The following is a 56,137-nucleotide window of genomic DNA, read 5'->3' as shown; positions in this document are numbered from 1 at the left end:
TCGACGTCCGCGCCGAACCGGTCCTCGACGTACTTGCGCGACTGCTCCAGGTACTCCATCTGGAGCTGGACCGCCGTCATCTTCCGGCCGTCGCGCAGCGTGAGCAGATGCTTGCAGGTCGGGTCGTGCGAGACCGCCCTGAGCGCGGCGACGGGCATGTCGACCGAGAGGTCGACGGTGAGGAAGCCGTCCTCGATCATGGCGAGGACGATTGAGGTGGTGCCGAGCTTGAGGTAGGTGGACAGCTCGGCCATGTTGGCGTCGCCGATGATGACGTGCAGCCGCCGGTACTTCTCGGGGTCGGCGTGCGGCTCGTCGCGGGTGTTGATGATCGGCCGCTTGAGGGTGGTCTCCAGCCCCACCTCCACCTCGAAGAAGTCGGCGCGCTGGCTGATCTGGAAGCCGTCGCCGCGCCCGTCCACGCCGATGCCGACGCGGCCTGCGCCGCAGACGACCTGGCGGGAGACGAAGAACGGGGTGAGGTGCCGGACGATGTCGGCGAAGGGCGTCTCGCGGCGCATGAGGTAGTTCTCATGGCAGCCGTAGGAGGCGCCCTTGTTGTCGGTGTTGTTCTTGTAGAGCTGGATGGGGTGGGTGCCGGGGACGAGCGCGGCGCGCCGCGCGGCGTCGGCCATCACGCGCTCGCCCGCCTTGTCCCAGATGACGGCGTCGAGCGGGTTGGTGCACTCGGGCGCCGAGTACTCGGGGTGGGCGTGGTCGACGTACAGCCGGGCGCCGTTGGTGAGGATGACGTTGGCGAGGCCGAGGTCCTCGTCGGTGAGCTGCGTCGGGTCGGCGACCTCGCGGGCGAGGTCGAAGCCGCGGGCGTCCCGGAGGGGGTTCTCCTCCTCGAAGTCCCAGCGGGCCCTGCGGGCCCGTGCCGCCGACGCCGCCAGGTAGGCGTTGACGACCTGGGAGGAGGTCACCATCGCGTTGGCCCCTGGCTGCCCGGGTACGGAGATGCCGTACTCGGTCTCGATGCCCATCACCCGCCGAACACTCATATCGTCGAGCCTATCGGGGCCGGGAGAGTGGAGCCATGGGGCCCGCTGTTCGCGGCCCGCGTGGCGCGGCACGCCCGCGCGGCGGCCCCTGCGTGCAGGGGGCCGCCGCGCGGGTGCGTCATCGTCGGGGGCTACAGGTACTGGCCGGTGTTGGCGACGGTGTCGATGGAGCGTCCGGCCTCGGAGCCCTTGGTCCCGGAGACCAGCGTGCGGATGTAGACGATCCGCTCGCCCTTCTTGCCGGAGATGCGGGCCCAGTCGTCGGGGTTGGTGGTGTTGGGCAGGTCCTCGTTCTCACTGAACTCGTCGACGCAGGCGGCCAGCAGGTGGCTGACCCGCAGGCCCTTCTGGCCGGTGTCGAGGAACTGCTTGATGGCCATCTTCTTGGCCCGGTCGACGATGTTCTGGATCATCGCGCCGGAGTTGAAGTCCTTGAAGAACAGGACTTCCTTGTCGCCGTTGGCGTAGGTGACCTCCAGGAAGCGGTTCTCCTCGCTCTCGGTGTACATCCGCTCGACGGTGCGCTGGATCATCGCCTCGACGGTGGCCTCGGTGGAGCCGCCGTGCTCCTTGAGGTCGTCGGGGTGAAGCGGGAGTCCGTGCAGGATGTACTTGGAGAAGATGTCCTTGGCGGCCTCGGCGTCCGGCCGCTCGATCTTGATCTTGACGTCCAGCCGGCCGGGCCGCAGGATCGCGGGGTCGATCATGTCCTCGCGGTTGGACGCGCCGATCACGATGACGTTCTCCAGGCCCTCGACGCCGTCGATCTCGCTGAGCAGCTGAGGGACGATGGTGTTCTCGACGTCGGAGGAGACCCCCGAGCCGCGGGTGCGGAAGATGGAGTCCATCTCGTCGAAGAACACGATGACCGGGGTCCCGGCGGACGCCTTCTCGCGGGCCCGCTGGAAGACCAGGCGGATGTGCCGCTCGGTCTCGCCGACGTACTTGTTCAGCAGCTCGGGGCCCTTGATGTTGAGGAAGAAGCTCTTCCCCTCCTGGCCGGTCTTCTCCGCGACCTGCTTGGCGAGCGAGTTCGCGACGGCCTTGGCGATGAGCGTCTTGCCGCAGCCGGGCGGACCGTAGAGCAGCACGCCCTTGGGCGGCCGGAGCTGGTGCTCGCGGAACAGGTCGGCGTGCAGGTAGGGCAGCTCCACCGCGTCGCGGATCATCTCGATCTGCGATCCGAGGCCGCCGATCTCGTTGTAGGAGATGTCGGGGACCTCTTCGAGGACGAGCTCCTCGACCTCCGCCTTGTGGATCTTCTCGTAGGCGTAGCCGGACCTCGGCTCGAGCATGAGGGAGTCGCCCGCACGCAGCGGGACTCCGCGCAGCGGCTCGGCGAGCTTGACCACGCGCTCCTCGTCGGCGTGCGCGATGACCAGGGCGCGCTCGCCGTCGTCGAAGAGCTCCTTGAGCATGACGACCTCGCCCTGCTCCTCGAACCTCAGCGCCTCGACGACGTTGAGGGCCTCGTTGAGCATGACCTCCTGGCCGCGCTGCAGTTCCTCGACGTCGACGGCCGGGCTGACGTTGACGCGCAGCTTGCGCCCGCCGGTGAAGATGTCGACCGTTCCGTCGTCGCGGGCGTCCAGGAAGACGCCGAACCCGGAGGGTGGTTGTGCGAGCCTGTCGACCTCCTCCTTGAGCGCCACGATCTGTTCGCGAGCCTCTTTGAGGGTCGCGACGAGACGCTCGTTCTGACCGGTTACGGCGGCCAGGTTGGCCTGTGCCTCATGGAGGCGTTCTTCCAGCACACGTACTTGGCGCGGGGACTCCGCGAGCTTGCGGCGCAACACGGAGATCTCCTCCTCCAGGAAGGAGATCTGCGTCTGGAGGTCTCTGACCTCCTTTTCGTGCTGCGCCCTGCGCGCCCCTGCATCGTCACGAGCGGCCACGCCCCGCCACCTCCTCACGAAGAGAGCCGACGACCTACTGAGACCCTACCTATCTGGAGGGCTTCCGTAACCTGCCCATTCGGTGTTCGTGTCGTGCGGGGGTCTTCCGGGAGGGTTGGCAGGGGTCCCGTGGAGGTGGCGCGGGTCGAGCCCTTACGACGTCCGGACCTGCGGGTTCGGCACGCCGGGCGTGTCGTGGCACGGCGTTTGCCGAGTCCGGTGGCGGGGCGCCGGAGGAATGTGATCTAGGCCTCGGCCGGGACCCCGGGCGCGGCGTCCGGGGCGGGGGCGACCTCGGAAGCGGCTCCGGAAGCGGCCCCGGACGGGGGCGCGGCGTCGCCGGGGGCGGGGTGGGCGCCCTTCGCGGGGCGGCGGCGCCGGGCGGGCGGGGTCACGCCGTCGGCGAGGCGGCGCGCGGTGACGAGGAAGCCGGTGTGGCCGACCATGCGGTGGTCGGGGCGGACGGCGAGCCCGTCGACGTGCCAGGAGCGCAGCATGGTCTCGAAGGCGTAGGGCTCGGCGAACCGGCCGTGGGAGCGCAGGTCCTCGACGATCCGCGACATCTGGGTGGTGGTGGCGATGTAGGCGCAGACCATGCCGCCCGGCACGAGGGCCTTGGCGACGGCATCGAGGGTCTCCCAGGGCGCGAGCATGTCGAGGACGACGCGGTCGACGTCGGTCTCGGCGAGGGCGTCCTCCAGGGAGCCGACGGTGAGGCGCCAGGCGGGGTGGGGCCCGCCGAAGAACTTCTCGACGTTGGCGCGGGCGATGTCGGCGAAGTCGGGCCGGCGCTCGTAGGAGGAGACGAGGCCGTGCTCGCCGACGGCGCGCAGCAGGAAGCAGGTGAGGGCCCCGGACCCGGCGCCGGCCTCGACGACGCGGGCCCCCGGGAAGATGTCGGCCATCGCGATGATCTGGGCGGCGTCCTTGGGGTAGACGACGGCGGCGCCGCGCGGCATGCGGAGGGTGAAGTCGGCGAGCAGCGGGCGGAAGGCCAGGTACTCGATGCCGCCGCTGGACCGGAAGACGCTCCCCTCGGGGCTGCCGATCATCTCGTCGTGCGGGATCGAGCCCTTGTGCGAGTGGTAGACCTTGCCGGGCTGGAGGGTGATGGTGTTGATCCGGCCCTTGGGGTCGGTGAGCTGAACCTGGTCGCCGGGGCGGAACGGGCCGTGCGGGATGCGGCCGGGCGAGGGGGCGGGGCCGTCGGGTCGGGGTTCGCTCATGGAGGTCAAGGCTAGCGGCGCGCGCGGGCAGGTCGGGCCGCCGCGGCGGCCCGCGGGGGCGGTCAGATGCCGGCGAAGGCGCGGTCGACGTCGGCGACCGCGAGGACGCCGTAGACGCCTCCGTCGGGCTCCACGAGCAGGTACTCCGAGGCGGGCGCGCGGCGCAGCGCCTCGACGAGCTCCTCGCCGGACAGGTCGGCGGCCAGCTGCAGCCCGTCGTCGATGCCCCGCGACAGCTCGCCCACGCTGACCCAGGGGCGGCGGTGCTCGGGGGTCGCGGTGACGGCCTTCTCGCTGACCAGGCCGAGGGGCCTGCCGTCGTGGTCGGCGATGACGATGGCGCCGGCGTGGTCCTCGCGGGCGCGGCGGACGGCCTCGGCGAGCGGGACGTCGGCGGTGACGAGGGTGGCGCGGCGGGCGAGGCGGCGCGCCGACAGCAGCGGGATGCGGTCGCGGACGCGCTCGGCGCGGATCGACTGGGTGGCGCCGACCCAGATGAACGAGGCGACGAGGGCCGACCAGAGCAGGGCGAGCCAGCCGATGCCGCCGCCCTCGCCGGTGTTGTAGGTGGCCAGGTAGGCGCCGGCGACGAGGCAGGCGATGGCGACGCCGCGGCCCACCCAGCCGGCGAAGACGCCGCCGCTGCGGCTGCGTCCGGTGACCTTCCAGACGACGGCGCGCACGAGGCGGCCGCCGTCCAGCGGGAGGCCGGGCAGCAGGTTGAACAGCCCGACCAGGAGGTTGGCGAAGGTGAGGGCCTCGACGAGCAGCAGCGCGACGTCGGGCAGGGGGACGACGGCGTGGACGAGCAGGCCGAGCCCGGCGAGGACGAGGTTGACCAGCGGCCCGGCGAAGGCGATGAGGAACTCGCGGCCGGGGGTGGGGGCCTCGCGCTCGATGGAGGTCTCCCCGCCGAGGATGTGGAGGGTGACCGAGCGGACGGGCAGGCCGAAGGCGCGCGCGGTGACGGCGTGGCTCAGCTCGTGGACGAACACCGAGCCGTAGAGCAGGACGGCGTAGGTGAAGGCGACGAGGTAGCTGAGCGGGCGGCTGACGACGCCGTCGACCTGGCCCTCGAACATGACGGTGACGAGGACCGCGACCAGGAACCAGCTGGGCGAGACGTAGACGGGCACGCCGAACAGGCGGCCCATGAGCAGGCCGGGGCGTGCGGGGCGGTCGTCGGGACCGCGGCCGCCGGCCGGGGTCCTGTCCTCGGTCGGGGGCGCGCTGTGTGTCACGCCACCGATGCTACGGCCCCGGCGGCGGTGCCGGTCCCCCGCCGGGCGCGCGGCGGCGGTGCGGGATTTCCGTCGGGGGTGTCACCTACGCTGCTGTGCCATGACGACGACCGAGGCGGGCAGCACCGAGGCGGGTGGCATCGAGCCGGGAGGGATCGGAGCCGGGGGCGGGGCGTCGGTGCCGCCCGCGCGCACGGGCGAGTCGGGCGGAGGCGCGGGGGACGCGCCGGTCGTGGTCGGGTCGCTGTCGCCGTCGCGGGCGGGCGACTTCATGACGTGCCCGCTGCTGTACCGGTTCCGGGTGATCGACCGGATCCCGGAGCGGCCGAGCGCCGCGGCCGTGCGGGGCACGCTGGTGCACGCCGTGCTGGAGCGGCTGTTCGACCTGCCGACCGGGGCGCGCACGCCGGAGGCGGCGCTGGAGATGCTGGCGCCGGAGTGGGACCGGCTGCTGGAGGCCGAGCCGGAGCTGGCGGAGCTGTTCGGCGGCGACGGCGGCGAGGCCGAGCACGCCGAGTGGCTGGGGCAGGCGCGCCGGATGGTGGAGCGGTACTTCTCCCTCGAGGACCCGCGCCGGCTGGAGCCGGCCGAGCGCGAGCTGTTCGTGGAGACGGTCCTCGACTCGGGGCTGAAGCTGCGCGGGTACATCGACCGCGTCGACGTGGCGCCCAGCGGCGACGTGCGGATCGTGGACTACAAGACCGGGACGGCGCCGCGGGCCGACTTCGAGGCGCGGGCCCTGTTCCAGATGAAGTTCTACGCGCTGGTGCTGTGGCGGCTGCGGGGCCGGGTACCGCGGCTGCTGCAGCTGATGTACCTGGGCAATGGCGAGATCCTGCGCTACGAGCCGGACGAGGCCGACCTGCGCGCCACGCAGCGCAAGGTGGAGGCGCTGTGGCAGGCGATCCGCCGGGCGATGGACACCGGTGAGTGGCGGGCGCGCACGGGGCGGCTGTGCGACTGGTGCGACCACAAGGAGCGCTGCCCGGAGTTCGGCGGCACTCCCCCGCCGCTGCCCGCGGCGCCGGTCGACCGCCCCTCCCCCGCCGACCTGGAGGAGGCACGGCGGGCGGACGCGCGCGCCGGTGCGGGGGCGCGGGAGCACGACGATCTCTAGTGCCGCCCCCGGCGCGGCCGGGTCATCCTTGGGGAGGACCGCGGATCCGCGTGCAGGAGGGCTCGGGACCTGCTGCGGCCTCCTAGGGTGAGTGTCGTGTCACCCCGCATCCGTGGTCTCCACGCCGTCCGCGCCTGGCTGCACGCGCGCCCGATGGCGGCCGACGCGTTGCTCGCGCTGGGCCTCCTGGCGGTGGGGCTGCCTCAGCTCTTCCTCGAGGAGCTGCCCGCCGGCCACGGCTACGATCAGTTCCGGTCGCCGGACATCTGGGACGGCCTGGTGGTCACCATCGTGACGATGGCGCTGACGTGGCGCCGCCGCCATCCGATGCCGGTGCTGCTGTTCATCATCGGCGGCGAGCTAGTGATGGCGGTGGCCCACTATCCGCCGTCGGTGCCGGACGTGGTGGCGTTCCTCGTGGCCGTCTACAGCGTGGCGGCGCACCGGGGGCTGGCGCAGAGCGCGCTCGGCGGCGCGACGGCGTTCGTCTACTTCCTCGCCTACCTGCTGGTCCTGCCGATCTCGATGGCGCCGGAGGTACTGATCACCGACTGCGCGCTGGTGATCGGCGTGTGGGTGCTGGGCCGCAACCTGCGGCTGCGCCGGGCGTACTTCGCCGAGCTGGAGGACCGGGCCGCCCGGCTGGAGCGGGCGCGCGGAACCGACGCGCGGGCCGCGCGCGTCGAGGAGCGGTCCCGGATCGCGCGGGAGCTGCACGACGTCGTGGCGCACCACGTGAGCGTGATGACCGTGCAGGCCGGCGCCGCGCGGCGGATCATCGACCGGGACCCCGGCAGCGCGCGCGAGGCGATGTCGACGATCGAGGAGGTCGGGCGGACCGCGCTGAGCGAGATGCGGCGGATCGTCGGCGTCCTGCGCACGGACCGCGACTCCGAGCGGGCGGGCCGGGAACTGGCGCCGCAGCCGGGCCTCGGCGACCTCGGCGAGCTGCTGGAGCACGTGCGGGAGACGGGCCTGTCCGTGCAGCTGTGGATGGAGGGCGAGGCGCGTCCGCCGTCCCCGGGCGTGGACGTGGCCGCCTTCCGGCTGATCCAGGAGGCGCTGACGAACACGCTCAAGCACGCGGGGCCGCAGGCGCGGGCCTGGGTGCGGCTGTACTACGGCGACAGCGACCTGACGGTGGAGATCGAGGACGACGGGCGCGGGACCGCGACGTTCATGGCCGACCACGGGGACAACCCCGGGCACGGTCTGGTCGGGATGTACGAGCGGGTCGCGCTGTACGGTGGCGAGTTGAAGATCGGGCCGAGGGTCGGCGGCGGATTCGGCGTGCGGGCCCGGTTCCCGCTGGAGCCGTGAGCCGTGCGAGGCCGTAGGTTGGGGCAGGAGCGCCGCGGACGCGGCGGTCCGGTGAGGCGAGGAGCGCGACGATGAACGGTCCGGGACGGCGGCCTGCGGTGGTGGCCCGATGACCACGGTGCGGGTCCTGCTGGTCGACGACCAGCCGCTGCTGCGGACGGGGTTCCGGCTCATCCTGGAGGCGGAGGCCGACATCGCCGTCGTCGGGGAGGCCGGGGACGGCGCGGTGGCGGTGGAGCTGACCCGGTCGCTGCTGCCGGACGTGGTGCTGATGGACATCCGGATGCCGGGGGTGGACGGCATCGAGGCGACCCGCCGGATCATCCGGGAGGGCGCGGCCTCGCACGACCCCCGGGTGCTGATCCTGACGACGTTCGACCTGGACGAGTACGTCATCGAGGCGGTCCGGGCGGGCGCCAGCGGGTTCCTGCTCAAGGACTCCCCGCCCGAGGACCTGGTGCAGGCGATCCGCATCGTGGCGGCGGGCGACGCGATCGTGGCGCCGTCGGTGACGCGGCGCCTGCTGGACAAGTTCGCCAGCCGGCTGCCGGCCGTCCGGGACGCGGCGCCGCCGCCCGGGCTGGACACCCTCACCGAGCGCGAGCGCGAGGTGCTCTCGCACGTGGCCCGCGGCCAGTCCAACGCCGAGATCGCGGCGGAGCTCGTGGTGAGCGAGACGACGGTGAAGACGCACGTGGGGAACGTCCTGGCCAAGCTGGGCCTGCGCGACCGCGTCCAGGCCGTGGTGTACGCGTACGAGACGGGGCTGAGCAGGCCCGGCCAGAGCTGACGCGCGGGCCGGGGGGCCGGTTTCGGGGTCGGCCCCTGAGGCGCCCCTGACTTTCGTCGGCGGAGGCCTACTCCGGTAGGACGACGGTGGAGGGGCTTCTCCTGCCGTGGGTGGACGGACAAGTCCGTTCCTGGGGTCCAGGAAACCGGTTTGTTCGGCTTCTAGGGTTTTGTGAGTCGGATCGCCGGGGGCACGGCGCGGTCCGGACGCATTCCTGCTCACTCACCCACGGGAGTACACGTGACGAACACCGCCCCATCGACCGCCGGCGCGGAGCACGCGCCCGGGGCGGGCGACTTCGCCGCTCGAACCCAGCAGATCGCGAAGGTGTACGGGCGCGGCGACGCCCAGGTCGTCGCGCTCGACGGGGTCACCGTCGGCATCCCCCGCGGCCGGTTCACCGCGATCATGGGCCCCTCCGGATCCGGCAAGTCCACCCTGATGCACTGCATGGCGGGGCTGGACTCGGTGGACTCCGGGCAGGTCTACATCGGCGACACCGAGCTGACCCGGCTCAAGGACAAGCAGCTCACCCGGCTGCGCCGCGACAAGATCGGCTTCATCTTCCAGGCGTTCAACCTGGTGCCGACCCTGACCGCGCTGGAGAACATCACGCTGCCGATGGACATCGCGGGCCGCAAGCCCGACCAGGAGTGGCTGGACGCGGTGGTCGACACGGTGGGGCTGCGGCCGCGGCTCAAGCACCGTCCCACCGAGCTGTCGGGCGGCCAGCAGCAGCGGGTGGCGTGCGCCCGCGCCCTGGCGTCCCGCCCGGAGATCATCTTCGCGGACGAGCCGACGGGGAACCTGGACTCGCGCGCGGGCGCCGAGGTCCTCGGCTTCCTGCGCGACTCCGTGCGGCGGATGGGGCAGACCATCGTGATGGTCACCCACGACCCGTCCGCGGCCGCCTACGCCGACCAGGTGCTGTTCCTGTCCGACGGGCAGATCGTCGACACGATGACCGAGCCGACCGCCGAGCGGGTGCTGGAGCGCATGAAGGGCTTCGACGCCGGCGGCCACAACACCCGTCCCGCGGGCGCGGCCGGTTCCGGGGTGTCGGCGCGATGATGGGCAAGGTCACGCTCCGCAACCTCGCGGCGCACAAGATCAGGCTGGTGCTGACGGCCGTCGCGGTGATCCTCGGCGTCGCGTTCGTGGCCGGCACGCTGATCTTCACCGACAGCATGAACAAGCAGTTCGACGACCTGTTCAGCCGGATCGGCACGAACGTGGCCGTCGACGTGCGCGCCAAGAAGGTCGTCGAGGGCGACGACGACGGGGCGGCGGCGCAGCCGGTCCCGGCGACCGTGCTGAAGACCCTGCAGGGCATCGACGGCGTCAAGGACCCCCAGGGCAACGTCAACGGGTACGCGGCCGTCGTCGGCAAGGACGGCAAGATCGTCGGGACCGCGCAGGAGGGTCCGCCCCAGATCGGGACGAACTGGTCGACGGGCGGGACCTACGACCTGGCGTCGGGCCGCGCCCCGCAGGGACCCGACGAGGTCGTCATCGACGCCAGGACCGCGGAGAAGGGCAGGCTCGCGGTCGGCGACACCACCCGGGTCCTCACCGCCGGGCCGCCCGCGCGCATGCGGATCGTCGGGCTGGTCGACGCCGGGAACCTGATGGGCGCGACGCTCACCGGATTCGACACCCCGACCGCGCAGCGGCTGATGCTGAAGCCCGGTTACTTCAGCGACATCGAGATGGGCTCCACCGGTCCGTCCCAGAACGAGCTGCGCGACCGGGTCGCCAAGGCGCTGCCGCAGAACCTGGAGGCCGTCACCGGCGAGAAGCTCCGCGAGGAGTCCAAGAGCGACATCGCCGCGATGATGGACTTCTTCCGCACTTTCCTGCTCGTGTTCGCGCTGATCTCGATCTTCGTCGGGTCGTTCATCATCTTCAACACGTTCTCGATGCTGGTCGCGCAGCGGACCCGCGAGCTGGCGCTGCTGCGCGCCATCGGCGCGGCCCGCGGCCAGGTGACGCGGGCGGTGATCGGCGAGGCCGTCGCGGTCGGGGTGGTCGGCTCCACCCTCGGCCTCGCGGCCGGCGCGGGCCTGGCCTCCCTGCTGCAGACGCAGATGGGCGACGCCGGGCAGGGCGGGCTGACCTTCACCGCGACCCCGGTGATCTCGTCGTACGTGGTGGGCATCGTGGTGACGGTCGTGTCGGCCTACTTCCCGGCCCGCCGCGCCGCGAAGATCCCGCCGGTGGCGGCGATGCGCGACGACGTCGCGCTGCCCCAGCGGTCGCTGCGGATCCGGATCGCGCTCGGCTCCCTGCTCACCCTCGTGGGCGCGGGGCTCATCGCCGTCGGCCTCGCCGGCGGCGGCGGCAACCCGGTGGTCCCGGTCGGCGTGGGCGCGTTCGCGGTCTTCATCGGCGTCGCCATGCTCGCCCCGGTGATCAGCGTGCCGGTGATGAAGGTGCTCGGCGCGCCGTTCGCGCGGCTGATGGGCCCGCCCGGGCGCCTCGCGCGGCAGAACGCGCTGCGCAACCCGCGCCGCACCGCCGCGACGGCCGCGGCGCTGATGATCGGCCTCGCGCTGATCACCACGGTGAACGTGCTGGGCGCGACGATGCGGGCCTCGGTCGACGAGCAGGTCGACGCGCAGTTCGGCGCCGACTACCTCGTCGAGGTGCAGGGCGCGGGCGGCATCACCGCCGAGGCCGCCCAGCGGATCCGGACGACGCCCGGGGTGGCCTCCGCGTCCCCCACCTACGAGGGCAACGCCAAGATCGAGAACAAGAAGGCGTGGTACATGTCCGGCGACGCGGCGGTGATCGCCAAGGCCGCCAGGCTGAAGGTCACCTCCGGCGGCACCGGCATCGGCGACGCCGGGATCATGGTGGACGAGGACACCGCGAAGGCCCGCGGCTGGAAGGTCGGGGCGGCGGTCCCGGTGCAGTTCGCCGACGGGCGCACCGAACAGCTCAGGCTGGCGGGCGTGTACGCCAAGAGCGATCTGATCGGCCCCCGCCTCATCTCCCCGCAGGCGCACCTGCGGCACACCCTCAAGCCGACCGTGACCACGGTCGTGGTGGACGCCTCGGCGCCGTCGGCGGCGACGAAGGGCGCGCTGGAGTCGTCGCTGAAGGACTACCCGAACCTGAAGGTGTCCGACCAGGCGTCACTGAAGGCCGACGCCCGCAAGCAGGTCGACGGGTTCGTGACGTTCCTGACGATTCTGCTGGTGATGTCCGTCATCATCGCGGCGGTCGGGGTGGTCAACACCCTGGCCCTGTCGGTCATCGAGCGGACCCGGGAGATCGGGCTGCTGCGCGCGATCGGGATCTCCCGGCGGCAGCTGCGCCGCATGGTCCGGCTGGAGTCGATCATGATCGCGGTCTTCGGCGCGGTGCTCGGCATGGGCATCGGGGTGGCGTTCGGCGCGGCCCTGCAGAACGCCCTCGCGGACAAGGGCCTCGGAGTCCTCGCCGTGCCGTACGGGACCCTGGGGATCTACCTGGTGGTCGCCGCGGTCATCGGCGTGCTGGCGGCCCTCTGGCCCGCGTGGCGCGCGGGCCGCATGGACGTCCTGAAGGCCATCTCCACCGAGTAGCCGACGGCCGGCAACGCGGAAAGGCCCGGTCCCCCTGGCGGGGGCCGGGCCTTTCCGCGTGCACGGTGCGCACCCCATGCACGGGGCACGCCTGTCGGCGCTACTCCACGGAGTCAGTGCCGTCGGCAGGGACCGGGTCGGCGGCCGGCGCGGCCGGCGCCACCGCGGCCTTGGCGACCGCGTCGGTCGCGCTGACCGTGGTGTTCTCCGGGAAGTGGCAGGCCGCCTGGTGGCCCGGGCTGAGCTCCACCAGCGGCGGCTCGACCTGCTTGCAGATGTCCTGCGCCTTCCAGCAGCGGGTGTGGAAGCGGCAGGCGGGCGGCGGGTCGAGCGGGCTCGGCACGTCGCCCTGCAGCCGGATCCGCTTGCGGTCCCCGCGCTCACTCGGGTCGGGGATCGGCACCGCCGACAGCAGCGCGTTGGTGTAGGGGTGCATGGGCCGCTCGTACAGGTCCGCCCGGTCCGCCACCTCGACGATCTTGCCGAGGTACATGACGGCGACGCGGTCGGAGATGTGCCGGACGACCGACAGGTCGTGCGCGATCACCACGTAGGTGAGGTCGAGCTCGTTCTGCAGGTCCTCCAGCAGGTTGACGACCTGCGCCTGCACCGACACGTCCAGCGCCGACACCGGCTCGTCCGCGACGATCAGCTTCGGCTTGAGGGCCAGGGTGCGGGCGATGCCGATGCGCTGCCGCTGACCGCCGGAGAACTCGTGCGGGTAGCGGTTGTAGTGCTCGGGGTTCAGCCCGACCAGCTCCAGGATCTCCTGGACGGCCTTCTTGACGCCCTGCTTGGCCTCGATGTTCTGCAGCCGGAAGGGCGCCCCGACGATCGCGCCGACCGTCTTGCGCGGGTTCAGCGACGAGTACGGGTCCTGGAAGATCATCTGGATGTCGCGGCGGAGCGGCCGGAGCCGCCCCTGCGACATCGTGGTGATGTCCTGGCCCTCAAAGGTGATCTTGCCGAAGCTCGGGTCCAGCAGCCGCATGATCATCCGGCCGGTGGTGGACTTGCCGCAGCCCGACTCGCCCACCAGCCCGAGCGTCTCGCCCTTGCGGACCGAGAACGACACGCCGTCGACGGCCTTGACCGCCGCGACCTGCCGGCGCAGCAGCCCCGCGGTGACGGGGAAGTGCTTGCCGAGGTTGTCCACCTCCAGCAGCGGCTCGCCGTCCCGCACGGGGCGGGTCTCCGCGGCCGGACGGGTCTCGTCGGCCGGGGTCTTCGTAGTGTTCACAGTCTCGTTCCCACCCGTGCTCGTCACAGCTTCGCCCGGATCTCGTCGTTCCAGATCTGCCGCTTCTTCTCCAGCGGGAGATGGCACGCCACCTTGTGGCCGGGTTCGGCCTCGATCAGGTCGGGCCGCTCGGTCGTGCTCTTGTCCCCGTTGAGGTCACTGTAGGGGCAGCGCGGATGGAACGCGCAGCCCGACGGCACGTTGATCAGGCTCGGCGGCGACCCCACGATCGGCATCAGCCGCTCCGTGCGCTCCCGGTCCAGCCTCGGCATCGAGCCGAGCAGCCCCCAGGTGTAGGGGTGCAGCGGCTGGTGGAAGGCGTCGTCGACGGAGGCGTACTCCACCGCGCGGCCCGCGTACATCACCAGGATGTCGTCGGACAGCTCGGCGACCACCCCGAGGTCGTGGGTGATCATGATGACCGCGGAGTTGAACTCCTGCTGCAGGTCCCGGATCAGGTCAAGGATCTGCGCCTGGACGGTCACGTCCAGCGCCGTCGTCGGCTCGTCGGCGATCAGCAGCTCGGGGTCGCAGGAGAGGGCCATCGCGATCATCGCGCGCTGCCGCATGCCGCCGGAGAACTGGTGCGGGTAGTCGTCCACCCGCTTGTCCGGCTTGGGGATGCCGACCTTGCCGAGCATGTCGATGGCGTGCTTGCGGGCCACCGACTTGGACACGTCGTTGTGCACCCGGTAGGCCTCGATGATCTGGTGGCCGACCGTGTAGAAGGGGTGCATCGACGACAGCGGGTCCTGGAAGATCATCGCCATGTCGCGGCCGCGGAGCCGGCGCACCTCGGCCTGCGAGGCGCCGACGAGCTCCTTGCCGTTCAGCCAGATCTCCCCGGACACGTCGGCGTTGCGCCGGTTGTGCAGGCCGAGGATGCCGAGGCTGGTCACGCTCTTGCCGGAGCCCGACTCGCCCACGATCCCGAGCGTGCGGCCGCGCTCCAGCTGGAACGACAGGCCGTCGACGGACTTGACCAGGCCGTCGTCCGTCGGGAAGTGGATCTTGAGGTCGCGGACCTCGAGGAACGCGCTCGGGGCCTCGCCGGTGCCCGCGGTCTCCGCGGCGGGCGCGGTGCCGGTCATCAGCCAAGCCTCACTCTCGGGTCGACGATCGCGTACATCATGTCGACGATCAGGTTGATCACGATGATGGAGGTCGCCGTGAGCAGGGTCACGCCGAGCACCATGGGCAGGTCGCCGCCCCGGATCGAGCTGATCGCCAGCTGGCCCAGCCCCGGGATGCCGAAGGTGTTCTCCGTCAGGACCGCGCCGCCGAGCAGCAGGCCGAGGTCGAGGCCGAAGATGGTGAGGATCGGCGTCAGCGAGGCGCGCAGCGCGTGCTTGGTGACGACCGTTCCCTCCGACAGGCCCTTGGCGCGGGCGGTGCGGATGTAGTCCTCGTTCATCGTCTCCAGCATGCCCGCTCTGGTGAGCCGCGCGTACATCGCGGCGTAGAGGAACGCGAGCGTCACCCAGGGCAGGACCAGCGCCTGGAACCAGCTCACCGGATTGGAGGTGAACGGGGTGTAGCTGCCGCCGCCCGGGAAGATCTTGAGTGTGTAGGAGAACAGCGCGAGCGAGACCAGGCCGGTGAAGTAGATGGGCAGCGACACGCCGCTCAGCGCGATGATCATCGCTGTCCGGTCCCAGAGCGAGCCTCTGCGCAACGCCGACAGCACCCCGGTGGCGATGCCGCCCACGAGCCAGACGAGCGCGGCGCCGAGTGCCAGCGACAGGGTCGCCGGGGCCCGGTCGACCAGCGTCTCCAGCACCGGCTGGCTGCTGCGGAACGAGTAGCCGAGGCACGGCGCGGGGCAGTGGTCGGTCACGGGGCCGGCCTTGTAGTCCTTGCCGACGACGATGGCCTTGACGTAGTTGCCGTACTGCACCACGACCGGCTTGTCGAGGCCGAGCCGCTCCTTGGTGTCCTGGATGGCCTCGGCGGTCGGCGCCTTGCCCACGTAGGACGCCGCGATCTGGTCGGTCGTCTGCCCGGCGATCTTGGGCAACCAGAAGAAGATGCCGAAGGTCACCATGCTGACCAGCAGCAACATGACGACGGCACCGATGAGGCGCCGGATGATGTATGCGAACACAATGCTCGGCCCGACCCGCCGGCCGGCGGGACCTGTGGGTCCCGGCACGGCCGGCGGGCGTCGCCTTCACCTGCCTTCAGCTGGACGCACGGACGAAGCGGAGTGTCACTCCACGCCCATGTTGAGGTAGTCGTACATTCCGCCGTAGTAGTACGTGATGCCGGCGTTCGTCACGCGCTTCGGCCGGTACATCAGGGCCTTGGCGTAGATCAGCGGCACCTCGGCGGCGGTCGCCATGACCGCCTTGTCGACCTCACCATAGGCCTTCAGACGCGAAGCCTTGTCACCGTTGGAGATCGCGTCGTCGAGGCCCTTGTTGACCTTCGGGTCGTTGAGCTCGGCGAGGTTGTTGCCGCCCGACGGCTTGATCGCCGCACCGTGCACGATCTGCGAGAGGAAGCCGTAGCCGGTGGGCCAGTCGGCCGCCCACGCCATGATCATCATGCCGATGCCGTGGTCGTGAACGTACTTCGGCACGCCGACGTACTTGTTGAAGTAGTCGCCGGCCGGGAACTGGACGATGCTGACCTTGATGCCGACCTTGGCGAGGCTCTGCTGGATCGCCTCGGCCATCGCGACTTCCTTCGGCCGGTCCGACCGCGCCGAGATCTTGGTGCTGAAGCCGTTCGGCTGGCCGCACGCCTGCAGCTCCGACTTGGCCTTGGCGAGCGTGGCCTGGTCGAGACCGCCGCCCTCGGCCTGCTTCTGCGGGTACAGGTCGAACTTGGTGTAGCCGTCCACCGACGGGGGCAGCACGGTGGTGGCGATGTCGCCGCCGGCCAGCGGGCCTCCGTAGGCGGTCTGCGCGGCGACCTTGTCGGTCGCGTACTGCACGGCCGTCCGGCAGTGGATGTTGTCGAGCGGCTTGACGTTCACGTTCAGCGACATGAACCGCAGGAAGCCCTGGACGGGGTTGTCGACGTACGGCTTCTGCTCGGGGGTCAGCACCTTCGGCTGGGTCCCGGCCTGGACGCCGACGCCGGTGATGTCCATGTCCAGCGCGCCGGCCAGCATCCGCTGGTCGATGTCGTCCGCGTTCTGCTTGATCTGGACTTCGATCTTGTCCGGCAGCGCCTTGCGGAGCGGGTCGGTGCTCTGGTTCCAGTTCGGGTTGCGCGACAGCGACATGGACTTGCCGCGCGTGTAGTTGTCGATCTTGTACGGCCCGCTGGAGACGATCGCGGACTCGTACTTCGTGCCGGTGTCCTTGGCCTTCGGCACAGGGATCGACTGCGACATCGAGACCAGGTAGTCGAACTCCTGGAACGGCTCGTTCAGGTGGAAGACGATCGTCTGGTCGTCGGGGGTCTCGATGGACTTCAGACCCTCGTCGCTCTTGTCCTCGTACGGGCCCTTGTAGGCGGGCTTGTTGTCGACGAGGTACTGCTTGAAGTACTTCGGCCCGAGCTGCAGCTCCTTGGTGTAGTTGCTGCGCTCGATCGCGTACTTGACGTCCTTGGACGTGACCGTGGTGCCGTCGTCGTACTTGACGCCGGTCCGCAGCTTGTACGTCCAGGTCTTGCCGCCGTCGCTGGACTGGCCCATGTCGGTGGCCAGGTCAGGGACGATCTCGAGGCTCGCCTTGCCCGCCGCGGCCTTGGCCGTGGTCAGGCCGCGGCCGTAGAGACGGGCGAAGTTCTGCGAGAAGGCGTAGTAGGTGTTGCCCGGGTCCGGCGAGTCCCAGTCGTCGGAGTCGGCCAGCTTGAGCGTGCCGCCCTTCTTGTCCGACTTGTTGACGACCTCGTTCACGCCGGCGTTGTACCCGGGCCCGCTCCCCGAGCCTCCGGATTCACCGCCGCCGCAGGCGGCGAGCCCTGCGGCCGCGACCACACCGGCCGCGAAGACCGCAAATGGTCTCATCTTGTTCATGTGCAGGCGCACCCCTTCAATTAGACGGGTCGGTTGAACCCGAGTCACTTGGCCCGAGGGTCGAGAGCGTCCCGCAGCCCGTCACCGAAGAGGTTGAAGGCGAGGACGGTGATGAAGATGGCCATACCAGGGATGATCATGTACGCGGGGTCCGAGGAGTAGATCGGAACCGCGAGCGTCAGCATGGCGCCCCACGAGGGCGTCGGCGGGATCACTCCGACGCCGAGGAACGACAGCGCCGCCTCGAACAGGATGTTGGTCGGGATCAGCAGGGTCGAGTAGACCAGGATCGGGGCGACCAGGTTCGGCAGGATCTCCTTGAAGAGCACGTAGGAGTTGCGGGCTCCCAGGCTGCGCGCGGCGTCGACGAACTCGCGCTCGCGCAGCGACAGCGTCTGGCCGCGGATGATGCGGCCGATGTAGGGCCAGTTGAAGAAGCCGATGACCACGACCAGCACCGAGATCCGCAGCCCGTTGCCGTTCATCCCGAACGCGCCGTCGGAGACGACGCCGACCAGGGCGATCGCGAACAGCAGCAGCGGGAACGCCAGGAAGGCGTCCATGGCCCGGCTGATCAGGTAGTCGACCCAGCCGCCGAAGTAGCCGGCCACGATGCCCATGACCGTCCCGATGACCACCGACAGCAGGGTGGCCAGGAACGAGACCAGGAGCGAGATCCGGGCTCCGTGCACGATGCGGGCCAGCAGGTCGCGGCCGGTGCCGGGCTCCACACCCAGCAGGTGGTCGCCGCTGATGCCCGTGTGCCAGATCCCCGACTTCGGCCGGTTGTAGGTCGGGTCGATCAGGTTCTGGTGGTACGTCAGAGGGTCCTGCACGAAGTACGGCCCGAAGATCGCGATCAGGATCAGCACGAGCACGATGACCGCGCCGGTCAGAGCGACCTTGTCCCGCTTCAGCCGCATCCAGGCGATCTGCCCGAGCGAGCGTCCTTGGATCTTCTTCCTGTCGACGCCGGCGAGGACAGCCTCTGGCTGCGCCTCGCTGTCGGACCCGGTCACCTCTATGGGTGCGGCCACGCTCGATACCTCCTACCGTCCGGCCACTGGTTCGGCCCTGCCGCCGGCGAGTGACCGGCGGTCGCGGAGATCATCCGCTGCCCCCCGTGCCCGTTACGCCGCGTTTGCTGAAGGGAAACGTAGTCCTTCGGGCACGACTGTCCATCCGTGAGGCGTGCTTCGGAAGTACCCGTATCTGACTTGTGATCTCGTCGTCATCTGGGCAACATGCGTCCACGCACCACGTTGGACAAATCGCCCGAATAGTACGTTCAGCCCAGACGTGCCCGGCAACTCCACACGGGTCGGGAACGGCAAGCTTTACCGTACTGAGTCCGATCTGAGACTGATCGTCCGCAGGTCAGGGCGGGGACGCGCAGAAACGGCGGGCCGGGACGCCCCGTCAGGGACGTCCCGGCCCGCCGTCACGACGCGTGCGGGCCCCGCGGCGTCAGGAGATGCCGCGGTCGCGGAGGATCTTCTCGATCTCCGCCATCTCCGGGTCACCGCCGCCCGGCGCGGGGCCCTCGACGCCCCGCCCGGGCTTGCCGCCGCGACCCGCCGAGCGGCGGCCGTCGCCGGACTTGGCGGCGGCGCGGCCGTCGTCGGCGCCCCCGCGGCGGCTCAGCATCGCCCCGGACGCCAGGTAAAGAAGCACGGCCAGCCCCGCCACCGCGACGCCCGCCCACTTCACCGGGCTGAACGCCAGGTCGACGAAGAACTCGGTCACGCCCGTCAACGCCGCCGCGAGCGGCACCAGCGACAGGGCCGCGCCGCGCAGCCCGGTGCCCGCGCCCCGGCGGCGGTAGGCGCCCCAGCTGATCACCAGCCCGACCAGGGTCACCCCGAGACTGATCGCGAATATGGCTGCGTCGCTCATGCCGGCCCCTCATTCCGTGCGGCGGTGCTCTTCCCATCGTCACACGCGAACCGCCGGACCTGCTCCTTCTGGCGGACGGTTTGCGCCCGCCGCCGTCTCCTCCTGCGGCGGGACCCGTCCCCTAGGGACCGCCCCCGGGGTACCGGCTCCCGCGTATCAGGTCACGGCCGGACAACGGCCCGGCCGCGGGACGGCCGAGGCGCCGGGTCAGGCGACCAGCGAACGCAGCCGCGCCAGGTCGACCTCGCGCAGCGAGGCGACCACCGTCCGCCCCGGCGCGGGCGGGATGGGCAGGAGGCCGGGGACGGCGACGGTGACGCAGCCCGCCGCCTCCGCCGCCGCGACGCCGTTCGGGGAGTCCTCCAGGACCACGCAGCGCGCGGGGTCGGCGCCGAGCCGGGCGGCGGCGGTCAGATACGGCTCGGGGTGGGGCTTGGTCCGGGCGACCTCGTCCCCGGCGACACTGAGCGCGAAGTGCTCGCGGCCGACGGCGTCCAGCACCGGCTCGATCAGCCGCCGGTGGCTGGAGGACACCAGGGCCGCCGTCACCCCGGCGGCGCGGATCTCGGCGAGCAGGTCCTTGGCGCCGGGCATCATCGGGACGCAGGCGCCGAGCCGCTCGGCCATGCCGTCCAGCATCCGCCGGCCGACCTCCTCGCGCGGGGCGTCCGCCCCGGTCAGCTCCAGCATGTAGTCGACGGCGAGGTAGAGGGAGCCGCCGACCAGCCGCTCCTGGTGGGCGGGGGTCCACTCGCCGCCGAGCCACGCCATGACCTCCGACTCCACCTCCAGCCAGACGCTCTCGGAGTCGATGAGCAGGCCGTCCATGTCGAAAAGCACGGCGTGCGGGCCGCCACCAGTCACAACTCTCCCCACGGGTCGTCCGGGCCGGAGAAACCACCCTATCTATGCGATCAAGGGGCACTCCGGCCAGTCCCCCGCCGGGGGCCGGCGCCTCTTGGACGGGGTGTGCAAAGAGACGGTGACGGATGGGACACCGGACCGATAACGTGCCAGCAGTTGACTACCAACGGGTAAGGAACGGCATGAGCGCGTACCGCACCATCCTCGTCGGCACCGACGGCTCCGACTCCTCGTTCCGCGCGGTCGACAGGGCCGCGCAGCTGGCCGCCGCCACGGGCGCCACCCTCCTGCTCGCCTCCGCCTACAGCCCCATGCCGGAGCGCGAGCGCGCCAGCGCCGCCGACCGGCTCGGCGACCTGGCCTACAAGGTGCAGGGGTCCACGCCCGCCGACGACGCTCTGCGGGCCGCGCGGGAGCGGGCCGTCGCCGCCGGCGCCACCGCCATCGAGCAGGAGGCCGTCGAGGGCGACGCCGTGGACGTGCTGTCGAAGCTGGCCAAGGAGCGCCCCGTGGACCTCATGGTGATCGGCAACCGGGGGCTCAACAGCCTCGCGGGCCGCATCCTCGGCTCCGTGCCGGCGAACCTGTCGCACCGCGCCCCCTGCGACGTGCTCATCGTGCACACCACTCCGCGCGGCAAGTGACGCCCGTCCCCGCCGCCGGTGACCCGATCGTGACCCGGGTTCCGCCGCGGGCGTACAGGGCGGGGTCTGGCTTCCGGAGGGGTGGGGTACGTCACCGTCAGGACGTAGGCTGACAGCCACCGATCATGAGCGGGGCCCCCGACCCCCGGGAATGACGGCCCCCGTCGGTGACGCTGTACCTGGGCGTCGAAAGGAGGCAGCGCGTGGTCGAGCTCGAAAGCGTGCCGGAACTCGTCGATCCGGTGCTCGTGGCCGCCTTTGAGGGGTGGAACGACGCCGGGGAGGCCGCCAGCGGGGTGATCGCGCATCTGGAGTCGACCTGGGAGGCGGTGCCCATCGCCGAGCTCGATCCGGACGACTACTACGACTTCCAGGTCACCCGCCCCATCGTCGAGATGGCCGACGGCGAGACCCGCGGCATCACCTGGCCGACGACCCGCGTGTCGTGGGCGCGGCTCCCCAACGGCAAGGACGTCGTGCTGCTGCACGGCATCGAGCCCAACATGCGGTGGCGGTCGTTCTGCCGCGAGCTGGTCGGGCTGATGCTGGAGCTGGAGATCCGCAACGTCGTGCTGCTCGGCGCGCTGCTCGCCGACGCCCCCCACACCCGGCCGGTGCCGGTCACCGGCGCCGCGTCCGAGGCCGGCCTGGTCAACACCCTGAACCTGGAGCCGGCCCGCTACGAGGGACCGACCGGCATCCTCGGCGTGCTCCAGGACGCCTGCGCCAAGGCCGACCTCGACACCGTGTCGCTGTGGGCGGCCGTCCCCCACTACGTCGCCCAGCCGCCCTCCCCCAAGGCGACCCTCGCGCTGCTGCGCCGCGTGGAGGACCTCCTCGACGTCACCGTCCCGCTCGGCGAGCTTCCCGAGGAGGCCCGCGCCTGGGAGCACGGCGTCAACGAGCTCGCCGAGGAGGACTCGGAGGTCGCCGAGTACGTCCGCACGCTGGAGGAGCAGAAGGACGCCACGGAGCTGCCCGAGGCGAGCGGCGACGCCATCGCCCGCGAGTTCGAGCGCTACCTGCGCCGCCGCGACCCGGGCTGATCGCGCGGGGCGGGGCGCGCCCCGGCCTCTCGCATCCCCGGCCTCTCGCATCCCCGGCCTCTCGCATCCCCGGCGGCGCCGCGCGCACGCCGTGGAGTGCGCTGATCACGACGTCCACCGTCCCGCGGACCGCCGGCGTCTGTTGCCGGTGAGCGCGCCGCGGCCCCTACCCCGGCTCTGAGCGCGTCGGCAAGCCCGCCGTGGCGGGCCTACCGGCGCGGGACGAGGTCGGACGCCGCCGGTCAGAGCGCGATGCCGAGGAGGGCGTCGACGACGGCGGCGGCCTGGGCCGGCGCCGCCTCGTCGTCGCCGTCGGCGGAGGCCCAGGCGTCCACGGCCGCCAGCGCGGCGGGAGTGTCCAGGTCGTCGGCCAGGCCCTCGCGGACCGCGGCGGCCAGCGGGGCGGCGGGCGGGCCGGACGGGCGGGCCGCCGCGGCGCGCCAGCGGCCGAGGCGGGCGGCCGCCTCGTCGAGGGCGTCCGCGGTCCACTCCCAGTCGGAGCGGTAGTGGTGGGCCAGCAGCGCCGTCCGGATCGCCATCGGGTCGGCTCCGGACTCCCGCAGCTTCGACACGAACACGAGGTTGCCGCGCGACTTGGACATCTTCTCGCCGTCCAGGCCGACCATGCCGGAGTGCACGTAGGCGCGGGCGTGCGGCCGCTCCCCCGTGGCGACCTGCGCGTGCGAGGCGCTCATCTCGTGGTGGGGGAACGCCAGGTCCGAGCCGCCGCCCTCGACGTCGAAGGCCATGCCGAGGTACTCGATGGAGATCGCCGAGCACTCCACGTGCCAGCCGGGGCGCCCCTCCCCGAACGGCGAGTCCCACCCGGGCTCGCCGGGCCGCCGCGCCATCCACAGCAGCGCGTCGAGGGGGTCGCGCTTGCCTGGCCGGTCCGGGTCTCCCCCGCGCTCGGCGAACAGCGGCGCCATCTCCTCCCGCGTGAGCCTGCTGACCCCGCCGAACGCCGGGTCGGAGGCGATCGGGAAGTAGACGTCGCCGTCCACCTCGTAGGCGGCGTCCCGGCCGCGCAGCTTCTCGATCATCTCGATGATCAGCGGGATCGCCTCGACCGCGCCGACGTAGCGGTCGGGCGGCAGGACGCGCAGCGCGGTCATGTCGTCGCGGAAGAGCTGGATCTCCCGGTCGGCGAGCTCGCGCCAGTCCTCCCCGGTCTGCTGGGCACGTTCCAGGAGCGGGTCGTCGACGTCGGTGGTGTTCTGGACGTAGTGGACCCGGTGGCCGAGGTCCCGCCACACCCGGTTGACGAGGTCGAAGGCCAGGTAGGTGTTGGCGTGGCCGAGGTGCGTCGCGTCGTAGGGGGTGATCCCGCACACGTACATCCGGGCGATGTCGCCTGGGGACGTGGGGCGCGTCGTCCCGGTGCCGGTGTCGTGCAGGCTGAGGGCCCGGGTCGCGGCGGGCAGTCCCGCGTCGGAGAGGCTGGGGACTTCGGAGGCGGGCCACGATCGCATACAGAAAGCTTATCCATGCGTACTTCGCGGCATGAATCCGAGATCACGGCTTCCGCCGGGCGCGCCCTCAGCGGTGCCGGACGCGCGGGTCCAGCACCGAGTAGCCGATGTCGACCAGCAGGTTCGCGACGACGACGAACGACGTCACCAGAAGCGTCACCCCGATGACGACCGGGGTGTCGCCGAGCGCGATGGACTGGTAGACCAGCTGCCCCACGCCCTGCAGCCCGAACACCTTCTCGGTGACGATCGTGGAGCCGACCAGCGCGCCGAGGTCGATGCCGAGCTGGGTGACGACGGGGGCCAGCGCCGTCCGCAGCCCGTGCCGGCCGACGACGCGGCGTTCGGGCAGGCCCTTGGCCCGCGCCGTCCGCACGTAGTCCTCGCCGAGCACGTCCAGCATCGCCCCGCGGGTGAGGCGCGTGTAGGTGGCGATCATGAGGAACGCCAGCGCGATCCACGGCAGGACCATCCGGCGCAGGAAGTGCTCCTGCAGCGGGGGTCCCGCCTCGAACAGGTGGGCGGCGCCGCCGCCGAGCCCGGCGGAGAACACGTGCAGCAGCGCGAGCGCCATCACGAACGGCGGGGTGGACAGGCCGACCAGCACGAACACGGTCGCGGCCCGGTCACCGAGGCCGCGCGGCCGCATCGCGCAGAACACGCCGAGCAGCACGCCGCCGGCGAACCACAGGACGGCCGCGCCCGCCACCAGGCACAGCGTCGTGGGGAGGCGCTGGCCGATCAGGCTGGTGACCGGTACGCCGTTGATGTAGGAGTCGCCGAGGTCGCCGCGCACCAGCCGTCCGGCGAACCGCCAGTACTGGACGAGGACGGGGCGGTCCAGCCCGAGGTTGCGGCGGATCTGGCCGAGGGTGTCGGCGGTGGCGCGAGGCCCGCCGATGACGCGCTCCACCGGGACCGGCGAGACGTGCAGGAACACGAAGACCAGCGTGGCCGCCATCCACAGCACCACGACCGTGTACAGCAGGCGGCGGAGGACGAACCGCGCCACGCGCCTCACCGCCCCCCGGGCGCGCGGTCGCCGCGCGGGTCGAAGGCGTCGCGGATGCCCTCGCCGAGCAGGTTGAACGCCAGCGTCGTCGCCAGCAGCAGGACGCCCGGGACGGCCAGCAGCCACCAGGCCGCCCGGAACACGTCGCCGCCCTCGCCGAGCATCGACCCCCAGCTCGGCATCGGCGGGCGCACCCCGACGCCGAGGAACGACAGCGTCGCCTCGAACACGATCGAGGCCGGGACCAGCAGCGAGGTCAGCACGGTGACGTGCGCGGACAGGTTCGGCAGGACCTCGCCGAACATGATCCGGACGTCGGAGGCGCCGAGGGCGCGGGCCGCCTCGATGAACTCCCGCCGCCTGATCGTGATCACCTGTCCGCGGATGACGCGGGCGACCGCGGCGAACGAGAAGAAGGCGATGATCAGGATCGTCATGCTCAGGCTGGCGGCGACCGAGGTGATCTGGAACGTGGTCGCCAGCACGATGGCCACGAGCAGGTACGGCAGGGCGAGCATCATGTCCATGAGCCGGGCGAGCAGGGCGTCCAGGGCGCCGCCCGCGAACCCCGCGAGGGTTCCGACGGCGGTCCCGGCGGCGGAGGCGAGAAGGGCCGCGAGGATCCCGACGGCCAGGGAGATCCGTGCCCCGTAGGCGGCGCGCACGAGGACGTCGCGGCCGAGCTGGTCGGCGCCGAGCGGGAACCGCGCTCCCGGCCCGCGCGGCTGCCCTCCGGCGTCCAGGCCGGTGCGCGGGAAGGTCGCGTCGTAGGGGTGGCCGGTCAGGTGCGCCCACAGCGGCGCCAGCGCCGCGAACGCCAGGATCAGCGCGAGGACGGCGAGCGCCGCGACCGCGAGCCGGTCGCGGCGGAACCGGGTCCAGGCGAGCTGGCAGGGGGTGCGGCCCTCCACGGGCAGGGCCTCGTCCGGCGCCGCCCTCGGCCTGCGGGTCTCGACCTCGGCGTAGCTGCTCATCGCGCCGCCGCGCGTGCCACCGCTGCCATCCGCACTCCCCGTCTGCCGATGACCCTTCGCGGGCGGCTTCGCCCCGACGAAGATCGCATTAGGTAGTCAAACTAGCACCGAGCGTCATGTTCCGCAGCCGGAGCCGGCAAGTGGGCAGGGCGGGTCCCTGTCAGCGCACGCGGCTCCAGGCGTGCGGGTCGCCGGGGACGGCGGAGAAGTCGTACCGGACGCCGGTCCGGCCGAGGGCGACGAGGCTGACGGAGGTCGTGCCCCACACGCGGCCGTCGCCCAGGTCGAGCAGGGGGAGCAGGGCGCGGTGGTCGGCGCGGGGCAGGCCGCCGCCGTCCACCAGTGGCAGCCATGCGCCCCAGGCCCGTTCCACGGTGTCCTCGAGGCGCGGCTCGGGGCGCGGCGCGGCGGCCAGAAGCGGCCGGAAGTGCGCGAGCCGCGCCGCCATGTAGGCGTCCTCGGTCTCGCCCTCCGGCTGGCCCTCCCCCTCCAGCCCGCTGTTGACGATCATGTGCAGGCCGGGTCCGAGCCCGCGCTCGGTCAGGGCCGCGCCGTCCCAGCTCCACAGCCGCACCCGGTCGGGTTCGGCGCCGACGAGGTGGAACGGGTCGAACGCGGCGAGGTCCGGCCCGCCGAGCTTGCCGTCGGCGGCGACCCGCAGCGGCAGCTCCCCGCGGGAGGCGCGGCCCGCCTCGGGAGCCATGGCGCCGCGGCCGTTCAGCACGACGGCGGCCCGCGGCGCGCCGGGGTCCACCGCCAGCCAGGTGCCGCCCGCGCGCAGGTCGCGGCCGCCGACGAGGCCGGGGCGGTCCGGCCAGTGCCGGGCGGGCGGCTCCCACGCGCGCGCGGTGAACTCGTCGCGCACGCCCACGAGGAGCACCGGAACCGGGGAGGACGGGTCGACACTGATGATCGCCGTACACATGCCCCAATTGGAGCATTCCACCGGTGCGCCGATCCCGGCGGGGGCGGGCTACAGCGGCGGCCAGGGGATGGCGGGCCAGTCCTCGGGCGGGTAGGGGTGGATGCGGTGCTTGAGCATCAGCTCGACGCGGCGCCGGGTGGCGTCGACCTCCTCGGCGGTGAGCAGCTCGGCGAGCCGCGCGCCGAGGGCGCCGCCGCGCAGCCCCGCGTCGACCCGGCCGAGCGCCTCGACGGCCTCCGGGGTCAGGGGCTTGCCGCGCCACTGCCACAGCACGGTGCGCAGCTTGTACTCGACGGAGAAGCAGACGCCGTGGTCGCAGCCGTACACGTGGCCGTCGCCGGGAGGCAGCAGGTGACCGATCTTGCGGTCGGCGTTGTTGACGACGGCGTCGAAGACGGCCATCCGGCGGACGGCCTCGTCGTCGGAGCGCGACAGGCCGACGAGGTCGACGCCGGGGTCGGGCTCCACCCACAGCTGCACCATGCCGGGCCCGTAGGGGCCGTCGCGGTGGACGGTGGGCGGGACGGTGTTCCAGCCCATCGCCTTGGAGACCTCGTAGGCGGCGACCTCCCGCTCGGCGAGGGTCCCGTCGGGGAAGTCCCACAGGGGCCGCTCCCCCGCGACCGGCTTGTAGACGCAGTTGGCCGACACCCCGTCGTGCTCGATCGCGCAGTAGAGGGTGGCGTTGGACGCCTGGACGAGCCGGCCCTCCACGGCGAGGCGGCCGGCGGACAGCAGCCGTTCGGCGGCGGCCGCGTCGCGCGGGGACACCGCGCGCCCGGCCTCGCCCGGCCCGCCTGCGTCGCCGGCGGGCGCCCGGCCCCGGGAGGACTGCGTCATGCGTTCATTCTCCCGGCCACGTCGTCCATGATCCAGCACAGCGGGGTGTCATCTCAGCCGAGGTATCCGTTCTGGCGGGGGCAGACGTGCCCCTCGCTGTCGAGCGGCAGGCCGCACAGCGGGCACGGCGGGCGTCCCGCCGCGACCACCTTCAGGGCGCGCTCGGCGAACGCGCGGGCCTGCGCCGCGCTGATCCGCACCCGCAGCACCGCGACGGCGGGGTCGTCCTCGCCGACCTCGGGCTCCTCGTCGGACTCGGTGACCTCCTGCGCCTCGATGACCACCTGCTCGCCGTCGGGGTCCCAGGCCAGCGCCATCGTGCCGACCTTGAACTCCTCCTCGACGGGCTGGTCGAGGGGACCGTCGTCCTTGAGCTCGGAGGGGGCGACCGGGGGCACGTCGGCGTCCCCGCCGCTGCGCCGCAGGACCTCGTCCAGCAGCTCCTCCAGCCGCTCGGCCAGCAGCGTCACCTGGAACTTCTCCAGGCCGACGCTGGTGACGCGGCGGCCGGAGCGCGCCTGCAGGTAGAACGCGCGGTCGCCGGGGCGCCCGACGGCGCCGGCGACGAAGCGCTCCGGCGGATCGTAGGAGATGACGGGCATGACAACGACCCTACGCGCCGCCGCCCACGACCGCGTCACTCGACCCGAGTCCGTCTTTCCCGGAACGTTCCTCCGGCGGTTCCGGGATCAGCCCGGCGACGTCGCCTCCGGTGTCGTTGAGCCGGACGACGAACGGGCGCGTCTCGGTGTAGCGGATCACGGTGAGCGACGCCGGGTCGGCCTGGATGCGCTGGAACTGGTCCAGGTGCAGGCCGAGGGCGTCGGCGACGATCGACTTGATGATGTCGCCGTGGCTGCACACGGCGTAGAGCGCGTCCGGCCCCCGGGCGGCGGCGATCCGCTCGTTCCAGTCGCGGACGGCGGTGACGGCGCGGTGCTGGGCGTCCGCCAGCGCCTCCCCCGCCTCGCCGGGGAACCGCGCGGCGCTCGGATGGGCCTGCACGACGCGCCAGAGCGGCTCCTCGGCCAGCTCCTTGAGGGGACGGCCCGTCCAGTCGCCGTAGCGGACCTCGCCGAACCGGTCGTCGGTCTCGACCTTCTCGACCTTCTCGGCGTGCCCCGCGGCCACGGCCTCGGCGGTCTCGACGCAGCGTTCCAGCGGGCTGGACACGACGGCGGCGAGCGGCAGGGGCGCCAGGCGGGCGGCGAGCGCCGCCGCCTGCGCGCGGCCGCGCTCGTCCAGGCGCACTCCGGGCGTCCATCCGGCCAGCACGGGGCCGGTCATAGCGGTCAGGCCATGCCGAACCAGCAGAAGCGTCGTCACACCGGCCACTCTAGGAGATCATCCGGACGTCCCGACGCCCCGGATGCGCGACAATGCGTGGTGTGATCGTCGACAAGGCCATCTACGCCGGCGGGAAGCGCCGCGACATCGAGGGCGACATCAGCGACGCCTTCGACCTCGCCCGCGAGGACGGCGAGTGCTTCCTGTGGATCGGCCTCTTCGAGCCCGACGAGGACGAGTTCGAGCTGGTCAAGGACGAGCTGAACCTGCACCCGCTGGCGGCCGAGGACGCGGTCTCCGCGCACCAGCGGCCCAAGATGGAGCGCTACGACGACACGCTGTTCGTGGTGCTGAAGACGCTCGCCTACGTCGACAAGACCTCCGACATCGAGGTCGGCGAGATCATGGTCTTCCTCGGCCGCGACTTCGTGGTGACCGTCCGGCACGGCGCCGGGAACCCGCTCGGGCCGGTCCGCAAGCGGCTGGAGGACAACCCGGAGCTGCTCGGCCACGGCGCCACCGCCGTCCTGTACGCCGTGTGCGACGAGGTCGTCGACCGGTACGGCGTCGTCGCCCACGAGGTCGAGGTCGACATCATCGGGCTGGAGCGGGCCGTGTTCGACCCGAACGCCCGGGACGTCACCGCCGACATCTACTCGCTCAAGCGGGAGGTGCTGGAGTTCCGCGGCGCCGAGGACCCGCTCGTCCCCGTGCTGCAGGAGATCGTGAAGGGCCGGGTCGCCGAGTGCGGCTCCACCCGCGAGTACTTCCGCGACGTCCTGGACCACCTGCTGCGCGTCGACGGGCAGGTCGACGCGCACAACGAGCTGCTCAACAGCGTGCTGACCGCGCACCTGGCGCTGCTCGGCAAGCGGCAGAACGAGGACATGCGCAAGATCTCCGCGTGGGCCGCGATCATCGCCGTGCCCACCGCGATCGCCGGGATCTACGGCATGAACTTCGACCACATGCCCGAGCTCCACTGGACCATCGGGTACCCGCTGGTCATCGCGGTGATGGCCGTCGTGTGCGTGCTGCTGTTCCGCCGCCTGCGCAAGAGCGGCTGGCTCTAGGCGCCGGAGTCGTGAGGGGACGCGGGCGCGGCGAGGAGCACCGCCCACAGGTGCGACTCGGCGTCCTGCGACTCCAGGCGGCGGCGGATCCGCTCCACGCCGGAGCGCGTGGGCAGCGCCAGCCAGACCAGCAGCGGGTAGCCGACGACGAACCCCGCGACGAAGACCAGCTCGCTGTGGGCGACCATCGCCAGCGGGAGTCCCAGCAGGATCACGCCCTCGGCGAGGGCGAACCGCAGCAGGACGGCCTGCCGGAACATCATCAGCGCGGTCCGCGCCGCCGCGGCCGGGTCGGCGCCCGGCGCCATCGGGCGCGGAGCGCGGGGCCCGGCGAGCAGGGCCGGCAGCGCGGCGGCCGCGAGCGGCAGGTAGATCCACGACGGCCCGTCCCCGGGGCCGTCCTCGACGATCAGCGGCACGATCGCCAGGATCAGGACGGGGGCGGCCAGCAGCGCCAGCATCATCAGGCGCATCCGGCCGAGCTCGGTGCCGCCTCGCAGCGAGGCGAGGTAGCCGGGGTCGTCACCGGGGCCGGCGCCGAACACCGGCGCCACGTCCGGCCCGCCGTCGCCTTCCGGCGTCTTCGGCGAGTACATCGAGAACGGGGGTGGCGCCATGGCTGCGAACTCTAACCCGGCGGTGCCCCGCCGCAATAGATCCTCACCAGGATCTTCGCGCCGCGGACCCGCCCGGCCGGGGCGGCCGCTCGCTTTCCGCGCCGCTCGCCCGGACCGCTAGATTGGCCGCCTATGAAGGAGCGTCACCTCGGGCGGAGCGGGCTGCTGGTGTCCCGGCTGGGACTCGGCACCATGACCTGGGGCCAGGACACCGCCCCGGACGAGGCGGCCGCGCAGCTCATCGCCTTCGTAGAGGCCGGGGGCACCCTGGTCGACACCGCCGACGTCTACAGCGACGGCGACAGCGAGCGCATCCTCGGCCACCTGCTGCGCGAGCTGGTCGACCGCGACGACCTCGTCGTCGCGACCAAGGCCGCGATCCGGCCGAACGGGCGCTACGACGCCTCGCGCCGGCACCTGCTGCACGCCCTCGACGCCTCCCTCGACCGCATGGACCTCGACCACGTCGACCTGTGGCAGCTGCACGTCTACGACCCGGGCACGCCGCTGGAGGAGACGCTCTCGGCGCTGGACGAGGCGGTCTCCTCGGGCCGGGCCCGCTACGTCGGCGTCTCCAACTACGCGGGCTGGCAGGTCGCCAAGGCCGCCGCCTGGCAGCGGGCCTGGCCGGGCCGCGCGCCGGTCGTGTCGGCGCAGCTGGAGTACTCGCTGCTGCGCCGCGACATCGAGCGGGAGGTCGTGCCCGCCGCGCTGGACGCCGGGGCGGGGCTGCTGCCGTGGTCGCCGCTCGGCCGCGGCGTCCTCACCGGCAAGTACCGCACCGGCATCCCCGCCGGGTCGCGCGCCGCCGCGCCGCACTTCGCCGACTTCGTCCAGCCCTACCTGGACGAGGAGTGCGCCCGCATCGTGGAGTCGGTGGTGACCGCCGCCGAGGGCCTCGGGTGCTCCCCGCTCGCCGTGGCGCTGGCGTGGGTCCGCGACCGCGAGGGCGTCGCCGCGCCGATCGTCGGCGCGCGGACCGCGGCGCAGCTCGGCGCGATCCTGGAGAGCGAGGAGGTCACCCTGCCGCACGAGATCCGCAGCGCGCTGGACGACGTCTCCGATCTCTCCGACGCCGCCTCCCACCCGTGATCCGTCCCGCACCCGTGATTCGTGCGTGAACCCCGGGGCCGTCCGTGGCACGCTCTGGACGGTCCACCGCCAACCGAGATCAGCCGTGACGGGAAGCCCGTGACCGACACCCCTGAACAGTCCGCCGCCCCCTCGGCCGCCGAGCGCAAGGCGCGCGCCGAGGCCGCCATGCGCGCGGCCGAGGCCGCCGCCGGAGCGCTCGACGGGCGGGACTCCCCCGCGCCCGCACCCGCGCCGCCGCCGGAGCCCGCCGCCGGCCCGGAGGAGGACCTGCGCGCCCTCGGCGGGCTGTTCGCCGAGACCGGCGTGCCCGCCGCGCTCGCCTCCCGCGCCGCGGCGCGGCTGGGGCCGGGCGCCGCCGGACGGCTGCGCGAGGACCCGTGGCGCCTGCTGAGCGTCCCCGGCGTCCGGCCCGGCCAGGCCGACCATTTCGCCCGCGCCCTGCTCGGCGAGGACGCCCGCCCGGACGATCACCGCCGCGGCGGGGCCCTCGTCCTGCACCTGCTGACGGAGGCGGCCCGCCAGGGCCACACGGTCACGCCCGCCGCCGACGTGCTGACCGCGCTGGAGCGCCTGCGCTTCCCCGACCCGCGGCGCGCCGTCGACGCGGCGCTGGACGAGGCGGAGGTCCTGTCGCTGACCGAGGAGCCGGAGTTCGACGAGGAGGCGTTCGAGGAGGGCGCCGAGCCGCCGGAGCCGGAGGAGACGCTCGGCCCGGCGCGGTGGGCGCTCGCGGAGGAGGCGGCGGCCGAGGGGTTCCAGCGCCTGACGCTGACCGCCGCGCCGCTGCTTGACGACGCGGCCCTGAAGGGCCTGCGCGACGGGCTCCCCGAGGACCGCTCCCTGGCCCTCACCGCCGCGCTGCGCACCGGCGTCAGCATCCTGTCCGGCGCGGCGGACGGCCTCGCCCGCACGATCGCCGGGATCGCCTCCGCCGCGGTCTCGCAGGGCCTGCGGACGGCCGTGGCGGCACCCACCGACCGCGCCGCCGCCGATCTCGCGGCCGCCTTCCCCGCCGCCGCGGCGGAGGGCGTCGCGGTCACCAGCCTGCACCGGCTGCTGGAGCCGCGCGAGGACCCCTCGGCCGCGCCCGGGGCCGTCGTCTACGGGCGCGGCGAGCAGCGGCCCTTCGATCTCGACCTGCTCGTCGTGGCGGACGGCGCGGCGCTCGACGTCGAGCTGTGCGCGGTGCTGGCCGAGGCGTGCCCCGACGGCGCCCACCTCGTGCTGTGCCGCGAGCCCGGCGCCCCGCCGCCCGCCGGGCCCGGCCGTCCGCTGGACGATCTGGAGGCGTCGGAGACCGTGCCCGTCGTGGCGCTGGACGCGGAGCCGCCGTCCGACCCGCTCGGCGTCCTGACCGAGGCGGTGCGCGGCGGCGAGCTGACCGCCGTGGACGCCCCGGGCCGCGAGGTGGTCATCGTGCCCGCCGAGGACGCCGGCGAGGCGGTGCACCGGACCGTCCAGCTCGTCACCGACTCGATCCCCCGCGCCCTCGGCATCCCCGTCGAGGACGTCCAGGTCGTCGCCCCGGCGGCGGGCGGGGACGCGGGCGCGGGCGCCCTGAACGCCGCGCTCAAGGCCCGGCTGAACCCCGGCCCCGGCGCGTTCGGCGGTTTGGACCCCGGCGACCGCGTGGTCGTCGCGGCGCCGCTCCCGCAGGCGCCGCTCGGCGAGACGGGCGTGGTGACCGGCGGCGGCCCGCACGGGCTGGAGGTCGACTTCCCGGGAGGCGCCGCGGTCGTCGCCCCGGCAGAGGCGTCCCGGCTGCGGCACGGCTGGGCGGTGCCCGTGGCGCTCGCGCGCGGGACGCGGCGGCCCGGCGTGGTGGCGGTCCTGGGCGCGGACGGCCTGTCACGGCCGCTGGTGGCCACCGCGTTCGGCCTCGCGCGCCGCCACCTGTCCGTCGTGCAGGCGGCCGGACCCGCCCTGGCCAGGGCCGTCCGCGAGGAGGACGCGCCCGCGCGGCGCACCAGGCTCGCGAGGCTGGTGGCCCAGTGAGGTACTGATGGGTAAAGAAACCCCCGTGTCGCGGTTTACGGACGACCCCGTATGGGACACGATGTCAACAAGGGACAGGGTCAACAAGGTCAGGCACGGCATCGGGTGGAGGAGCGACATGCCCCAGCGGCTCAGGCGGCTCGGAACGGCGTCGGCGGCGGTCTCGGCGGGGGCGCTCGTCCTCGTCCTCGCCGCCCCGGCGGCCGAGGCGGCGGCGGAGACGTGCAAGAAGGGCGTCGACCCCGAGAGCACGGTCGAGAACTGGAAGTGCAACCTCGGCAACCTGCGCGAGGCGCTCACCCCGAAGACGCCCGCGCCGACGCCGGCGCCGACCAAGAGCCTGAAGCCCGTCCCTGAGAAGACCACGAAGAAGACCAGGACGCCGGCCAAGGCGCCCGCCAAGGCCCCCCGCAAGGCGCCCTCTGCGCCGAGCGGCGGGAGGGGCGCGGTGCCCGGCCCGGCACCGATGACAGGGCCGGGCGGACTCAAGCCGTACTCCGGGCAGGCGCCCGCCACCGCGGCGGGACTGCCCGGCGTGCTGCCCACCCCTGAGATCGCGGCCGACCCGAACGCCGTCGGCGGGACGGCCGCCATGCCGCAGACCCGCCTCATCTCCCCCGTCGCCGCCACCGGCCAGGACAACGGCCAGATGATGCTGATCGCCGCGGCGGCCGGGGCCGCCGGGGCCGTGGGCGCGCTCAACGTCAGCGTCGCGGGCCGCGCCCTCCGCCGCCGGCGCGGGGCCCGCTGAGAACGGCTCCCTCGGCCGCGCCGGAGTCCGGCGCGGCCGCCGGGGTCACATGGAGGGCGCGCCGATGGAGTGCAGCCCGCCGTCGACGTGGACGATCTCGCCCGTCGTCGCGGGGAACCAGTCCGACAGGAGGGCCGCGCAGGCGCGGGCCGTCGGCTCGCTGTCCTTGATGTCCCAGCCGAGCGGGGCCGCCTTCGGCCACAGCTCCGTCATGCCCTCGAAACCGGGGATGCTCTTGGCCGCCATCGTCGCGAGCGGGCCCGCGGCGACGAGGTTCACCCGGATGCCCTGCGGGCCCAGGTACTTGGCCAGGTAGCGGGCGCACGACTCCAGGCCGGCCTTGGCCACGCCCATCCAGTCGTAGACCGGCCACGCCTTGGTGGCGTCGAAGTCGAGGCCGACGACCGAGCCGCCGTCCTTCATCAGCGGCAGGCACGCCATCGTCAGCGACTTCAGCGAGTACGCGGAGGCGTGCACGGCTGTGGCGACGTCCTCCCAGGGCGTCTCCAGGAAGTTCCCGCCGAGCGCGGTCTGGGGCGCGAAGCCGATCGCGTGGACCACGCCGTCGAGGCGGTCGAAGCCGCTGTCGCGCAGGTTCCCGGCGAGGGCGCCCAGCTGGTCGGCGTCGGTCACGTCGAGTTCCAGCACCGGCGGCGGGTTGTCAGGGCCGGACGGCAGCCGCTTGGCGGTCCGCTGCGTGAGGGTGGGCCGCGGGTAGGCGGTCAGCACCACCTCGGCGCCCTGCTCCTGCGCGATCCGCGCGACGTGGAAGCCGATGGAGGCGTCGGTGAGGACGCCGGTGACCAGGATGCGCTTGCCTTCGAGGATTCCCATGACTGTCAGTGCCCCATTCCCAGGCCGCCGTCGACCGGGATCACGGCCCCGGTGATGTAGGCGGCGTCCTCACTGGCGACGAACCGGACGGCCTTGGCGATCTCCTCCGGCTTCGCGATGCGGCCGAGCGGCACCGCGGCGGTGATGGCCTTCTGCTGGTCCTCCGTCAGCACCGCCGTCATGTCGGTGTCGACGAACCCGGGCGCCACCACGTTGACCGTGATGCCCCGGGACCCGAGCTCGCGGGCGAGCGAGCGCGCGAACCCGACCATGCCGGCCTTGGACGCGGCGTAGTTGGACTGCCCCGGCGAGCCCAGCAGCCCCACGACCGAGGAGACCAGCACGATCCGGCCCGCGCGCTTGCGCATCATGCCCTTGACCGCGCGCTTGGCCACCCGGAACGACCCGGTCAGGTTGGTGTCGAGGACCGAGGTGAACGACTCCTCGCTCATGATCGCCAGAAGCGTGTCCTTGGTGATCCCCGCGTTGGCGACGACCACCTCGATGGGCCCCTGCTCCGCCTCCACCTTGCTGAAGGCCGCGTCGACGTCCTCGGCGCTCGTCACGTCGCACCGGACGCCGAACAGCCCCTCGGGCGGCTCTCCGGACCGGTAGGTGACCGCGACCGCGTCGCCCGCCGCGGCCAGCTCGCGGGCGATGGCGAGGCCGATGCCCCGGTTACCGCCGGTCACGAGGACAGAGCGACTCATCAGGACCCTCTCGTTGTACTGCTCGTTGGCTGCTGCACGACATTAGCGGCCCGTGCGGCCGCTGCGGATGTGCCGAACCGACAAGATCCGCTCACCTCCCTTTGTTCGCGCGGCGCGCGGGCCCCCGGCGGGACGGGCGCGGACGGTAGGTTGCGGAGGGTGCATGACATCGATCCCGCCTTCACCGCGCTGCCGCTTCGCGCGCTGGCCGACGCGGCGCTGTCCCGCGCCAGGGAGCTGGGCGCGCAGCACGCCGACTTCCGCCTGGAGCGCATCCGCAGCCAGACCCTCCGGCTCCACGACGCCGCCCTGGAGACCGCCCTGGACGCCGACGACGTCGGGCTGTCGGTCCGGGTCGTCAAGGACGGCACCTGGGGCTTCGCCGCCGGCATCGACCTGACGCCCGACGGCGCCGCCCGCGTCGCCGCGCAGGCCGTGGAGGTCGCCGCCGTCGCCAGGGCCGTCAACCGCGAGCCCATCGAGCTGGCGCCCGAGCCCGTCCACGGGGAGCGCACCTGGGTCTCGGCCTACGAGACCGACCCCTTCGAGGTGCCGACCGCCGACAAGGTCGCGCTGCTGGCGGGCTGGAGCCGCCTGCTGCTCGGCGACGACCGCGTCGACCACGTCGACGCGACCCTGCTGCAGGTCAAGGAGAACAAGTTCTTCGCCGACCTCGCCGGCACGGTCACCACCCAGCAGCGCGTCCGGCTGCATCCCGTCGTCAACGCCGTGGGCATCGCCGGCGGCCTGTTCGACACGATGCGCACGCTGGCGCCGCCCGCCGGATACGGATGGGAGTGGCTGTCGGGCGAGCACTGGGACTGGGACGGCGAGCTCGCCCGCATCCCCGAACTGCTCGCCGAGAAGCTCGCCGCGCCGTCGGTGGAGCCGGGGGTGTACGACGTCGTCGTCGACCCGTCCAACCTGTGGCTGACGATCCACGAGTCGATCGGGCACGCCACCGAGCTGGACCGGGCGCTCGGCTACGAGGCCGCCTACGCGGGCACCTCGTTCGCCACCCCCGACAAGCTCGGGACGCTGCGGTACGGCTCCGAAATCATGAACGTCACCGGGGACCGGACCACCGAGCACGGGCTGGCCACCATCGGCTACGACGACGAGGGCGTGCAGGCCCAGTCGTTCGACATCGTCTCCGGGGGCCTGTTCACCGGCTACCAGACCGACCGCCGCATCGCCCGCCTCACCGGCGCCGAGCGCTCCAACGGCTGCGCCTTCGCCGACGCCGCGTCCAGCATGCCGATCCAGCGGATGGCGAACGTCTCGCTCAAGCCCGCCGAGGGCGGCCCGTCCACCGAGGAGCTGATCTCCGGGGTCGAGCGCGGCATCTACATCCTCGGCGACAAGAGCTGGTCGATCGACATGCAGCGCTACAACTTCCAGTTCACCGGGCAGCGGTTCTTCCGCATCGAGAACGGCCGCCTCGCCGGGCAGCTCCGCGACGTCGCCTACCAGGCGACCACCACCGACTTCTGGAACTCGATGGAGGCCGTCGGCGGGCCGCAGACCTACGTGCTCGGCGGCGCGTTCAACTGCGGCAAGGGCCAGCCGGGGCAGGTCGCGCCGGTCAGCCACGGCTGCCCGTCGGCGCTGTTCCGGGGCGTCAACATCCTCAACGCGCTGAAGGAGGCCGGCCAGTGAGCACGATCAGGCCGCAGGAGGCCGTCGAGCGGGCCCTGTCGCTGTCGCGCGCCGACGACTGCGTCGTCATCGCCGACGAGGCGAGCACCGCGAACCTGCGGTGGGCGGGCAACACCCTGACCACCAACGGCGTGACCCGCTCCAGCCGCCTCACCGTCATCGCGCTGCGGAACACGGCGGACGGCGTGGCGGCGGGCGTGGTGTCGCGGTCGGCCGTCGGCGCCGACGGCATCGAGGACCTGGTGCGCGCCGCCGAGGCCGACGCCGCCGGCAACGAGGCCGCCGAGGACGCCCGGCCGCTGGTCTCCGAGGGGCCGCCCTCCGGCGCGGCCGGATGGGACGACGAGCCCGCCGAGACCGGGATCGGGGTGTTCGAGGGCTTCGCTCCCGCGCTGGGCGAGGCGTTCGCCGCCGCGCAGGACGGCGACCGGCGCCTGTACGGGTTCGCCAACCACGTCCTCACCTCGACGTTCCTCGGCTCCTCGGCGGGGCTGCGGCTGCGCCACGACCAGCCCACGGGGCTGCTGGAGCTGAACGCCAAGGGCGCGGGCGGCTCGGCGTGGGCGGGCGTGGGCACCCGCGACTTCACCGACGTCGACGTCGCCGGCCTCACCGGCGGGCTCGCCCGGCGGCTGGAGTGGGGCGAGCGGCGCGTGGACCTGCCGGCCGGCCGGTACGAGACGATCCTGCCGCCGTCCGCCGTCGCCGACCTGATGATCTACCTGTACTGGTCGGCGGGCGCCCAGGACGCGCAGGACGGCCGGACGGTGTTCAGCGCCCCCGGCGGCGGCACCCGCGTCGGGGAGCGGCTCAGCGACCTGCCGGTCACCCTGTCCAGCGACCCGGCCGCGCCAGGCATGCAGTGCGCCCCGTTCGTCATCGCGCACGCCTCCAGCCGCGAGTCCTCGGTGTTCGACAACGGGCTCGCGCTCGGCCCCACCGACTGGATCCGCGAGGGCGCCCTCGCGTCCCTCGCCCAGACCCGGCACTCCGCCGAGCGCACCGGCCTGCCGCTCACCCCCGCCGTCGACAACCTGTCGATGAGGGGTCCGGACGGCGGCGCGTCCCTGGAGGAAATGATCGCCCGCACCGAGCGCGGGCTGCTGCTGACGTGCCTGTGGTACATCCGGGAGGTCGACACGCAGAGCCTGCTGCTGACCGGCCTCACCCGCGACGGCGTCTACCTCGTCGAGGACGGCGAGGTCGTCGGGGCCGTGAACAACTTCCGGTTCAACGAGAGCCCGGTCGACCTGCTGTCGCGGATCTCCGAGGTCGGCGAGACGGGGCCGACGCTGCCGCGCGAGTGGTCGGACTACTTCACCCGCACCGCCATGCCGGCGATCCGGGTCCCCGACTTCCACATGTCGACGGTGAGCCAGGCCACCTGAGCCGCCGCGGCCGGGGACGGCGCGAGGGTGTCGCCGGGGCCGGGCCGGTCCCGGCGCCGGCGCCCCCGCCCTCCCCGGCGCGGCGGGCCGGACGCCGGGGCGGCCCCGGCGCCGGGCCCGGCGCGCGTCAGGCGTCCTCCAGGCGGAAGCCGACCTTCATGGTGACCTGGAAGTGGCCCACCTCGCCGTCCTCGATATGGCCGCGGACCTCGGTCACCTCGAACCAGTCGAGGTGCCGCAGGGTCTGCGAGGCGCGCCGGACGCCGTTGCGTATGGCGGCCTCGACGGACTCCGGCGAGGTCCCCACGATCTCGGTCACGCGGTACGTGCGATCGGTCATCGACTCCTCCAGATGTTTTGCCCGGTGCCGCCGGTGCGGGTCGGCCTCCATGGGCTTACCGTGGAATGGTGAAGGTCAATCACCGCCACCACCGCGAGCCGGCGGTCTACACGGTCACCGACGCTCCCCGCCCCATGTCGGAGGACATCGGCCACCGCCAGCGCCGGTACCTGATGTCCATGGGCGTCCGCACGATCTGCTTCGTGGGGGCGGTGGTGGCCGCCGTGGCGGGCGCGCCGTGGTGGCTCGCGCTGCTCATGGTGGTCGGCGCCGCGGTGCTCCCCTACGTCGCCGTGATCTTCGCGAACGGGGGTCGCGAACCGACCGCCCGGGCGGCCTTCGACGACCATCACCGCCGGGAACAGAAGCCGGTTTCCGGACAGCGACCAGAAATCCGGTCGTGACATTCTCTTGACTAACCGCGGGGGGTTTCGGTGTACGATTTGTACCGGCGCTCTGGTCCCCCGTCGGAGCGCCCGTGCCGGTGTTCCGGGCCCCCGTCGGAACACCGATGATGCGGCGCCGGGTGGATTGCCCCCGTATCCACCCGGCGCCGCTTTTATTTGCCCGGGGATCCCGTTGACGCCTCCCATGCTCACGGATGACCTCCCCCGCACCTTCGCTTGACCGACCTGTCCGGGCCGGGCACATCCTCGCGAGAACGCAAGCCCTCCGCGCTGTCCTGGTCCGGCCATGCCCCCAAAACGGGTCATTTCACATCCTTTCGCGCCCGGAATCGCGGGGCCCGGGCGCTGCCGCGCGGGCCCCTTCGCCAGGGCGGCCGGGCGCGGGCCGATCCTTCCCGCCGCCCGCCGCGTACTGCTGAGCGGCGCCCCCTTGACGAAGGCGGCTGTCGAGACGAACATCACAGCTGCCTCGCCTGAGACATATCGACCATGTGTCTCAGTGGCGGGCCGTCCGCCCCCGGGCGCGGCACGGCCCGCAGCCCCGCCCGGGAAACGGAGATCGGCCATGAGCGCTTTCGACGACGTGCCCGAGTGGGCGCCCAGGAACCTGCCGGAGCCGGGCGGCCCCGCGTCCCCCACCCCTTTCCTCGGCGCCTCGCAGCCGGCCGGGCTCCCGCCCCGCAGCACGCCGGGCGACCGGGAGGACGAGCCCTTCGACGCCTTCAGCAGACCCGACCGGTCCCCCCGTCGCCCGGGCCCGGCGCACGCCGCCGAACAGCCGCGGGGGCCGTGGGCGCTGGGCGGGGGCCGGCCGCCGCGGCGGATCGGCGGCGTCCTGCTCGGGCCGCTGGCGGGCGCCGTCGGCCTGGTGCTGCTCACCGGGTTCGGCGCGTACGCGATCGCCTCGACGGGCGACGGCTGCTCCGGCGGCGCGGTGACGCTCGACGTGGCCGCGGCGCCGGACGTCGCACCGGCGGTCGTGCGGGCGGCACGGCGTTTCAACGACGCGCGCCGCGAGGCGGGCGGGCGGTGCGCCCGCGCGCGTGTGCGCGCCGCCGACCCCGCCGCGGTCGCGACGCTGCTGTCCGGCAAGGGCGTGGCCGGCGTCGCCCGCAGGCCGGACGTCTGGATCCCCGACTCCTCGCTCTGGACCGCGCTCGTCGGCGGCTCCGGGCACGCCCCGGCGGGCGGCGCCTCGGGACGGTCCGCCGGGATCGCCTCGACTCCGATCGTCCTGGCCGTGCCGCGCGGCCTGGCGACGCAGCTGCGCAACCTCGGCGCCCCGGAGCGGCCGTCGTGGAAGGACCTGCTCGCCGCGGCCGGGACGGCCCCGGACGCCGGACGGGATCCGGCCGACGACGCCGGGGTGATCCCGCCGCGGCTGCTCCGGCTCCAGGTCCCCGATCCGGCCCGCAGCGCGACCGGCATGGGCTCGCTGATCCTGGCGGGTGCGCTGCTGGGCGGCGCCCCCGGCGGCGAGGCGTCGTTCACCGGGGTGGTCCGCACGATCCGGGAGGGCGTCGCCGTCTCCGTCGACGCCGAGTTCGCCGCGTTCGCGGCGTCCGCCTCGTCCGGCCGGGGCGAGGCGGACCGCTACCCGGTCGCGATGGCGCCCGAGCAGGCGGTGTTCGCCTACAACGCGCGGCGCCCGGCCGAGGCGGCGGTCGCCGTGTACCCGGCCGAGGGGACGGTCTACCTCGACCACCCGTTCACCGTCCTGGCGCAGGACCGGGCCAAGGCGAGCGCGGCGCGCTTACTCGAGAAGGAGCTCGCGGGCAGGGCCGCCCGGGAGGACCTCCAGCGGCTGGGCTTCCGGACGCCCGGCGGAACCGCGCCCGCGTCGTTCTCCCCGCGGACCGGGCTGGATCCGCAGCCCCCGGTGGCGCTCCCCGACACGCCCGCCGCGGAGGTGCGGCGCACCATGCAGTCGTGGGCCCAGCTGTCGCTGAGCATCCGGATGCTGAGCATCATCGACGTGTCGGGGTCGATGGACGAGGAGGTCGGGCCCGGCGTGACGCGGCTGCAGTCCACGGTGCGCACGGCCCAGAGCGGGCTGGCGCTGCTGCCGGACGACAGCGAGCTCGGCCAGTGGATCTTCTCCACGGAGCTCCAGGGCGGCCGGGACTGGCGGGAGCTGGTCAGCGTGGGACCGCTCGACGAGCGGCTGGGCTCGGCGACCCGGCGGCAGCTCGTGCTGAGCGCGTTCGCGCGGATCCGGGTGAAGGAGCACGGCGACACCGGGCTGTACGACACGGTCATGGCGGCGTTCGACCACATGAAGCGGACCTACAAGCCGGAGTACGTGAACTCGGTCCTGCTGTGGACGGACGGGAGGAACGAGGACCCGCGCGGCCCGTCCCTGGAGGAGACGCTCGCCCACATGCGGCGCGAGTACGACCCGGAGCGGCCCGTCCAGGTCAACATGCTCGGCTACGGATCGGACGTGGACGTCAACGAGCTGCGGCGGATCGCGCAGGTGACGCACGGCGACGCCTACGTGGCCCGGACGCCCGGGCAGATCCAGGCGATCTTCCTCAGGGCGGTCTCGCGCCGGGTCTGCGAACCCGACTGCTGACCTGCCCGCGCACCCCTCTCGCATTTGATTCTAGAACTACCTTCGAGTTAACTTAGCGTTCTGTTAACAACGCTGGCGAGAGGGGCACGGCGTGCGCCGCACCGTTTTCAACGAGGACCACGAGGCCTTCCGGGACACGATCCGGGCGTTCATCGAGGCCGAGGTGGCCCCGGTCTACGAGGAGTGGGAGAACGCCGGCCACCCGCCGCGCGACTTCTACACCAAGCTCGGCGAGCTCGGCGTGTTCGGCATCCAGGTGCCCGAGGAGTACGGCGGCGCGGGCGAGACGAGCTTCAAGTACCAGGCCGTGATCTCCGAGGAGTGCGCCCGCGCCGGCGTGAGCTTCGGCGGCTACGGCGTGCACGTCAACCTCGTCCTGCCCTACCTGCTGAAGTACGGGTCGCCGGAGCAGAAGAAGCGCTGGCTGCCGCCGTTCGTGTCCGGCGAGATGATGACGGCCATCGCGATGACCGAGCCCGGCACCGGCTCCGACCTCGCCGGCATGCAGACCACGGCGCGGCGGGACGGCGACCACTACGTCCTGAACGGCGCCAAGACGTTCATCACCGGCGGCGTCCTCGCCGACCGGGTGCTCGTGGTCGCGCGGACGTCCCCGGCCACGCCGGAGAACCGCCGGGCGGGCCTGTCGATCCTCGCCGTGGACACCCGGAGCGAGGGCTACGCGGTCGGCCGCAAGCTGGAGAAGATCGGGCTGCGCAGCTCCGACACCGCCGAGCTGTCGTTCACCGACGTCCGGGTGCCCGTGGAGGACCTGCTCGGCGAGGAGGGCCGCGGGTTCGAGTACCTGACGCACAACCTCGCCGAGGAGCGCCTCGGCATCGCGACCAGCTCCTACGCGTCGGCGGCCGCCGCCGTCGAGTTCGCCCGCCGGTACGTCCAGGAGCGCACCGTCTTCGGCAAGACCGTGTCGTCGTTCCAGAACACCAAGTTCGTGCTGGCCGAGTGCGCCACCGAGGTCGAGGCCGCCCGCTCGCTCGTCGACCGCTGCATCGAGGCACTGGACGCCGGCGAGCTCACCCCCGCCGACGCCGCCGTCTGCAAGCTGTTCTGCACCGAGGTGCAGGCCCGCGTCGTCGACAAGTGCCTCCAGCTGCACGGCGGCTACGGCTACATCCTGGAGTACCCGATCGCGCGCCTGTACGCCGACGCCCGGGTCGCCCGGATCTACGGCGGCACCAGCGAGGTGCTCAAGACCATCATCGCCAAGGACATCCAGGTCTGACGGAAGGGCTGCGCACATGACCGACACCCGGGTGGCCATCGTCACCGGCGCCGCGCGCGGCATCGGCGCCGCCACCGCCGTCCGCCTCGCCAGGGAGGGGTTCGCCGTCGCGGTCTGCGACCTGGACGAGGCCGCCTGCGCCGGCACCGTCGAGACGATCGCCGGGGAGGGCGGCACCGCGCTCGCCGTCGGCGTGGACGTCGCCGACACCGCGCGGGCGAACGCCGCCGTGGCGCGCGTCGCCGCGGAGCTCGGCCCGCCCGTCGTCCTGGTGAACAACGCCGGCATCACGCGCGACAACCTGCTGTTCAAGATGTCCGACGACGACTGGGACTCGGTCATGTCGGTGCACCTGCGGGGCTCGTTCGTGATGACCCGCGCCGCGCAGGAGCACATGACCAAGGCCGGCTGGGGTCGGATCGTGAACCTGTCGTCGGTGTCGGCCCTCGGCAACCGCGGCCAGGTCAACTACTCGGCGGCCAAGGCGGGCCTCCAGGGGTTCACCAAGACGCTGGCGATCGAGCTGGGCAGGTTCGGGGTCACGGCCAACGCGATCGCGCCCGGGTTCATCGCCACCGAGATGACCGCCGCGACCGCCGCCCGCGTCGGCGTCGACTTCGAGGACTTCAAGGCCGCGGCCGCCAAGGAGATCCCGGTCCGGCGCGTCGGCGTGCCCGAGGACATCGCCGGGACCGTCGCGTTCCTGGTGAGCGACGACGCGTCCTTCGTGTCCGGGCAGGTCATCTATGTGGCCGGTGGTCCCCGCGCGTGACGGGGCGCCCCGGGCGCGCGACCGGGAGAGGACGGAGGAGTCGCTGCGCGCGGCGGCGGTCGCGCTGCTGCGTCGCGGCGGCGTCCTCGCCGGGCTGAACCTGCGCCAGGTCGCCGACGAGGCCGGGGTCAACCGCGGGCTGGTCTACCAGTACTTCGGCTCCCGGCGGGCGCTGCTGCGCTCGGCGCTGTTCCACCGCTCGCGCCCGAACGCCGAGGACGCGGTGGACGCGGCAGGGCTGCCGCTGCGGGAGCGGCTGTCGCGGCTGTTCTGGACGAGCCTGCGCAACCCCGAGCCGGTCCGTCTGGCGACGCTGCTCGTCCTGGACGGCGACGACCGCCCCCGGGTCCTGCTCAACCGGGGCGCCGGCCGGGAGGACCTCGCGGCGGAGGCGGCGCGCGGCGAGCTGCCGGTCGAGGACGTGGCGGCCGTGCAGGCGGCCATCGCGTCCACGGTCTACGGGTACACGCTGCTGCGCGAGCACCTCGCGCGGGAGATCGGTTTGCCCGCCGAGGAGCTCGACGAGCGCATGGCCCGCTGCGTGGAGGCCATGTTCGCGCGCCGCACCGGCTAGCGGGGGCGGGCCGCGGCGAGCCCTTCCGCGAGGGCGGCCGGGGCCTCGATCAGGGACGGGCCGTACCAGGTGAGGAACCGGCCGCTGACGAGCGCGGCGTCGATGCCGGGGAAGGACTCGGGCCCGTCGTCCTCGGTGAAGCGGTACGGCTCGTCCGGCAGGACCACCAGGTCCGCGCCGGCCGCGTTCAGCTCGCCGAGCGGGATCTTCGGGTAGCGCTCGGGATGCCCGGCGTAGACGTTGGACACGCCGAGCCGGGCCAGGACGTCGCCGGCGAAGGTGTCGCGCCCGACGACCATCCACGGCCGCCGCCAGATCGGGACCACCGCCGTCCGGGGCTCGCCGGGTTCGACCTCCGCCCAGACGCGGGACGCCTCCGCCAGCCAGCCGGGCGCCGGTGCCCGGCACGCCTCGGCGAGCATGCGCCCCAGCGACGCCAGCGCCTCCTCGACCGTGCGGATCCGCGTCATCCACACCGGCACGCCGGCCGCGCGCAGCGCCGCGACGTCGGCGGGCCGGTTCTCCTCGGTGTTGCCGACGACGACGTCGGGCCGCAGCCCGATGATCTTCTCCAGGTCGGGGTTCTTGGTGCCCCGCACCCGCGGCACGTCCAGGCCCTCGGGGCGGGTGCACCAGTCGGTGGCGCCGGCGAGCAGCTCCGGCGCGGTCGCCGCGACCGCCTCGGTCAGGGACGGGACGATCGACACGACGCGGCGCACCCGGTCCGGGAGACGGGCCGGGGCGCCGGTGTCGTCGTGGACGGCCATCGGCGGCGGGGCGTCAGACGTTGCGGCGGTACTGGCCGCCGACCTCGAAGAAAGCGTCGGTGATCTGCTGGAGGCTGCACACGCGCGCCGCGTCCATCAGCACCGCGAACACGTTCTCGCCGGACCGGGCCGCGTCCTTGAGCGCGGCGAGGGCGGCCCGCGCCTCGTCCCGGTGCGCCCCCTGGTAGGCGTGGACGCGGTCGAGCTGGGAGCGCTTCTCGTCCTCGGTCGCGCGGGCGAGCTCGATCGTCTGCGGCGTCCCGTCGCCGGCCTCGGGGCCGCGGAAGGTGTTGACGCCGACGATCGGCAGGGAGCCGTCGTGCTTGCGCTGCTCGTACAGCATCGACTCGTCCTGGATGCGGCCGCGCTGGTAGCCGGTCTCCATCGCGCCGAGGACGCCGCCGCGCTCGCTGATGCGGTCGAACTCCGCCAGCACCGCCTCCTCGACCAGGTCGGTCAGCTCGTCGATGATGAACGACCCCTGAAGCGGGTTCTCGTTCATCGCCAGGCCCCACTCGCGGTTGATGATGAGCTGGATCGCCAGGGCCCGCCGCACCGACTCGGCCGTCGGCGTGGTGACGGCCTCGTCGTAGGCGTTGGTGTGCAGGCTGTTGCAGTTGTCGTAGATGGCGATGAGCGCCTGCAGCGTCGTGCGGATGTCGTTGAAGTGCATCTCCTGCGCGTGCAGGGAGCGACCGGATGTCTGGACGTGGTACTTGAGCTTCTGGCTGCGCTCGTTCGCGCCGTACCGGTCGCGCATGGCGACGGCCCAGATGCGGCGGGCCACGCGTCCCAGCACGTTGTACTCGGGGTCCATGCCGTTGGAGAAGAAGAACGACAGGTTGGGCGCGAAGTCGTCGACGTCCATGCCGCGCGCCAGGTAGGACTCGACGTAGGTGAAGCCGTTGGCGAGGGTGAAGGCGAGCTGGCTGATGGGGTTCGCCCCGGCCTCGGCGATGTGGTAGCCGGAGATGGACACCGAGTAGAAGTTGCGGACCTTGTTGGCGATGAACCACTCCTGGATGTCGCCCATCATCCGCAGCGAGAACTCGGTGGAGAAGATGCAGGTGTTCTGCCCCTGGTCCTCCTTGAGGATGTCGGCCTGCACGGTGCCCCGCACGGTCGACAGGACGCCCGCCCGGATCTGCGCGGCCTCCTCTTCGGACGGCTCCCGCCCGTTCTCCTCGTAGAAGGCGTCCAGCCCCTGGTCGATGGCCGTGTTGAGGAAGAACGCCAGGATCGTGGGCGCGGGACCGTTGATGGTCATCGACACCGAGGTGGTCGGCGACGACAGGTCGAACCCGTCGTACAGCGCCTTCATGTCGTCCAGCGTGGCGATCGACACCCCGGACGTGCCGACCTTGCCGTACACGTCGGGGCGCTCGTCGGGGTCGCGCCCGTACAGGGTGACCGAGTCGAACGCGGTGGACAGGCGCGTCGCGGGCTGGCCCTCCGACAGCAGCTTGAAGCGTCGGTTGGTGCGGAACGGGTCGCCCTCGCCCGCGAACATGCGGGCGGGGTCCTCGTTGTCGCGCTTGAAGGGGAACACCCCGGCGGTGAACGGGAACCGGCCGGGCAGGTTCTCGTTGCGGAGGAACCGCAGCAGCTCGCCGTGGTCGGTGTAGCGCGGCAGGGCGACGCGGGGGATCCGGCTGCCCGACAGCGACTCGCGCGTGAGCTTGGTGCGCAGCTCCCGGTCCCGGATCCTCACGACCTGCTCGTCGCCGGAGTAGGACTCCACGACGGCGGGCCACCCCTCGACCAGCTCGGCGTTCGCGGGCTCCACGTCCCGGCGCGCCTTCTCCAGCAGGCCCTCCACCTCGGAGGCGTCCGTCAGCTCGGCGCGCACCTCGTCCAGCCGCTGGACGCGCCGGACCGCCTCCATCTGCGTCACCGTGTCGGCGTGGTAGTTCCGGACGGTCTCGGCGATGTCGGACAGGTACCGCACCCGGTTCGGCGGGATGACGGTCGCGGCGCCGGTGGACACCTTGGTTCCGACCTCGGGGAGCGCTCCGTCCTCCAGGCGCAGGCCGTGCTCCGCCAGCAGCCCGCCGAGGTGCTGGTAGAGCGCCGTGACTCCGTCGTCGTTGAACGTGGCGGCGCTGGTGCCGAACACCGGCATGTCCTCGGGCCGCTGACCGAACGCCTCCCGGTTGCGCACGAGCTGGCGGCCCACGTCGCGCAGGGCGTCGGCCGCGCCGCGCCGCTCGAACTTGTTGATGGCGACCACGTCCGCGAAGTCGAGCATGTCGATCTTCTCGAGCTGGGACGCGGCGCCGAACTCCGGCGTCATCACGTACAGCGACACGTCGACCAGCGGGACGATCGCGGCGTCGCCCTGCCCGATGCCAGGCGTCTCCAGGACCACCAGGTCGTATCCGGCGGCCTTGCAGGCGGTGACGATGTCCTCGACGTTCTCCGGCAGCTCCCGCGAGCCCCGGGTCGCCAGCGAGCGGAAGAACACGCGGTCGCCGTCCAGGGAGTTCATCCTGATCCGGTCGCCGAGCAGCGCGCCGCCGCCGCGCCGCCGCGTCGGGTCGACGGCGAGCACCGCGACGCGCAGCCGGTCGCCCTGGTCGACGCGCAGCCGCCGCACCAGCTCGTCGGTGAGCGACGACTTCCCGGAGCCGCCCGTCCCGGTGATCCCCAGCACGGGGACGCGCCGCCCGGCCGCCGCCTCGGCGAGCCGCGCGCGGTCGTCCCCGGGCAGGCCGCCGGCCTGCAGGCAGGTGATGGCCCGGGCGAGGGCGCGCCGCTCCCCCGCCACCACGGCGTCGGCCGGCACGGGCTCGGCGGCCAGGTCGACGTCGCACTCGCGGACCAGTTCGTTGATCATGCCGGGCAGGCCGAGCCGCTGGCCGTCCTCCGGGGAGAAGATCCGCACGCCGGCGTCCGACAGCCGCGCGATCTCCTCGTGCACGATGACGCCGCCGCCCCCGCCGAACACCTTCACGTGCTCGGCGCCGGCCTCCTTCAGGCTGCGCGACAGGTACTCGAAGTACTCGACGTGGCCGCCCTGGTAGGAGCTGATCGCCACGCCCTGCGCGTCCTCCTCCAGGACCGCGTCGACGACCTCCCGGACGGAGCGGTCGTGCCCCAGGTGCACCACCTCGGCGCCCTGGGACTGCAGGATGCGCCGCATGATGTTGATGGCCGCGTCATGGCCGTCGAACAGCGCCGCCGCCGTCACGAAGCGCACCGGGTGCACCGGCGCGTGCAGCTCCCGCGTCACCGTCTCCACCTCAACCCTTGGACATCCAATATTTGGAAGTTAAAATAGTTTCCGTGCGCGACGCAGTCAAGACCGAATACGGTGGCCCGGTGCCCGACATGCCCGATCCCATCGCCGAGGCCCACCGCCAGTGGAGCGGCCGCTGGCCCGAGCACGCCGACCGCATGGCGGCCGTCACCTCGGTGATGCGGGCCCAGCAGATCCTGCTCAGCCGGATCGAGGCCGTCCTCAAGCCGTACGGGCTGACGTTCGCCGCCTACGAGGCGCTGCGCCTGCTCGCCTTCGCCCGCACCGGGACCCTCCCCATGGGCAAGATGGGCGCCCGCCTCATGGTGCACCCCGCGTCCGTGACCAACGTGATCGGCCGCCTGGAGCAGCGGGGCCTGGTCGGCCGCCGCCCCTCCCCCGACGACCGCCGCGTCGTCCTCGCCACCATCACCCCCGCGGGCCGCGACCTCGCCGAGGAGGCCACGCTCGCCCTCAACGAGTCCGGCTTCGGCATCGCCGGCCTCCCCGCCGCCGAGGCCGCCGACATCACCACCGCCCTGCGCCGCGTCCGCATGGCCACCGGAGATCTGGACTGATCCCCCTGCCGGGGGCTGTGGCACCTTGGGAAGATGACGAGCGAGACGGTCTTCACCTATGGGGCGCCGCAGCTGAAGTTCGGGAGCGGGGCCGCGGACGAGATCGGGTTCGACCTGGCGCAGTTCGGGGCGCGGCGGGTGCTGGTCGTCACCGACGCGGGGATCGCGGCGACGGGCGGGCCGCACCGGATCGCGGACGCGATGAGGGCCTACGGGATCGAGGCCGCGGTGTTCGAGGGCGTGCGCGTCGAACCGACGGACGCGAGCATGCGCGCGGCGGTCGAGCACGCCCGCGCGACCGGCCCCTACGACGCCTACGTGGCGGTCGGGGGCGGGTCGAGCATCGACACCGCGAAGGCCGTCAACCTCCTGACGACCAACGAGGGCGATCTCGCCGACTACCTGAACCCGCCCGTGGGGGCGGGACGGGCGCCGGAGCGGCCGCTGCTGCCGCTGGTCGCCGTCCCCACCACGACGGGCACCGGCGCGGAGAGCACCACGGTCTGCGTCCTGGACGTCCTGGACCTGCGGGTCAAGACCGGCATCAGCCACCCGCGGCTGCGGCCGGCGCTGGCCGTGGTGGACCCGGAGCTGACGTTGTCGCAGCCGCCCGGCGTGACCGCGTCGGCGGGGATGGACATCCTGTGCCACGCCCTGGAGAGCTACACCGCGCGCCCCTACGACCGGTACGAGCGCAAGAGGCCCGAGGAGCGGGTGCCGTACTGCGGGGCCAACCCGGTGTCGGACATGTGGGCCGAGAAGTCGCTGAGCCTGCTGTCGCGGTCGTTCCGCCGGGCCGTCGCGGACGGGGACGACCGAGAGGCGCGCACCGACATGGCGCTCGCGGCGACGTTCGCCGGGCTCGGGTTCGGCAACGCCGGCGTGCACATCCCGCACGCCAACGCCTACCCCATCGCCGGGCAGGTCAGGGACTTCCGGCTGGACGGCTACCCCGGCGGGGAGGCGATGGTCCCGCACGGCATGTCGGTGTCGCTGACCGCGCCCGAGGCGTTCCGGTTCACCTTCGAGGCGCGCCCCGAGCGGCACGTCCGGGCCGCGGAGCTGCTCGACCCGCGGATGGACCGGCCGGACGACCCGGCCGAGCACCTGCCCCTGGCGGTGCTGCGGCTGATGCGCGACATCGGCATCCCGGACGGGATCGGCGGTGTCGGATACGGGGAGGGCGACGTCCCCGCGCTGGTGGAGGGGGCGATGAAGCAGCAGCGGCTGCTGGCGACCTCGCCGCGTCCGGTGGACGAGGAGGCCGTGGCCGGGATCTTCACCCGGTCGCTGCGGCTGTGGTGACTCAGCGGGCGCGGACCCAGGCGTCGACCAGGTCGGCGGCCTCGGGCCGGGAGTCCGGCAGGTAGTGGGTGTCCCTGATGCGGTGGAGGGTCCGGTCGGACGCGGCCAGGGCGTCGAAGATCGCGCGGGCGTCGCTCTCGTAGACGCACTCGTCCGCCGTGGCGTGCACCACCAGCGACGGGACGGTGATGCGCGCCAGGTGCGGGGCGGCGGTGCACTGCGAGGTGCGCAGGCTCCACATCGACAGCCAGGAGCGCAGCGTGCACAGCGAGCCGATGCCGAACACGCCGTAGTTGGCCTTGGCGGGGTCGCCGAGGTAGCAGCGGTTGGGCTCGCGGTCGGACGGCTCGATGGCGGGGTCGACCATCCGCAGGTCGGCCCAGGTGCGGTGCACGGTGAACAGCGCGTCGCGGGCGCGGGTGCCCTTCAGCGCGTCCAGGCGGGCGAGGACCCGGTCGGTGATGCGCTCGTTGCGCGCGCGCTGGGCGGCGCGGTAGCGGGCCTGGAACTCCGCGCTGTACGGGGGGCCGTTGCCGGGGTCGAAGGGGTCCAGGGACGGGTCGGCCGACAGCGGATCGGTCTCGTCGGTGACCGAGGGGTCCATCCAGGCGGTGAGGACCTCCGGGCGGCCGGAGTGGGCGGCGAGCGCGACGAACAGGTCACCGGCGGGCAGGTCCTCGATGGCGGCGACCGGACGCATCCCCGCGACGGGCGTGACGTTGGGCTCGACGGCCTGGGACTGGTAGGCGGCCATCAGCGAGCCGCCGCCGGAGTTGCCGAGCAGGACGATCCGCTCGGCGCCCGCCCGCTCGCGGAGCCAGCGGACGCCCTCGCCGATCTCCGCGAGGGCGTGGTCGAGCAGGAAGTACGCCTCGTTGCCGCGGAAGCGGGTGTTCCAGCCGAGGAAGCCGTGGCCGCGGGCCGCGAGGTGCTCGGCGAGGTAGTGCTCGGAGAAGTCGACGTTGTAGTGGGCCGCGATGAACGCGGTCCTCGGGGCGGCCCCGGCGGGGCGGTGGTAGATCCCCTGGCACGGGTGGCCGCCCGCGCCCGCCCGGCCGGCCAGGGGCGACGGCAGCCCCACGAACTCCCTGACGATCTCGCCCATCCGGCGCCTCCCGGCCCGTTGCCGAATCAGGTTCTGAACAGTAGGGGGTATCGCCTCCGCACGACCACCCACCGCCTGGACGTGCTGATCCATCCCATATGCTGCGAATCACATCCGTTGTGTCGCAAGGAGGCGTGATGGCGGATTCGCCGACGATGACGTACGGCGGCTATCTGAGGCTCGACGACCTGCTGTCGTGCCAGGAGCCGAAGACCCGGGCGCACGACGAGCTGCTCTTCGTGATCATCCACCAGGTCTACGAGCTGTGGTTCAAGCAGATCCTGCACGAGGCCGCGCTGCTGCAGCGCCGGCTGGAGGAGGGCAACAGCGGGGGGTCGCTGCACACCGCCCGCCGCATCGCCAAGATCCTCAAGACCGTCGTCGGGCAGCTGGACGTCCTGGAGACGATGACCCCCCGGCAGTTCGCCTCGTTCCGCGACGCGCTCGGCAGCTCCAGCGGCTTCCAGAGCGAGCAGTTCCGCGAGATCGAGGCCGTCCTCGGGCGCCGCTCCTTCCCTGCCTCCGACCTGCGCGGCGACGAGCGGCTCCAGGCGGCCGTGTCCCGCCCCTCGGTGTTCGACTCGCTGCTGCGCTACCTCGCGGGGCGCGGCCACCCGGTGCCGCGCGAGGCCCTGGAGCGGGACTTCTCCCGGCCGTGGGAGCCCGACCCCGGGGTGCAGAAGGTCCTGCTCGCCGTCTACGCGGACGAGTCCGGGCCGGCCGCCGAGGTCTGCGAGGCGCTCGTCGACGTGGACGAGGGCGTCCAGGAGTGGCGGTACCGGCACCTGAAGATGGTCGAGCGGACGATCGGCGCGAAGATCGGCACAGGCGGGTCGGCCGGCGCCGACTACCTGCGCAGCACCCTGTTCGCCCCCGCCTTCCCCGACCTGTGGGAGGTCCGCTCCCAGACCGAGGAGGTCCCCGCCCATGGCGGCTGAGGGCGGCGAGCGGGTCGCGATCGTCGGGGCGGGCCTGGCGGGCTGCCTGCTCGCGGTGCTGCTCGGCCGCCGCGGCCTCGCGGTGACGGTGTACGAGCGGCGCCCCGACCCGCGCGTCGCGGGCGCCGAGCGGGGACGCTCGATCAACCTGGCGGTCTCGGCGCGGGGCCTGGCCGCGCTGGAGCAGGTCGGCCTGCGCGACCGGTCGCTCAAGCAGGCGCTGCCCATGCACGGGCGGATGGTGCACCCCCTGTCGGGGGCGCGGAACTTCCAGCCCTACAGCGCCGACGGGGAGCGCGCCATCAACTCCATCAGCCGCGCCGAGCTGAACCGGTCGCTGCTGGACACCGCCGAGAGCACGCCGGGCGTCACGCTGCGGTTCTCCCAGCGCGTCACCGGCGTGGACGTCGAGGCCGGCGCCCTCCTGCTGGAGGACGCGGCCCCCGAGCCCGCCGACGTCGTCCTGGCCGGGGACGGCGCCTACAGCGCGGTCCGCCGGTCGCTGCGCCTGGACGAGGACGCCGACTTCCTGGAGCACGGCTACAAGGAGCTGACCGTCCCGCCGAAGGACGGCGGGTTCGCGCTCGACCCCGACGCCCTGCACATCTGGCCGCGCGGGACCTCGATGATGATCGCGCTGCCGAACCTGGACCGCTCCTTCACCTGCACGCTGTTCTGGCCGAAGGAGGACTTCGCCGCCCTCGACTCCCCGGAGAAGGTCACCGCCTACTTCGAGCGGCACTATCCCGACGTGGCGGGCCTGATGCCGGAACTCGCGGACGACTACGAGCGCAACCCGGTCGGGTCGCTGGTGACCGTCCGGTGCTGGCCGTGGACGCGGTCCGGCGACGGCGCCGTGGTGGCGCTGCTGGGCGACGCCGCGCACGCGATCGTGCCGTTCTTCGGGCAGGGCGCGAACTGCGCGTTCGAGGACTGCATCGAGATCGACCGGTGCCTGACCGAGACCGGCGGCGACTGGGCCCGCGCGCTGCGGCTCTACCAGGAGCGGCGCAAGGCCAACACCGACGCGATCGCCGAGATGGCGCTGGACAACTTCGTCGAGATGCGCGACCGGGTGTCCTCGCCGGTCTACCGGGCGAAGCAGGCGGCGACGCACGCGCTGGAGCGCCGCCTGGCCGGACGCTACGTCTCCCGCTACGAGCTGGTGTCGTTCTCGACGATCCCGTACGCCCGGATCCCGGCGCGGATCAGGCGGCAGAACCGGGTGCTAGCCGCGGCCGCCCTCGGCTCCGCGGCGGCCCTCGGCCTCGGACTGCGGGCCCTCGCCCGGCGGCGCTGACGCCGGGCGGCGGCCGGCCGCCAGATCGGCGACGGCCGCCGCCAGCGCCGCCAGCACGAACCCCAGCACGACGATCAGCCCGTGCCGGAAGGCGGCCGCCCACTCCCCGCCGGTGCCGGCCAGCGTGGCGAAGAACACCGCCCCGACGGCGGCGATCCCCATCGCGGTGCCGACCCGCTGGCCGGTCTGCAGGACGCCCGCCGCGCTGCCGCCCTCGGTGTAGTCCACCTCCGACAGCGTGATCGTCTGGTTCGGCGAGATGACCAGGCCGGTGCCGAGCCCGGCCAGCAGCAGCGGCGCCGCGGTCGCCCAGGCCACGCCGGCGCCGGGCCTCAGCTCGACCGCGAGCCACGCCGCGCCGAGCCCCGCGAGCACCAGGCACAGGCCGGCGGCGACGAGGGGGCGGCCGAACCGGGAGACGACCCGGCCGCCGAGCGCGGACGCCACACCGGACCCGACCGCGAAGGGGGTGATGGCGAGGCCCGCGCCGAGCGCGCTGTAGCCGAGGCCGTTCTGCAGGTAGAGGGTGAAGATGAAGAACACCGCGGTGAACCCGGCGAAGTACAGCAGCGCGATCGCCGTACCCAGCGTGTAGGAGCGGAGGCGGAACAGCGAGAGGACGACCATCGGCGTCCGCGCCCGGCGCTCCCAGGCCGCGAAGGCCACCAGCAGCGCGGCGCCCGCGGGGATCAGCAGCCACTTCAGGGCGCCCCGCCACTGCTGCTCCTGGACGAGCGGCAGGAGCACGCACAGGACCCCCGCGCCCAGCAGTAGCACCCCGAGCGGGTCCAGGCCCTGCCGCTGCCCGTAGACCGGGGCGGGCAGCAGCCGCCACGCCAGAAACAGTGCCGCGATCCCGACGGGGATGTTGACGTAGAACACCCACCGCCAGCCCTCCGCCGATCCGGCGATCGCGATCAGCCCGCCGCCGAGCAGCGGGCCGACGGCGGTCGCGACCCCGATGACGGCGCCGAGCGCCCCGAACGCCCGTCCGCGCTCGGCGCCCCGGAACAGCTGCTGGATGAGCCCGGCGACCTGCGGGTTGAGGATGCCGCCCGCGACGCCCTGCACGAGCCGGGCGAGGACGAGCAGCAGGATCGTCGGGGCGACGCCCGCCGCCGCGCTCGCCGCCGTGAACAGGGCGAGCCCGGACATGAACACCGCCCGGCGGCTGCGGGCGTCACCGAGCCGCCCCGCCGGGACGAGGACGAGCCCGAACGTCAGGGCGTACCCCGACAGGATCCACTGCAACTGGGCGTCGGACGCGTGCAGACCCGCCCGGATCGACGGCAGCGCCACGTTGACGATGCTGACGTCCAGCAGCGTCATGAACGCCGCAACAAGGCACACAGATAGCGCTCGCCACCGCCTGTCCATTGCCTTGTTCTCCTCCTTCGAGCCCGGGGGCCCTCCATCGTCGAAAAACGCGGCGATCGCTGGCACTGCTCCGACTCGCCCAGAGGCTCGCTGCGCGATCCGGTTCTCGCTTCGCTCGCGTCTCCGCCCCCGGCCCTGCCTTCGGATGCGATCGAAACCGTTGGGGTTGTCGTTCCGTTGCGGTGGTGGGTGGCTGAGGTCGCGGGCGGGTGAGTCGTTTTCGCGGCCTCTGGAGGTGTCTAAGCTCGCCTCATGACCAACGCCGATCCGGGGAACGGCCCTGAGGAACTGCAGTGCTCCGCCAAGGGGTGCCGTGCCGACGCCGTGTGGGCGCTGCGGTGGAACAACCCCAAGATTCACACGCCGGACCGGCGGAAGGTCTGGCTCGCCTGCGACGAGCACCGCGAGAGCCTGTCGGCGTTCCTGTCCCGCCGGGACTTCCTGAAGGACGTGGTGCCGGTCGCGGAGCGCGACGAGCCCGCCGGGCGCGGCTAGGCGTCGTCCAGAACCGGCTCGCCGGCCTGCTCGGGCACCTCGGCCCGCCAGCCCTCGGCCATCTCGGTCAGCCGGGCGGCGGCGTCCCGCGCCGGCACGCCGCGGCCGACCGCGAGGCCGAGCAGGTAGGCCGTCAGCGGCGCGCCGGGCCGCGCGACGTTGTGGGCGACGTCGCGTGCGAGGTCCAGGACGAGGCCCTGGTCGACGTCCCCGCGCTCCAGCCCCAGTTCGAGGCACGCCGCGCTGAGCCAGTCCTCAAGGACAGACATGGGTTCCCCCTTCGAGCATGGTGCTGGTGGTGTGCCCACTCTCGCACGATCAAAGCAGGCGCTCGGCGGCGGCCAGCTGCTCCGGGGTGTCGCAGTCGTACCACGCGGGGCGGGCGTCCGGGGGCAGGGCGACCGGCACGGGGTCCAGGGGGCCGAGGAGGCCGCGCAGGGAAGCGCCGTCGTAGCCCGCCAGCGCCGTCCGCAGGGCGCCGGCGCGCCAGCAGCCCGCGAGCCACTGCTCGCGGCCGTCGCCGTCCACCAGGACGGCCCCGTCGCGTTCCGCCGCCGCCTCCAGCAGCGCCGCGACGTGGGCGGGGCGGAGGAAGGGCAGGTCGGCGGCGAGCAGCGCCAGCCTCGGCGCGCGGACCTCGGCGAGCCCGGCGCGCAGCGCGGGCAC

At 72.9% G+C, this 56,137-nt stretch carries 51 protein-coding genes (1 of these 51 cut by a window edge); 23 read left to right on the top strand and 28 right to left on the bottom strand.

Annotated features, from left to right (window positions below; all coding sequences use genetic code 11):
* From dop to AB0C87_RS29060, 4 genes are all read right to left on the bottom strand, one after another.
* Positions 1-1,004: the 5' portion of a depupylase/deamidase Dop gene (dop, locus tag AB0C87_RS29075; RefSeq protein WP_360580448.1), read on the bottom strand. 514 nt of this gene lie to the left of the window's left edge; 1,004 of the gene's 1,518 nt are visible here — the first part of the coding sequence; the start codon lies at positions 1,002-1,004; the stop codon falls past the left edge of the window.
* Positions 1,005-1,135: 131 nt separating this feature from the next.
* A complete protein-coding gene (gene arc / locus AB0C87_RS29070; RefSeq protein WP_345182991.1) occupies positions 1,136-2,899 on the bottom strand; it encodes a proteasome ATPase in 1,764 nt (587 codons plus the stop codon).
* Positions 2,900-3,144: 245 nt separating this feature from the next.
* Complete coding sequence (locus AB0C87_RS29065) at positions 3,145-4,125, bottom strand: tRNA (adenine-N1)-methyltransferase (protein ID WP_360580446.1); 981 nt, start codon at positions 4,123-4,125, stop codon at positions 3,145-3,147.
* Between the two features lie 62 nt (positions 4,126-4,187).
* Positions 4,188-5,366 carry a site-2 protease family protein gene (locus tag AB0C87_RS29060; RefSeq protein WP_345182989.1) on the bottom strand — a complete coding sequence of 393 codons (1,179 nt, stop codon included), beginning with the start codon at positions 5,364-5,366 and terminating at the stop codon, positions 4,188-4,190.
* Positions 5,367-5,466: 100 nt separating this feature from the next.
* Here AB0C87_RS29060 and AB0C87_RS29055 point away from each other — a divergent pair, with 100 nt between their 5' ends.
* From AB0C87_RS29055 to AB0C87_RS29035, 5 genes are all read left to right on the top strand, one after another.
* Entirely contained in the window at positions 5,467-6,483 is a 1,017-nt protein-coding gene (locus AB0C87_RS29055) for a PD-(D/E)XK nuclease family protein (protein WP_353834833.1), read from the top strand.
* Positions 6,484-6,579: 96 nt separating this feature from the next.
* Positions 6,580-7,803, top strand: a complete 1,224-nt coding sequence (locus tag AB0C87_RS29050) for a sensor histidine kinase (protein ID WP_345182986.1) — start codon at positions 6,580-6,582, stop codon at positions 7,801-7,803.
* Positions 7,804-7,912: 109 nt separating this feature from the next.
* Complete coding sequence (locus AB0C87_RS29045; RefSeq protein WP_345182985.1) at positions 7,913-8,593, top strand: response regulator transcription factor; 681 nt, start codon at positions 7,913-7,915, stop codon at positions 8,591-8,593.
* A gap of 240 nt (positions 8,594-8,833) precedes the next feature.
* Positions 8,834-9,664, top strand: a complete 831-nt coding sequence (locus AB0C87_RS29040) for an ABC transporter ATP-binding protein (protein ID WP_345182984.1) — start codon at positions 8,834-8,836, stop codon at positions 9,662-9,664.
* Positions 9,661-12,162 carry an FtsX-like permease family protein gene (locus tag AB0C87_RS29035; protein WP_360580444.1) on the top strand — a complete coding sequence of 834 codons (2,502 nt, stop codon included), beginning with the start codon at positions 9,661-9,663 and terminating at the stop codon, positions 12,160-12,162. Before AB0C87_RS29040 ends, AB0C87_RS29035 begins: the two co-directional genes overlap by 4 nt.
* Positions 12,163-12,262: 100 nt before the next feature.
* On the opposite strand, the gene AB0C87_RS29030 is transcribed toward AB0C87_RS29035, so the two are convergent.
* The 7 genes from AB0C87_RS29030 to AB0C87_RS29000 form a co-directional block, all read right to left on the bottom strand.
* Positions 12,263-13,345 carry a dipeptide ABC transporter ATP-binding protein gene (locus tag AB0C87_RS29030; RefSeq protein WP_345183057.1) on the bottom strand — a complete coding sequence of 361 codons (1,083 nt, stop codon included), beginning with the start codon at positions 13,343-13,345 and terminating at the stop codon, positions 12,263-12,265.
* A gap of 80 nt (positions 13,346-13,425) precedes the next feature.
* Complete coding sequence (locus AB0C87_RS29025) at positions 13,426-14,493, bottom strand: ABC transporter ATP-binding protein (protein ID WP_345182981.1); 1,068 nt, start codon at positions 14,491-14,493, stop codon at positions 13,426-13,428.
* Positions 14,493-15,506 (bottom strand): ABC transporter permease, encoded by a 1,014-nt coding sequence (locus AB0C87_RS29020; protein ID WP_345182980.1) that lies wholly within the window; start codon positions 15,504-15,506, stop codon positions 14,493-14,495. Before AB0C87_RS29020 ends, AB0C87_RS29025 begins: the two co-directional genes overlap by 1 nt.
* Positions 15,507-15,611: 105 nt before the next feature.
* Positions 15,612-17,366: an ABC transporter substrate-binding protein gene (locus tag AB0C87_RS29015; protein ID WP_353834835.1), complete on the bottom strand. Its 1,755-nt coding sequence runs from the start codon at positions 17,364-17,366 to the stop codon at positions 15,612-15,614.
* Between the two features lie 53 nt (positions 17,367-17,419).
* On the bottom strand, positions 17,420-18,412 hold the full coding sequence (locus AB0C87_RS29010; protein ID WP_345182978.1) for an ABC transporter permease: 993 nt from the start codon (positions 18,410-18,412) through the stop codon (positions 17,420-17,422).
* Between the two features lie 430 nt (positions 18,413-18,842).
* Entirely contained in the window at positions 18,843-19,271 is a 429-nt protein-coding gene (locus AB0C87_RS29005; protein ID WP_360580442.1) for a hypothetical protein, read from the bottom strand.
* Positions 19,272-19,478: 207 nt separating this feature from the next.
* Complete coding sequence (locus AB0C87_RS29000) at positions 19,479-20,135, bottom strand: HAD family phosphatase (RefSeq protein ID WP_345182976.1); 657 nt, start codon at positions 20,133-20,135, stop codon at positions 19,479-19,481.
* Between the two features lie 182 nt (positions 20,136-20,317).
* Between AB0C87_RS29000 and AB0C87_RS28995 the strand changes: the two genes are divergently transcribed.
* Positions 20,318-20,779 carry a universal stress protein gene (locus AB0C87_RS28995; RefSeq protein WP_345182975.1) on the top strand — a complete coding sequence of 154 codons (462 nt, stop codon included), beginning with the start codon at positions 20,318-20,320 and terminating at the stop codon, positions 20,777-20,779.
* A 203-nt stretch (positions 20,780-20,982) separates the two neighbouring features.
* Positions 20,983-21,825, top strand: a complete 843-nt coding sequence (locus AB0C87_RS28990) for a PAC2 family protein (protein ID WP_345182974.1) — start codon at positions 20,983-20,985, stop codon at positions 21,823-21,825.
* Between the two features lie 242 nt (positions 21,826-22,067).
* Here the strand turns inward: AB0C87_RS28990 and mshC are convergent, their stop codons facing one another.
* The 7 genes from mshC to AB0C87_RS28955 all read right to left on the bottom strand — a co-directional run bounded on the left by mshC (position 22,068) and on the right by AB0C87_RS28955 (position 28,374).
* The gene (mshC, locus tag AB0C87_RS28985) at positions 22,068-23,297 is read right to left on the bottom strand and encodes a cysteine--1-D-myo-inosityl 2-amino-2-deoxy-alpha-D-glucopyranoside ligase (RefSeq protein ID WP_360580440.1); all 1,230 of its coding nucleotides are present in this window, start codon (positions 23,295-23,297) and stop codon (positions 22,068-22,070) included.
* Between the two features lie 67 nt (positions 23,298-23,364).
* The gene (locus AB0C87_RS28980; protein ID WP_360580439.1) at positions 23,365-24,309 is read right to left on the bottom strand and encodes an ABC transporter permease; all 945 of its coding nucleotides are present in this window, start codon (positions 24,307-24,309) and stop codon (positions 23,365-23,367) included.
* 5 nt (positions 24,310-24,314) lie between these two features.
* A complete protein-coding gene (locus AB0C87_RS28975) occupies positions 24,315-25,283 on the bottom strand; it encodes an ABC transporter permease (RefSeq protein ID WP_360580438.1) in 969 nt (322 codons plus the stop codon).
* Positions 25,284-25,443: 160 nt separating this feature from the next.
* Positions 25,444-26,208: an NRDE family protein gene (locus AB0C87_RS28970; protein ID WP_345181212.1), complete on the bottom strand. Its 765-nt coding sequence runs from the start codon at positions 26,206-26,208 to the stop codon at positions 25,444-25,446.
* A gap of 48 nt (positions 26,209-26,256) precedes the next feature.
* Positions 26,257-27,048, bottom strand: coding sequence for an SCO1664 family protein (locus AB0C87_RS28965; protein ID WP_345181210.1), 792 nt, complete (start codon positions 27,046-27,048; stop codon positions 26,257-26,259).
* 53 nt (positions 27,049-27,101) lie between these two features.
* Positions 27,102-27,650 (bottom strand): DUF3090 domain-containing protein, encoded by a 549-nt coding sequence (locus AB0C87_RS28960; protein ID WP_345181208.1) that lies wholly within the window; start codon positions 27,648-27,650, stop codon positions 27,102-27,104.
* 10 nt (positions 27,651-27,660) lie between these two features.
* Entirely contained in the window at positions 27,661-28,374 is a 714-nt protein-coding gene (locus tag AB0C87_RS28955) for an MSMEG_4193 family putative phosphomutase (protein ID WP_353835836.1), read from the bottom strand.
* A gap of 62 nt (positions 28,375-28,436) precedes the next feature.
* Between AB0C87_RS28955 and corA the strand changes: the two genes are divergently transcribed.
* Positions 28,437-29,408 (top strand): magnesium/cobalt transporter CorA, encoded by a 972-nt coding sequence (gene corA / locus AB0C87_RS28950; protein ID WP_353835835.1) that lies wholly within the window; start codon positions 28,437-28,439, stop codon positions 29,406-29,408.
* Here the strand turns inward: corA and AB0C87_RS28945 are convergent.
* Positions 29,405-30,025, bottom strand: a complete 621-nt coding sequence (locus AB0C87_RS28945; RefSeq protein WP_353835834.1) for a hypothetical protein — start codon at positions 30,023-30,025, stop codon at positions 29,405-29,407. The two genes, corA and AB0C87_RS28945, sit on opposite strands and share 4 nt — an antisense overlap.
* A 132-nt stretch (positions 30,026-30,157) precedes the next feature.
* Here AB0C87_RS28945 and AB0C87_RS28940 point away from each other — a divergent pair, with 132 nt between their 5' ends.
* The 3 genes from AB0C87_RS28940 to AB0C87_RS28930 all read left to right on the top strand — a co-directional run bounded on the left by AB0C87_RS28940 (position 30,158) and on the right by AB0C87_RS28930 (position 33,866).
* Positions 30,158-31,117 (top strand): aldo/keto reductase, encoded by a 960-nt coding sequence (locus tag AB0C87_RS28940; protein WP_345181200.1) that lies wholly within the window; start codon positions 30,158-30,160, stop codon positions 31,115-31,117.
* A 99-nt stretch (positions 31,118-31,216) separates the two neighbouring features.
* Positions 31,217-33,115, top strand: a complete 1,899-nt coding sequence (locus AB0C87_RS28935; RefSeq protein ID WP_360580437.1) for a helix-hairpin-helix domain-containing protein — start codon at positions 31,217-31,219, stop codon at positions 33,113-33,115.
* A 118-nt stretch (positions 33,116-33,233) separates the two neighbouring features.
* A complete protein-coding gene (locus AB0C87_RS28930) occupies positions 33,234-33,866 on the top strand; it encodes a hypothetical protein (RefSeq protein ID WP_345181195.1) in 633 nt (210 codons plus the stop codon).
* Between the two features lie 45 nt (positions 33,867-33,911).
* Here the strand turns inward: AB0C87_RS28930 and fabI are convergent, their stop codons facing one another.
* Positions 33,912-34,700, bottom strand: coding sequence for an enoyl-ACP reductase FabI (gene fabI, locus AB0C87_RS28925; RefSeq protein WP_345181193.1), 789 nt, complete (start codon positions 34,698-34,700; stop codon positions 33,912-33,914).
* A 5-nt stretch (positions 34,701-34,705) separates the two neighbouring features.
* Entirely contained in the window at positions 34,706-35,410 is a 705-nt protein-coding gene (locus tag AB0C87_RS28920) for a beta-ketoacyl-ACP reductase (protein WP_360580436.1), read from the bottom strand.
* Between the two features lie 159 nt (positions 35,411-35,569).
* Here AB0C87_RS28920 and AB0C87_RS28915 point away from each other — a divergent pair, with 159 nt between their 5' ends.
* Both AB0C87_RS28915 and AB0C87_RS28910 read left to right on the top strand, forming a co-directional pair.
* The gene (locus tag AB0C87_RS28915) at positions 35,570-37,069 is read left to right on the top strand and encodes a TldD/PmbA family protein (protein WP_345181189.1); all 1,500 of its coding nucleotides are present in this window, start codon (positions 35,570-35,572) and stop codon (positions 37,067-37,069) included.
* Positions 37,070-37,074: 5 nt separating this feature from the next.
* Complete coding sequence (locus AB0C87_RS28910) at positions 37,075-38,457, top strand: metallopeptidase TldD-related protein (protein ID WP_360580529.1); 1,383 nt, start codon at positions 37,075-37,077, stop codon at positions 38,455-38,457.
* Between the two features lie 127 nt (positions 38,458-38,584).
* On the opposite strand, the gene AB0C87_RS28905 is transcribed toward AB0C87_RS28910, so the two are convergent.
* Positions 38,585-38,797: a dodecin gene (locus tag AB0C87_RS28905; protein ID WP_185024725.1), complete on the bottom strand. Its 213-nt coding sequence runs from the start codon at positions 38,795-38,797 to the stop codon at positions 38,585-38,587.
* A 68-nt stretch (positions 38,798-38,865) separates the two neighbouring features.
* Between AB0C87_RS28905 and AB0C87_RS28900 the strand changes: the two genes are divergently transcribed.
* The 5 genes from AB0C87_RS28900 to AB0C87_RS28880 all read left to right on the top strand — a co-directional run bounded on the left by AB0C87_RS28900 (position 38,866) and on the right by AB0C87_RS28880 (position 44,368).
* A complete protein-coding gene (locus AB0C87_RS28900; protein ID WP_360580433.1) occupies positions 38,866-39,201 on the top strand; it encodes a DUF3099 domain-containing protein in 336 nt (111 codons plus the stop codon).
* 568 nt (positions 39,202-39,769) lie between these two features.
* Positions 39,770-41,779: a substrate-binding domain-containing protein gene (locus tag AB0C87_RS28895; protein ID WP_360580432.1), complete on the top strand. Its 2,010-nt coding sequence runs from the start codon at positions 39,770-39,772 to the stop codon at positions 41,777-41,779.
* Positions 41,780-41,870: 91 nt separating this feature from the next.
* Positions 41,871-43,022, top strand: a complete 1,152-nt coding sequence (locus AB0C87_RS28890) for an acyl-CoA dehydrogenase family protein (RefSeq protein ID WP_345181181.1) — start codon at positions 41,871-41,873, stop codon at positions 43,020-43,022.
* Between the two features lie 16 nt (positions 43,023-43,038).
* Positions 43,039-43,794: a 3-oxoacyl-ACP reductase FabG gene (gene fabG, locus AB0C87_RS28885; RefSeq protein ID WP_345181179.1), complete on the top strand. Its 756-nt coding sequence runs from the start codon at positions 43,039-43,041 to the stop codon at positions 43,792-43,794.
* Positions 43,778-44,368 carry a TetR/AcrR family transcriptional regulator gene (locus tag AB0C87_RS28880; protein ID WP_360580430.1) on the top strand — a complete coding sequence of 197 codons (591 nt, stop codon included), beginning with the start codon at positions 43,778-43,780 and terminating at the stop codon, positions 44,366-44,368. Before fabG ends, AB0C87_RS28880 begins: the two co-directional genes overlap by 17 nt.
* Here the strand turns inward: AB0C87_RS28880 and AB0C87_RS28875 are convergent.
* Entirely contained in the window at positions 44,365-45,135 is a 771-nt protein-coding gene (locus tag AB0C87_RS28875) for a helical backbone metal receptor (RefSeq protein WP_360580429.1), read from the bottom strand. The genes AB0C87_RS28880 and AB0C87_RS28875 overlap by 4 nt on opposite strands.
* Before the next feature lie 13 nt (positions 45,136-45,148).
* Positions 45,149-48,376: a fused isobutyryl-CoA mutase/GTPase IcmF gene (gene icmF / locus AB0C87_RS28870; RefSeq protein WP_360580427.1), complete on the bottom strand. Its 3,228-nt coding sequence runs from the start codon at positions 48,374-48,376 to the stop codon at positions 45,149-45,151.
* 89 nt (positions 48,377-48,465) lie between these two features.
* On the opposite strand from icmF, the gene AB0C87_RS28865 reads away from it, so the two are divergent.
* Both AB0C87_RS28865 and AB0C87_RS28860 read left to right on the top strand, forming a co-directional pair.
* Positions 48,466-48,951, top strand: coding sequence for a MarR family transcriptional regulator (locus AB0C87_RS28865; RefSeq protein WP_345181233.1), 486 nt, complete (start codon positions 48,466-48,468; stop codon positions 48,949-48,951).
* Between the two features lie 33 nt (positions 48,952-48,984).
* Positions 48,985-50,256 carry a hydroxyacid-oxoacid transhydrogenase gene (locus tag AB0C87_RS28860; RefSeq protein ID WP_360580425.1) on the top strand — a complete coding sequence of 424 codons (1,272 nt, stop codon included), beginning with the start codon at positions 48,985-48,987 and terminating at the stop codon, positions 50,254-50,256.
* A 1-nt stretch (position 50,257) separates the two neighbouring features.
* Here AB0C87_RS28860 and AB0C87_RS28855 read toward each other — a convergent pair whose 3' ends face one another.
* Positions 50,258-51,361 (bottom strand): alpha/beta hydrolase, encoded by a 1,104-nt coding sequence (locus tag AB0C87_RS28855; RefSeq protein WP_345181169.1) that lies wholly within the window; start codon positions 51,359-51,361, stop codon positions 50,258-50,260.
* 137 nt (positions 51,362-51,498) lie between these two features.
* Here AB0C87_RS28855 and AB0C87_RS28850 point away from each other — a divergent pair, with 137 nt between their 5' ends.
* Positions 51,499-52,299, top strand: coding sequence for a tryptophan 2,3-dioxygenase family protein (locus AB0C87_RS28850; RefSeq protein ID WP_345181167.1), 801 nt, complete (start codon positions 51,499-51,501; stop codon positions 52,297-52,299).
* Complete coding sequence (locus AB0C87_RS28845; protein WP_353834881.1) at positions 52,289-53,599, top strand: FAD-dependent monooxygenase; 1,311 nt, start codon at positions 52,289-52,291, stop codon at positions 53,597-53,599. The genes AB0C87_RS28850 and AB0C87_RS28845 overlap by 11 nt, the downstream gene beginning before the upstream one ends.
* Here AB0C87_RS28845 and AB0C87_RS28840 read toward each other — a convergent pair.
* Positions 53,528-54,976: a DHA2 family efflux MFS transporter permease subunit gene (locus AB0C87_RS28840; protein ID WP_360580423.1), complete on the bottom strand. Its 1,449-nt coding sequence runs from the start codon at positions 54,974-54,976 to the stop codon at positions 53,528-53,530. The genes AB0C87_RS28845 and AB0C87_RS28840 overlap by 72 nt on opposite strands.
* Before the next feature lie 252 nt (positions 54,977-55,228).
* On the opposite strand from AB0C87_RS28840, the gene AB0C87_RS28835 reads away from it, so the two are divergent.
* Positions 55,229-55,471 (top strand): hypothetical protein, encoded by a 243-nt coding sequence (locus tag AB0C87_RS28835; RefSeq protein ID WP_345181160.1) that lies wholly within the window; start codon positions 55,229-55,231, stop codon positions 55,469-55,471.
* Here AB0C87_RS28835 and AB0C87_RS28830 read toward each other — a convergent pair.
* Together AB0C87_RS28830 and AB0C87_RS28825 are read right to left on the bottom strand one after the other, a co-directional pair.
* On the bottom strand, positions 55,468-55,740 hold the full coding sequence (locus tag AB0C87_RS28830) for a DUF6457 domain-containing protein (RefSeq protein ID WP_345181158.1): 273 nt from the start codon (positions 55,738-55,740) through the stop codon (positions 55,468-55,470). The two genes, AB0C87_RS28835 and AB0C87_RS28830, sit on opposite strands and share 4 nt — an antisense overlap.
* 49 nt (positions 55,741-55,789) lie before the next feature.
* Positions 55,790-56,137 (bottom strand): NTP transferase domain-containing protein (locus tag AB0C87_RS28825; protein WP_360580422.1); only part of this gene is annotated, 348 nt, incomplete at its 5' end.

The organism is Actinomadura sp. NPDC048021 (assembly GCF_040653135.1).
In the GTDB taxonomy this organism is placed as follows: Bacteria; Actinomycetota; Actinomycetes; order Streptosporangiales; family Streptosporangiaceae; genus Spirillospora; species Spirillospora verrucosospora.
Note: the sequence above shows the minus strand (reverse complement) of the source record. Positions and strands in the feature narration are given on the sequence as shown.

Excerpts from the sequence above, each read along its gene's own strand:
- AB0C87_RS28850 (WP_345181167.1), top strand. The coding sequence starts at position 51,499 with ATGGCGGATTCGCCGACGATGACGTACGGCGGCTATCTGAGGCTCGAC.
- AB0C87_RS28930 (WP_345181195.1), top strand. The coding sequence starts at position 33,234 with ATGCCCCAGCGGCTCAGGCGGCTCGGAACGGCGTCGGCGGCGGTCTCG.
- AB0C87_RS29065 (WP_360580446.1), bottom strand. The coding sequence starts at position 4,125 with ATGAGCGAACCCCGACCCGACGGCCCCGCCCCCTCGCCCGGCCGCATC.
- AB0C87_RS28865 (WP_345181233.1), top strand. The coding sequence starts at position 48,466 with ATGCCCGATCCCATCGCCGAGGCCCACCGCCAGTGGAGCGGCCGCTGG.
- AB0C87_RS28940 (WP_345181200.1), top strand. The coding sequence starts at position 30,158 with ATGAAGGAGCGTCACCTCGGGCGGAGCGGGCTGCTGGTGTCCCGGCTG.
- AB0C87_RS28970 (WP_345181212.1), bottom strand. The coding sequence starts at position 26,208 with ATGTGTACGGCGATCATCAGTGTCGACCCGTCCTCCCCGGTTCCGGTG.
- AB0C87_RS29025 (WP_345182981.1), bottom strand. The coding sequence starts at position 14,493 with ATGACCGGCACCGCGCCCGCCGCGGAGACCGCGGGCACCGGCGAGGCC.
- AB0C87_RS29005 (WP_360580442.1), bottom strand. The coding sequence starts at position 19,271 with ATGAGCGACGCAGCCATATTCGCGATCAGTCTCGGGGTGACCCTGGTC.
- AB0C87_RS28920 (WP_360580436.1), bottom strand. The coding sequence starts at position 35,410 with ATGAGTCGCTCTGTCCTCGTGACCGGCGGTAACCGGGGCATCGGCCTC.
- AB0C87_RS29045 (WP_345182985.1), top strand. The coding sequence starts at position 7,913 with ATGACCACGGTGCGGGTCCTGCTGGTCGACGACCAGCCGCTGCTGCGG.
- AB0C87_RS28975 (WP_360580438.1), bottom strand. The coding sequence starts at position 25,283 with ATGAGCAGCTACGCCGAGGTCGAGACCCGCAGGCCGAGGGCGGCGCCG.
- AB0C87_RS28840 (WP_360580423.1), bottom strand. The coding sequence starts at position 54,976 with ATGGACAGGCGGTGGCGAGCGCTATCTGTGTGCCTTGTTGCGGCGTTC.
- AB0C87_RS28960 (WP_345181208.1), bottom strand. The coding sequence starts at position 27,650 with ATGCCCGTCATCTCCTACGATCCGCCGGAGCGCTTCGTCGCCGGCGCC.
- AB0C87_RS28830 (WP_345181158.1), bottom strand. The coding sequence starts at position 55,740 with ATGTCTGTCCTTGAGGACTGGCTCAGCGCGGCGTGCCTCGAACTGGGG.
- AB0C87_RS28895 (WP_360580432.1), top strand. The coding sequence starts at position 39,770 with ATGAGCGCTTTCGACGACGTGCCCGAGTGGGCGCCCAGGAACCTGCCG.
- AB0C87_RS28845 (WP_353834881.1), top strand. The coding sequence starts at position 52,289 with ATGGCGGCTGAGGGCGGCGAGCGGGTCGCGATCGTCGGGGCGGGCCTG.
- mshC (WP_360580440.1), bottom strand. The coding sequence starts at position 23,297 with ATGCGATCGTGGCCCGCCTCCGAAGTCCCCAGCCTCTCCGACGCGGGA.
- AB0C87_RS29055 (WP_353834833.1), top strand. The coding sequence starts at position 5,467 with ATGACGACGACCGAGGCGGGCAGCACCGAGGCGGGTGGCATCGAGCCG.
- AB0C87_RS28945 (WP_353835834.1), bottom strand. The coding sequence starts at position 30,025 with ATGGCGCCACCCCCGTTCTCGATGTACTCGCCGAAGACGCCGGAAGGC.
- AB0C87_RS29015 (WP_353834835.1), bottom strand. The coding sequence starts at position 17,366 with ATGAGACCATTTGCGGTCTTCGCGGCCGGTGTGGTCGCGGCCGCAGGG.
- AB0C87_RS28860 (WP_360580425.1), top strand. The coding sequence starts at position 48,985 with ATGACGAGCGAGACGGTCTTCACCTATGGGGCGCCGCAGCTGAAGTTC.
- AB0C87_RS28965 (WP_345181210.1), bottom strand. The coding sequence starts at position 27,048 with ATGACGCAGTCCTCCCGGGGCCGGGCGCCCGCCGGCGACGCAGGCGGG.
- AB0C87_RS28875 (WP_360580429.1), bottom strand. The coding sequence starts at position 45,135 with ATGGCCGTCCACGACGACACCGGCGCCCCGGCCCGTCTCCCGGACCGG.
- AB0C87_RS28995 (WP_345182975.1), top strand. The coding sequence starts at position 20,318 with ATGAGCGCGTACCGCACCATCCTCGTCGGCACCGACGGCTCCGACTCC.
- AB0C87_RS28905 (WP_185024725.1), bottom strand. The coding sequence starts at position 38,797 with ATGACCGATCGCACGTACCGCGTGACCGAGATCGTGGGGACCTCGCCG.
- AB0C87_RS28855 (WP_345181169.1), bottom strand. The coding sequence starts at position 51,361 with ATGGGCGAGATCGTCAGGGAGTTCGTGGGGCTGCCGTCGCCCCTGGCC.
- AB0C87_RS28835 (WP_345181160.1), top strand. The coding sequence starts at position 55,229 with ATGACCAACGCCGATCCGGGGAACGGCCCTGAGGAACTGCAGTGCTCC.
- fabG (WP_345181179.1), top strand. The coding sequence starts at position 43,039 with ATGACCGACACCCGGGTGGCCATCGTCACCGGCGCCGCGCGCGGCATC.
- fabI (WP_345181193.1), bottom strand. The coding sequence starts at position 34,700 with ATGGGAATCCTCGAAGGCAAGCGCATCCTGGTCACCGGCGTCCTCACC.
- AB0C87_RS29035 (WP_360580444.1), top strand. The coding sequence starts at position 9,661 with ATGATGGGCAAGGTCACGCTCCGCAACCTCGCGGCGCACAAGATCAGG.